The following is a 55,411-nucleotide window of genomic DNA, read 5'->3' on the forward strand; positions in this document are numbered from 1 at the left end:
TGTGCGGCCTGGTGTCGGGCTGGACCTCCCGCGTGCACCGGCACGGCGTGGGCGTCGTGCTCGCGGTCGTGGCGTGGGGCGTGGCGATGATCGGTTTCGGCCTGTCGCACGCGCTGTGGCTGGCCGTGCTGTTCCTGGCCGTCGGCGGCGCGGCGGACATGATCAGCATGGTGTTCCGCGGCTCGATCCTCCAGGCGGCCGCCTCGGACGAGATGCGCGGCCGGATGCAGGGCGTGTTCATCGTGGTGGTGGCCGGCGGGCCGCGGCTGGCGGACCTGCTGCACGGCACGACCGGCGCGCTGGTGGGGCCGGGGCTCGCCACGGCGCTGGGCGGGGTGCTGGTGGTGGTCGCGACGGTGCTGGCGGTGCTCGCCATCCCGGCGATCAGGCACTACCGGTTCCAGCCCCTGGCCGCCGAACCGGCCTCCTGACCTCGGCGGGGTGAGGGCCCGGGTCGCCTGCCGCTCGTCGCGGCGGGCGGGGCCGGTCCGGCCTCGTGGGCCGAGTCGGGTTCCCGAGTGCGGCGGGAGTGGGCCGGGCGGGCGCGGCGGGTGGTCGCGGGCCGAACCGGCCTCCTGACCGCGGGCCGCGGGGCCCGACCCCGCGCCCCCGCCCGGGTCGTCCCGCTGCGGTTCCCCGCACACCCCGAAGCCCCGCACCCGCCCGGACATCAAGCCTTGCCCAAAGATCGGCCGCCGGCCTGCGCGCCCACCCTGTGATCCGGCACACTCAACCGGCATGGCGGAAGCGACGAGCGCACCGGCGCAACCGGAACTGAAGCGGGCCATCGGCCCCAAGCTCCTGCTGTTCTTCGTGGTCGGCGACATCCTGGGCACCGGCGTCTACGCCCTCACGGGCAACGTCGCGGGCAAGATCGGCGGCGCGCTGTGGCTGCCGTTCCTGATCGCCTTCGTGGTCGCCTTCCTCACCGCGTTCAGCTACCTCGAACTGGTCGGCAAGTACCCGCGCGCGGCGGGCGCGGCGCTCTACACCAACCGGGCGTTCAAGATCCAGTTCCTCACCTTCATGGTGGCGTTCGCGGTGATGAGCTCGGGCATCACCTCCGCCTCCTCCGCCGCGCTGGCCTTCGGGCGCACCTACCTCCAGGCGGTGATCAAGGAGTTCTTCTCGGACACGTTCACCGTCTCCGCGACGCTGGTCGCGATCCTGTTCATCGTCGGCCTGGCCGCGGTCAACTTCCGGGGCGTCTCGGAGTCGGTCAAGGCCAACGTGGTGCTGACCTGCATCGAGCTGTCCGGCCTGCTGATCATCATCGTGATCGGCGTCGTCGCCGTGCTGGCCGGCGACGGCGACGCGAGCCGCCTCACGCAGGTCGACCCGGCGCCCGGCCAGAGCGCGCTGGTCGCGATCACCTCGGCCACCGCGCTGGCGTTCTTCGCCATGGTCGGCTTCGAGGACTCGGTGAACATGGCCGAGGAGTGCCGCGACCCGGTGCGCATCTTCCCGCGCGCCATGCTGTGGGGCATGGTCGTGGCCGCGACCATCTACGTCCTGGTCGCGATCACCTCCTCCCTGCTCATCCCGGCCGACGAGCTGTCCAAGGCCGGGTCCTCGGCCCTGCTGCGGGTGGTGCAGGTCGGCGCGCCCGGCTTCCCGCTGTGGGTGTTCTCGCTGATCGGCCTGTTCGCCGTGATCAACTCGGCGCTGATCAACATGCTGATGGCCAGCCGGCTGGTCTACGGCATGGCCAACGAGCGGATCATCCCGAAGCCCTTCGGCGTCGTGCACCCGTTCCGCCGCACGCCGTGGATCTCGATCGTCTTCACCAGCGGTGTCGCGATCATCCTGGTCTCCACCGTGGACATCGCGGCGCTGGGCGGCACCACGGCGCTGCTGCTGCTGGTCGTGTTCGCCATCGTCAACGTCGCGGTCCTGGTGCTGCGCAAGGACAAGGTGGACCACGAGCACTTCCGCGCGCCCACCTGGGTGCCGGTGCTCGGCGCGATCACCTGCGCCTACCTGGCCAGCCCGCTGTCCGGGCGGGCGTCGGCGGACTACCGGATCGCGCTGTACCTGCTGGGCGCCGGCGTGGTGCTGTGGGCGATCAACCGCGTGGTGCACGGCAGGGCGGAGGTCGACGCGGAGAAGCTCAAGGCGTGACGTCCCGGGCGCGGTGGGGCCGGGGGAACCGCTCCAGCCCCGCCGCGTCGTGGGCGCTGAAGACCGCCAGCCGGTCCGCGGCCGAGCGCAGCCGGTCCTGGTTGGCCAGGCGCAGCTCGGCGATGGTCTGCACCTGCTTCTCGAAGGCGCCGATGACGGGCGGCACCCACGGCGGGGTCTCGACCTGGCCGTGGTGGAAGAAGGCGTCGCCCGCGTGCAGCAGCCAGCCGCCCGGGGTGCGCACCGCGACGCCGGTGTGGCCGCGGGTGTGGCCGACCAGCGGCACCAGCAGCACGTCGGGCAGCAGCTCGCGGACGCCGGCGAAGCCCTCCCAGGTCTCGCCGGTCGGCTCGTGCGGGGTGAACCGCGCGTGCCGGAACTGGCCGGGGGAGTAGCGCGGGTTGTCGCGGTCGTCCAGCTCCGCCCGCAGCACGTGCACCTCGGCGTCGGGGAAGTCGCGCAGGCCGCCCGCGTGGTCGACGTCGAGGTGGGTCAGCGCGACGTGCCGCACGTCGGCGGGCGAGAAGCCCAGCGCCTCGACCTGCCGGACGGCGGTCTCGCGCTCGTCGAGCACGGGCCGGGCCAGCAGGCGGAACCGCCGCGGCAGGGTCGCCGCGGGCGTGCGCACGTCGTCCAGGCCCATGCCGGTGTCGACCAGGACCAGGCCGTCGGCGTCGGTCTCCAGCAGCAGCACGTGGCACACGAGCCCGGCGCGGCGGAACACCGAGCCCCGGCCGTCGACCAGCCTGCCGCCGAGGGGCCGCATGGTGCCGCAGTTGAGGTGGTGGACCTTCACGGTGCGGGCCTCTCCAGGAGGGCGCCCAGGCGGGCGGCGACGGCGTGCAGCGGCTGGAGGGAGCGGCGGGTGCGGGCCAGGACGAGCGCGCCCTCGATGGCGGCCAGCGCGGTGGTGGCGGCGTCCTCGTCGCCCGCGTGCTCGGCGATGGCCCGCTGCCAGGAGTCGTAGACGTCCGCGCAGGCCACGCGGATGGGCTCGCTCTCGGCCGCGGCGTCGAGCGCGACCGTGGTGATCGGGCAGCCGCTGCGGAAGTCGGAGGCGAGCAGGTTCGCGGCCAGCAGCTCCACCACCGCGGCGAGCGCCCTGGCGGTGTCCGGCTCGGCGTCCAGGGCGGCCTTGAGGGCGTCGAGGAGGTTCGCCCCGGCGAGGGCCACGGCCTCGGTGGCCAGCTGCTCCTTGCCGCCGGGGAAGTGGAAGTAGAGGGAGCCCTTGGGGGCGCCCCCCTCGGCCAGGACCTGGTTCAGGCCGGTCGCGTGGTAGCCCTGCGCCTGGAACAGCTCGGCGGCGGTGCGCACCACGCGGTCACGGGTGTCGGTTCGCTTCGGCACCGTTTTACTATAGAGACCGGTCTAGTTACTTGGTCAAGCCCCGGGCCGGGGGCGGCGTCCCGGCCCGGGGTCACCGGGTGGTCAGGCGCACCAGGTGTTGCCCGTGTACTGGAGCTTGCTGGCCAGCACCCAGCCCCACTTGCCGTTGTTGACGTTCGCGCCGTAGTAGCGGGGGCTGCCCTTGATGCGCACGTTGAAGACGTCGCCCTGGATCGCCCAGCCGACGAACGAACCGCCGCTCTGCGCGTCGGTCATGTCGCCGTAGGCGGTGACCTGGTACTGCCACACCTGCGTGCACTGGGCGGACACGTCCGCGTGGGCGGTGCCCGTGCCGAGTGCCAGGCCGGTGGCGAGCAGGGTCGCGGCCGCGCTGCCGATGATCTTGTTCAACGGGTCCTCCCGGTGGGGCTCCATGACAGACGACCGAGAATGATGGTGGAGACCCTTCGCCGGGCCTAGCGGCGATCGAGTGGGCCGGCTGGGCCGGACGGCACCCGAACGAAGTCACGTCGGGTCACTGCGGCCGCGCGTAGTGACCGCGCGGCGCGGTCGTGGGGGTGGGCGCCCGGCGGGCGGGAAAACGCTTTCGGGGCTGACGCGAAAAACTTTCGCACCCTGGTGTCGGACAGCGCCGGGGACCCGGCCGGCGGATACCCTCCTGACCCATGCTGGAGATCGCCCACGGCGCGGCACGCGCCGTCATCGCCCCTGAAGGCGCCAACCTCAAGTCCTTCGACGTGGGTGGTGTGCCGTACGTGGAGACCTACCGGGACGAGCCGCCCATGGGCAGCGGCGCGGTGCTGGTGCCGTGGCCCAACCGCACGGCCGGCGGGAAGTGGGTGCTCGACGGCGAGGAGCAGCAGCTGGAGATCGGCGAGCCCGCGCGCGGCAACGCCATCCACGGGCTGGTGCGCCACGCGCTGTGGCAGGTCGTCGAGCACACCGGGTCGCTGCTGTCGCTGGAGACCCCGGTCGCGGGCTTCGGCTGGCCGGTGGAGCTGCGCACCACGATCACCTACGCGCTCGACGAGAACGGCCTGACCGTCTCGCACGGCGTCACGAACGTGGGCGGCAAGCGCACGCCGTTCGGCGTGGGCACGCACCCGTACCCGCGCGCGGGCGCGTCGGCCACCGACGAGACCTCGCTGTCGCTGGCCGCCACCACGGTGCTGCCGGTCGACGCCGACACCATGATCCCGAACGGGCCGGCGCGGTCGGTCGAGGGCACGGAGTACGACTTCCGGGTGGCGCGCCTGCTCGAAGGGGTGAAGCTGGACACCGCGTTCGGCGGCTGCGAGCCGGTGGACGGGCTGGTGCGGCACGTGCTCAAGGGCCCGGACGGCGGGGTCGAGCTGTGGGCGGACCCGGACTTCAAGTGGGTGCAGGTCTACACGCCGGACGACTTCCCGGGTCGGGGGCGTGCCGTGGCGGTCGAGCCGATGACGTGCCCGCCGGACGCGCTCAACAGCGGTGTCGACCTGCTGTGGCTGGAGCCCGGCGGGTCGTGGGCCGGCCGGTGGGGTTTGCGCCCGCTCCAGTAGGCCGTTAGCGTCGCTAACTATGAACGTCGCAATCACGGGTGGGTACGTCGTCCCCGTGGCCGGGTCGCCGATCGAGGGCGGCACGGTCCTGGTCCAGGACGGGAGGATCGTCGCGGTCGGCGCGGACGTGGAGGTGCCGGACGGCGTGCCCGTCGTGGACGCGGCGGGCTCCTGGGTCCTGCCCGGCTTCGTGGAGGCCCACGGCCACCTCGGCGTGCACGAGGAGGGCGAGGGCTGGGCCGGGCAGGACACCAACGAGATGACCGACCCCAACGGCGCGCGGCTGCGGGCGCTGGACGCGATCAACGCCGCCGACCGGGGCTTCGCCGACGCCCTGGCCGGCGGCGTGACGACCGCGGTGGTCAAGCCGGGGTCGGGCAACGTCATCGGCGGCCAGGCGGTGGCCGTGAAGTGCTGGGGCCGCACCGCCGACGAGATGCTGGTGCGCAACCCGGTGAGCGTGAAGAGCGCGCTCGGCGAGAACCCCAAGCGCGTCTACGGCGACCAGAAGAAGCTGCCGTCCACCCGGCAGGGCGTCGCCGCGGTGATCCGCGACGCGTTCACCAGGGCGCAGGACTACGTGGCCAGGAAGGAGGCCGCGGAGGGGCCGTTCGACCGCGACCCCACCTCCGAGGTGCTGGCGCGCGTGCTGTCCGGCGAGCTGCCGTGGTGCCAGCACGCCCACCGGGCCGACGACATCGCCACCGCGCTGCGGCTCGCCGACGAGTTCGGCTACCGGCTCATCGTCAACCACGGCACCGAGGGCCACCTGATCGCCGACCTGCTCGCCGAGCGCGGGGTGCCGGTGATCGTCGGGCCGCTGTTCACCACGCGGTCCAAGGTCGAGCTGCGGCAGCGGACGCTGCGCACGCCGGGCGTGCTGGCGCGGGCGGGCGTGCGGATCGCCATCACCACCGACCACCCGGTGGTGCCGATCAACTTCCTGGTGCACCAGGCGACGCTGGCCGTGAAGGAGGGGCTGGACCGGCGGACGGCGCTGGAGTCAATCACGGTCAACCCGGCGCGGATCATGGGGCTGGACGACCGGGTCGGCTCGCTGGCGCCGGGGCTGGACGGCGACGTGGTCCTCTGGTCCGGCGACCCGCTGGACGTGATGAGCCGGGCGCTGAAGGTGTTCGTGCGCGGGCGCGAGGTGTACCGGTACGAGGACGGCGAAGAGGTCGTGGTCGACCCGTTCCACAGCGGGGCCTGAACGGCGTCAAGCAGCCCTCGGGCGCTGGTGCGGGGTCGTCCCGTCGGCGAGACTGGAGCCGACGGGACGACGACCGGGGGGCGACGTGGGGCGGATCGGGGTTGCGCTGCTGGCGGTGGTCCTGGTGACCGCCTGCGCCGAGGAGCCGGCCGAGCCGCGGTGGGAGGTGGAGCCCCACCCCGTCTCCGGCGTGGCGGCGGTGTCCGACACCGGCGACCGCGAGTTCCGGGTGGGGGTGGAGACGGGCGCGCTCGCCGCCGAGGACCCGATCGAGCGCGTCGACGTCCGGCGCGGGGCCGGCCGGGTCGAGTTGACGCTGTGGCTCAAGAGCCGCGTCCCCCGGCCCGGTGAGGCCGTGCCCGCCATCGTGCGCATGTTCTCCGAGGTGGTCGTGCTCGACGCGCCGCTGGGCGAGGACCGGTTCTACGACGCCTCGGCCGACCCGCCCCGGGAGTTGCGGGTGGGCTGCGGGCTCTGGGTGCTCTGCCGGTAGCCCCGCGGGCGGGTCAGCGGCGCAGCTCGCGCCCGATCACCAGCCGCTGGATCTGGTTGGTGCCCTCGAAGATCTGGAGCACCTTCGCCTCCCGCATGTACCGCTCCACCGGGAAGTCCCGGGTGTACCCGGCGCCGCCCAGCACCTGCACCGCGTCGGTCGTCACCCGCATCGCCGCGTCGGTGCAGACCAGCTTCGCCACCGCCGCCTGGCGCCGGAACGGCAGCCCGCGGTCGCGGCGGCGGGCCGCCTCCAGGTACGTCGCCCGCGCCGACTCGACCGCGGCGGCCATGTCGGCCAGCAGGAACTCCAGCCCCTGGAAGTCGATGATCGGCCGGCCGAACTGGGTGCGGGTCTTCGCGTACGCCACCGCCTCGTCCAGCGCGGCCTGCGCCAGGCCCACCGCGCAGGCGGCGATGCCCAGCCGGCCGGAGTCCAAAGCGGACAGCGCGATCCGCAGGCCGTCGCCCTCGGCGCCGACCAGCCGGTCCGCCCCGACGCGGACGCCGTCGAACACCAGCTGCGCCGTGGTCGACCCGGTCAGGCCCATCTTGCGCTCCGGCGGCGCGGCGGCCAGCCCGTCCGCGCGGCCCGGCGCGAAGAAGCAGCTGATGCCCCGGCCGCCGTCGTCGGAGGTGCGGGCCATCAGGGTGTAGAAGTCGGCCACGCCGGCGTGCGTGATCCACGCCTTGGTGCCGTTGACGACGTACTCGTCGCCCGAGCGCACCGCCCGCGTGGACAGCGCCGCCGCGTCCGAGCCCGCGTGCGACTCCGACAGCGCGTACCCGCCCAGCAGCTCGCCGCCCAGCGCGTCGGGCAGCCAGCGCGCCTTCTGCTCGTCCGTGCCGAACGCGGCCAGCGCGTAGCTCGACATGACGTGCACCGACAGGCCGACGCCCACCGACATCCACGCCGAGGCGACCTCCTCCAGCGCCTGGAGGTACACCTCGTACGGCTGGGCGCCGCCGCCGAACTCCTCCGGGTAGGGCAGGCCGAGCAGGCCGGTCTTGCCCAGCAGCCGGAACTTGTCGCGCGGGAACCGCGCGTGCTCCTCGTGCTCGGCGGCGCACGGCGCCAGCTCGTCGCGGGCGATCTCGCGCACCAGGGCGAGCAGGTCCTCGGCCTCGGTGGTGGGGAGCAGGCGTTCGGCGGGCATCGTCGACCTCCGTTCGGTACTGTCCTCAGTACTGTAGGACGTACCGCAGTACTGTCGCGAGGTGGTGTGACAGAGTCCGAGCATGACCTCGATCGCGCGCAGGCCCTTGACGCCCCGGCAGGTGGAGCTGCTGGGGCGCCTGGAGGCGCTCGTGCTCGCGGAGGGGTTCGCGCACTTCACCCTGGACGACCTCGCGGCGCGCCTGCACTGCTCCAAGTCGACCCTCTACGCGCTGGCCGCCAGCAAGGAGCAGCTGGCCGTGCGCGTGGTCGGCCGGTACTTCAAGGGCGCGGCCGAGCGGATCGAGCGGCGCGTCGCCGGGATCGGGGACGTGCGCGCCCGCGTGGGCACCTACCTGGCCGGCGCCGCCGAGGAGCTGCGGCGCGCGTCGGACCGGTTCATCACCGACGTGTCGGCGTTCGCGCCCACCCGCGCCACCTACGAGCGCCATGCCCGCGCCGCGGCCGAGCGCATCCGGGAGTTCATCCAGGAGGGCGTGCGCGAGGGCGTGTTCCGGGAGGTGCACGCGCCCCTGGTCGCGGAGATGGCGGGCCTGCTCATCGAGGGCATCCAGACCGGGGTGCTGACCCGGCGCGCGGGCGTGTCCGACGCCGAGGCGTTCACCGCCCTGGGCGAACTGCTGCTGGACGGGTTGCGCAGAGAACGGAGCCAGACGTGATCGTCGTCGCCGGTGAGGCCCTGGTCGACCTCGTGCCCACGCCGGGGGGTGACCTCGCGCCGCGGCTGGGCGGCGGCCCGTACAACGTCGCCGTGGCCGCGGGCCGGCTGGAGGCCCCGGTGGGCTTCCTCTCCCGCGTCTCGGCCGACCTGTTCGGCGACCGGCTGGTCGAGCGGCTGCACGCGTCCGGCGTGCGCACCGACCTGGTCCAGCGCGGCCCCGAGCCGACCACGCTGGCCGTGGTCGGCCTCGCCGACGACGGGTCGGCCCGCTACTCCTTCTACGTCGAGGGCACCGCCGACCGGTTGGTCGCCGACCCCGGCCCGCTGCCCGACGGGGTGCGCGCGGTCTCGTTCGGCACGCTGTCGCTGGTGCTGGAGCCGGGCGCGAGCGCCTACGAGGCGGTGCTGCGGCGCGAGGCCGGGCGCGGCGCGCTCACCGCGCTGGACCCCAACGTCCGGGCCGGCCTGATCCCCGACCCGGCCGCCTACCGCGCCCGCTACGCCTCGTGGCTGCCGCACGTGGGCCTGCTCAAGGTGTCCGTCGAGGACGCCCGCTGGCTGGCCGGCCTGCCCGCCGACGCGCCGGAGGACGACGTGCTGGAGGTCGCGCGGGAGTGGCGCGCCGCCGGCCCGGCCGCGGTCGTGCTCACCCGCGGCGGTGACGGCCTGGCCGTGCTGACCACCGCCGGTGACGTGATCCACGTCCCACCGACCCCCGTGGAGGTGGTCGACACCATCGGCGCGGGGGACACCGTGCAGGGCGCGCTGCTGGCGTGGCTGCACCACCACGACGCCCTGTCGACCGAGGCCGTCGCCGCCCTGGACGCCGGGCGGTGGCGCGAAGCGCTGGCCTTCGCCGGTGCCGCGGCCGCGATCACCTGCTCCCGCGCCGGGGCGGAACCGCCGTTCCGAGCAGAGCTGGGATGACCTAGCTCTCACCTCGCACGAGGTGGATGAGCAGGTCCGAAGGGCTACGGTGGTGGGGCACGCTAGACACCCGCGCATCCTTCGCTGTGATGCCGGTCCCACCTCGCAGAACAGCGCTGCGCGATCGGGCCGACCGCTGACTAGCGTGGGAGAACTGACAGGACCCCAACGGGGTGGTGCTGCGGTGCGGGGACGAGACCACGCCGCGCGCTGCGTGCGAGATCCGCATGAGCCACCCCGCCCGAGCGTGAGAGGGACTCTGCATGCCCGACGCGACGACTGCGCCGAACGACACCCGTACCGTCGCGCTACGCCATCCGGGCGGAGAGCACGAGATGAAGGTGGTACCGGCCACCGAGGGTGCGTCCGGCATCGACCTCGGCAAGCTGCTGGCGACGACCGGCCTGGTCACGCTGGACAGCGGTTTCGTCAACACCGCGTCCTGCTCCTCCGAGATCACCTACATCGACGGTGACGCCGGCATCCTGCGCTACCGCGGCTACCCCATCGAGCAGCTCGCCGAGAAGTCGAACTTCAACGAGGTCAGCTACCTGCTGATCTACGGCGAGCTGCCGACCAAGGCGCAGCTGGAGGAGTTCACCTCCAAGATCAGCCGCCACACCCTGCTGCACGAGGACCTGAAACGGTTCTTCGACGGCTTCCCGCGCGACGCGCACCCGATGCCCGTGCTGTCCTCGGCGGTCTCCGCGCTGTCGACGTTCTACCAGGACAGCCTCAGCCCGTTCGACGCCAACCAGGTCGAGATCTCGACCATCCGCCTGCTGGCGAAGGTGCCCACCATCGCGGCCTACGCCTACAAGAAGTCCGTGGGCCAGCCGTTCCTGTACCCGGACAACTCCCTGGGCCTGGTGGAGAACTTCCTCCGGATGACCTTCGGCTTCCCCGCCGAGCCCTACGACGTGGACCCGGACCTGGTCCGCGCGCTGGACCTGCTGTTCGTGCTGCACGCCGACCACGAGCAGAACTGCTCCACCTCCACCGTGCGCCTGGTCGGCTCCTCCGAGGCCAACCTGTTCGCCTCCATCTCCGCCGGCATCAACGCCCTGTTCGGCCCGCTGCACGGCGGCGCCAACAGCGCGGTGCTGGACATGCTGGAGAAGATCCGCAACGAGGGCGGCGACGTCTCCGCGTTCGTGAAGAAGGTCAAGAACAAGGAGCAGGGCGTCCGCCTGATGGGCTTCGGCCACCGGGTCTACAAGAACTACGACCCGCGCGCCGCGATCATCAAGAAGACCGCCGACGAGATCCTGGGCAAGCTCGGCGCGTCCGACGAGCTGCTGGACATCGCCAAGGCGCTGGAGGAGACCGCGCTCGCGGACGACTACTTCGTCGAGCGCAAGCTGTACCCGAACGTGGACTTCTACACCGGCCTCATCTACCGCGCGATGGGCTTCCCGACGAAGTTCTTCACCGTGCTGTTCGCGCTGGGCCGGCTGCCCGGCTGGATCGCGCACTGGCGCGAGATGATCAACGACCCGGCCACCAAGATCGGCCGGCCGCGGCAGGTCTACATCGGTTCGCCGGAGCGCAACTTCGTGCCGCTCGACCAGCGCTGACGGTTTCTCGTCGAGGGCCCGCACCGGTTTCCGGTGCGGGCCCTGTGCTGTCAGCGGGGGTGGGGGCGATGCCGTCGGGGAGGCGGAAGCCGAGTTCGAGCAGGCGTTCGGCGATGTCCCGCAGCGGTTTCTTCAACTCCCGGGACGCGTTGATCAGGTGCCGGGTGGGTACCGGCTCTCCCCTGTGGAGCCAGGCGAGCCGTGCGGCGACCTCCGGTGCGGGAAGTCTTGATGACGCAGCCTTGAACACGACGACGGCCGATGGCACGCCGTGTTCTGAAGCAGGTCCAAGTCCCCTGGTATCACCATCACCGACGTGTCGAACCCGCGCACCTCGAACCCGAGCAGGCGGAGCCTTGCGACGATCTCGGCGAACTGCGGTCCCCGCGCCACGATCATCCGGTCGTCCTCGGTGAACTCGATCGACCTGTCGAACGGGGGCACGCGGTAACCCCACCGCTCCAGGCGTTCGGCGACCTCGGCCGGGGACCTCCTCAACCGGTTGGCTGCGGCCGGCAGGTGTCCGAGCGGCACCTCGTGACTCCGGGGCAACCACGCGCTCCAACCGGTCAGGTTGCGGCTCATCACGCACAGGTCGTCGAACGAGACCACGGCGGAGGTGTCGAAGGGAGCGACGGTGAAGCCGAAGTCGGTGAGCCGACTCACGATCTCGTCCGGTGTCCTGGACAGTCGCTGCGAAGTCCTGATCACGTGCCCGATTGGAACCACCTCGTCGAGGCGGAGCCATTCGAACTCGGTCCGCGCCTTCCGGTACCGGCACGCGTCCAGCGCGTTCTGGTACAGCTCCCGCACCGCCAACCCGGGATCGCCGTAGAGCTGCTTGCCCATCAGCAACTCCTGGATCCGGTCGTCGGCGAGCCGGAACCGGAAACCGTGGCTGTCGTAGGCCAGGCCGCCGTCGGGCAGAGGAGCGGGGCGCACCTCGTCCGCCGACGTGGTCGACCAGGGCGTGGTCCACCGCCGGGTGCGTGCACTCCGCCTTGAGGAAGCACGACCGCCCACCGCGCAGGCGTGGCCACGAACTGCCCTGCACGGTCGCCAGCATCTGCCCGAGGTCGACCCGGTCGGCAATACCGATGTGCTCGGCGTCAGGTCGGCGGGGTCGATCGCGAGCAGGCGGGCGACGCCCAGCAGCAGGGCCACCACCTGTTCCCCGCAGGTGCTGTTCCTGAGGGGTCGCGGTGGCCAGAGAGCACTCCTGCTCCAGCGCGTTCGGGGTGTCCGAGCGCACCACCGCCCGCGCGTCACCCTGCTCGGTCGACCGGGTGATGCGCCGCAGCAGCCGCAGGTAGTTCTGCGTGAAGCGCGCGAATTCGGGGCTCCCCGCGTCCGACGCGTGGATGTGCCGGGCCCAGAAAGCCTGGTGCGCGAACGGAAAAGCCACCAGCAACGCGGCCTCGCTCGGACTCAGCGGCCGGGTGTCGTCGGCGAGCGCGGGCTTGCCCTCGTTGATGACCTGGGTCAGGAGCCACCCCAACCGCTTGCCGACTCGTACCGCCAGTTCCGGGTCCCACCACGGGGCGTCGCCCAGCACCGACCCGCACCCCGCGACGACCCCCGCCCACCGCCCCACCAGATCAGCGGTGGCCTGCCGCAGCTCCTCGTCCTCCACCGCGAGCCGCCACGCCGGGCACTTCTCGACGAACCGTCCCCGACGAGTTCGACGGCCCGACGGCGCCCGTTACACCACCCTCAGCGCAGCGCGTCGCGCAACCGCACCCTGGCCCCGGTCCGCAGCACGGCGTTGGCGTACACCCGACCGCCCAGCCACGTGATCACCGCGATCGCGGCCAGCGCCAGCACCACGGCCAGCAGCACCTGCCACCCCGGCGCGACGCCCATCGCCATCCGCCCCGGCATCAGGATCGGCGCGAACGGCGGCAGCAGCGACAGCACGGTCACCGTCGGCCCGGTCGGGTCGACGATCATCAGGTTGACGCCGACCAGGAACGCCACCACGACCGCCGCGCTGATCGGCGCCAGCACCGCCTGCAGCTCCTCCTGCCGGGACACCAGCGACGCGGCGGCGGCGTACACCGTGGCGTAGAGGAAGAACCCGATCAGGTACCACAGCACGCCCGTGACCAGGGCACCGCCGGCCACGCCGGTCACCGCCACCACGCCCGTGACCGAGGCCAGCACCAGCCCGGCGCCGCCCACCACGACCAGTTGCAGCAGGCCCACCGCGCCCAGCCCGACGACCTTGCCCAGCAGCAGCTGCCACGGCCGCAGCGTCGCCAGCAGCAGCTCCACCACCCGGCTGGACTTCTCCTCGACCACGCCCTGGGCGACCATCGTCCCGTAGACCAGCAGCGAGTAGTACAGCAGCGCGGCGATCACCAGGCCGACCGCCAGGCGCTGCCCCGACCGGTCGTCGCGCGGCTGGAGGACCACCACGTCCACCCCGGCCCGCTCCACGTTCCCCGCCACCACGGCCGGGTCCAGACCCGCCTCGGCGAGCTGGGCGTTGAGCACCTGCTGCTTGACGATCAGGTCGATGGAGTTGCGCAGCTGCTCGTCCAGCGACTCCCGGACCACCACGCGCAGCGCGTCGGGCGCGCCGGTGACCAGGGCGTCCACCTCGCCGTCGCGCACCCGCCGCTCGCCCTCGGCCGGGTCGGCGACGTCGACGGCCTCCACCTCGCGGCCGAACGACGCGGCGGTCCGCTCCAGCGGCTCGGCCAGCACCGTGGCCTGGCCGCTGAGCGCCACCCGGTCGCGGCCGGCGTCGTCGAACAGCACGACCTGGAGCAGCACGTACCCGGCCAGCACGGCGAGGATCGCCGCGGTGCCCCACACGAACGACTTGGTCCGCACCCGGCCGGTGAACTCGCGGCGCGCCACGAGGAACACCGCCCGGCCCGGGGACAGGCTGGTCATGTCGCGGCCTCCTGGGTCACCACGTTGCGGAACAGCTCGGCCAGCGACGGGCGCTGCCGGGAGAACTCGTGCACCGGCCCGGTCGCCAGGGCGGCGTGCAGCACCGCCTGGTCGTCCGCGCCGGGCTCCAGCTCCAGCACGGTGCGGCCCGCGGAGGTGGTGGCGGCGCGCACGCCCGGCAGCGCGTCGGCCCACCCGGCCGGCGCCCGCGGCGCGTCCACCACGAGCCTGGACTCGCCGCCGGCGCGCAGCTCGTCCACCGGGCCGCAGGCCACCATCGTGCCGTCGCGGACGATGCCGACCCGGTCGCACAGCCGCTCCACCAGGTCGAGCTGGTGGCTGGAGAACACCACGGGCACGCCCGCGGCGGCCCGCTCGCGCAGCACCTGGCTCATCACGTCCACGGCCACCGGGTCCAGCCCGGAGAACGGCTCGTCGAGCACCAGCACCTCCGGCTCGTGCACCAGCGCGGCGGCCAGCTGCACCCGCTGCTGGTTGCCGAGGCTGAGCTTCTGCACCTCGTCGCCGCGCCGGTCGCGCAGGCCCAGCCTGCCGATCCAGTCCTCGGCGCAGCGGTGCGCGGCGTTGGTCGACATGCCGTGCAGCTCGGCCAGGTAGACCAGGTGGTCGAGCACCTTCATCCGGGGGTACAGGCCGCGCTCCTCGGGCATGTAGCCGATGCGCCTGCGCGTCTCGAAGGTGATCGGCCCGCCGTTCCAGCGGACCTCGCCCGAGTCGGCGGCGAGCACGCCCAGCGCGATGCGCATCGCGGTCGTCTTGCCCGCGCCGTTGCTGCCGACGAACCCGAACAGCTCGCCCGCCCGGACGTCGAAGGTCATGTCGGCCAGCGCCACGACCTCCCCGTAGCGCTTGGAGATCCGGTCGACCTCCAGCACCCCCTCTGGCACGGTGCCCATCCCTCCTGCGCCCATCCCTCTCGTGACCTAGCCGTCCGCCCGGCCGTAGACCCGCGTCGACAGCGGCTCGAACGGGGAGCGGCCGAACACCGCCTCCACGGGCAGGCCGAAGACCTCGCAGATCCGCAGCGCCAGGTCGAGGCTCGGGTAGTGGTCACCCCGCTCCAGCGCGCCGATCGTCTGCGGGTTGACCCCCACGGCCCGGGCCAACCCCGCCCTCGTCATACCCCGCTCGACCCGGAGCACCCCGATCCGGTTGTGGATGGGCCGACCGGAGCCGCGACGCACCGGACTCATGCTGCGAAGTGTTGCGAAAACCCAACAGAAGGGCAAGCAAAGCACCCCGTCCTGGGCCGAACGGCGGTGGCCGGGCCGGGCTTGACCCGAAATCACGGTTCGGTGAAACGATACGAGACCGGGAACCGAATCGTCTGTCGACGGGTCGAAATGCGCATCAGGGACGCAAGCCCCTGTTGCCGTGAGGGGTGAACATGGAGCCGGACCAGTGGCTCGCGCAGTACGGAGAGAAGATCGAGCAGGCCAAGCGCAACGCCGCCGCGGTCGAGACGCAGCTGGGCGGCGTCGGCGGCAGCGCCTCCTCGCCTGACGGCCTGATCACCGTGACGGTGAACGCCTCGGGTGCGCTGACCGACCTGGTCCTGCGCCCGCAGCTGCGCGGCGAGGACCCGGAGCGGATCTCCGGCGCCATCATGACCGCCGTCGCGCAGGCGCAGCGCGCCGCCGCCGGCCAGGTCGTGCAGATCATGTCGGAGTCCTTCGGCGACGGTCCCGCGCTGGACTTCGTCAAGGCGAAGATGCCCAACGGCTATTCGGGTGACGGCACCGACGAGGTGGAACCGGTGCCCGAGATCCAGCGTCGGGACACCAGGCCCGACGACGACTACTTCACCAACCCGCCCGATGTCATGGCCTGACCAGGGGGACACATGACCAAGTTCGAATCGTTCAACGTGAGCCCGGAGCAGATCCGGTCCCACGCCGGCACGGTCGACCAGCTGACCCAGCGGATGCTCGGCGCGACGCAGACCGCCGACCCGTCGCTGTCGACCGACGCCTTCGGGGTGTTCGGTTCGTTCCTGGCCGAGTTCCTGCTGAAGGCCGCCGGCTCCTCCCAGGACATCCTCGGCCAGGCCACCGAAACCCTCGCCGACATGTGCCAGGGGCTGCGCGAGGTGGCCGAGCTCTACGAGAGCGTCGACATGGACAACGCGTTCGGCTTCAACGGAAGGGCACGGGGATGAGCGCGCAGGCGACCACGCAGCAGGGTCGTGACCCGTCATACCTGATCAGCGACGTGCAGGGCACGGTCGCGGCCGTCGAGCGCGGCGACTGGGTGCAGGCCGGGCTGGGCATGGCCAACACCGCCATGGGCATCGTGGGCCTGGCGGCCAACCCGCTGTCGGGCTTCCTGTCCGCCGGGTTCAGCTGGGCCATCCAGCACGTGGACTTCCTGCGCGAGCCGTTCGACGCGCTGCTGGGCAACCCGCAGGCCATCGAGAAGATGTCCGCCAGCTGGATGTCGGCGGCCAAGCAGATCGAGGGCATCGTCGCCGACTACCGGCGCACCGCCGAGTCCGAGACGAAGGGCTGGTCCGGCCGCTCGGCCGACGGCTACCGCGCGGCGAGCAAGAAGCACGCCTCCGGCCTGGAGACGCTGGCCAAGGCCACGCAGGGCATCTCGCGGGCCGCCAAGGGCGCGGGCGAGCTGGTCGCCACCGTCCGCAAGACGATCATGGACCTGATCAGCAAGGCCGTGTCCGACATGGTCATGAAGATCATCCAGTGGCTGGCGGCGTCGTTCCTGACCTTCGGCGCGGCCATCGCCGGCGCGATCGCGGACATCGTGCAGATGGCCTGCAACTACGCCAAGAAGCTGGTGGACTTCCTCCAGAAGCTCGCCAACTCCCTCAAGAAGCTGATCGACCTGATCAAGACGGTCTCCCGGATCGCCCAGACCGCCAAGCAGATCCTGCAGGCCATCACCGCCATGACCTCGTCCAACAAGGGCGGCGCGGGCGGCGGCGGCGCGGGACCGCGGCCCAGCCGGGGCGGCCTCGGCCTCACCGACGAGCAGCTGCGCGACATGGACCGCGGCGCCAACGACCGCTACACCCGCGACCCGGGCGCCACCAACCCGTCCGCCGGCGGCGGCCACGGCGCCGGCCCGATCGTCAGCCGTCCCCCGACGGTCGGCGTCGGCCAGGGCCCCGGCGGCGGCGGCTCCGAGCCGGTCATCTCCTACCCCGGCGGCCCGGGCGGCCCGGTGGTCAGCCGCCCGCCGACGGTCGGCCAGCCCGGCTGGGGCACGCCCGGCTCCGGAGGCTCCGGCGGCGGCACGATCCGCCCCGGCGTCCCCGGCGGCGTCGTCCCGGGCATCCCCACCGTCCCCGGCACCCCGCCCGGCTCCGGCTCCGGCGGTGGCGGTCACTGGGAACCGGGCCGCTGGGTCCCCGGCCCCGGCGGCGGCTCCGGCGGTTCGGGCGGCTACCAGGGCGGCTCGGGTGGTTCCGGCGGCTACCAGAGCGGCGTGGTCCCGCCCTACGTCCCGAGCGGCACCACCCACGCCACCAACACCGACCGCACCCCCGGCAGCACCTACGTGCCGCCCGTGCGCCCGGCCACCCCTGACCTGCCCCACGGCGGCGGCGGTGGAGGCGGCGTCCCCGGCGGCGGCTTCGGCGGCGGTGGCGGCTTCGCCGGCGGTGGCGCCGGTGGCTTCGGCGGTGGCGGTGCCGGCGGCACCGGCGCGACCCTCCAGGCCGGCGGCCAGTCCGGCGTGGTCGGCCAGGCGGGCACCCCCGCCGCGGCCGGCGGCGCTGCGGGTGCCGCCGCGGCCGCCCGCCCGGGCGGTGCGGGCGGCGCCGGCATGGGCATGATGGGCGGCGCCCCCATGGCGGGCGCCCAGGGCCAGAACGACGGCAAGGACCACCAGCGCAAGGTCCGCCTGGAAGGCGAACCCCTGATCGACGAGGCCCCGAAGGCGGCCAAGCCGATCATCGGCGAATAACCACCCGCGAAAAGGGGGGACCTCCACACCGGAGGTCCCCCCTTTCGCACACCACCCACACCCGACCGCATGACACGCAGGCTCCGACCGCATGACACGCGGGTCCTGAGCGCATGACACGCCGGGGCAAAGCTTTTGAGCCCCGGCGTGTCATGCGCTCAGATCGGGTGTGTCATGCGGTCGAGACTCGCGTGTTCTGCGTTCGGGGGTGGGTGGGGTCAGGGCCGCCAGTTGGGCGGTGATGGTGGGTTCGGCGGTGGCGCGGTCGGTCGGGACCAGGCCGATGCGGGTGCGGCGGTCCAGGACGTCGTCGGCGGTCAGGGCGCCCTCGTGGTGGACGGCCCAGGCGACCTCGCCGACCTCGGCCACGCGCGCCGCCTCGGAGCCGTAGCGCGCGACCAGGTCGGCGGGGCCCGTGGCGGGACCGGCGCCGACCAGGGGGATGCCGGCCGTGCGGGACGGGGCGGTGGTCAGGCGGGTGGCGTCGACCGCGTCGGCGGCCATGCGCCGGTACGTGGTCAGCTTGCCGCCCACGACCGTGGTCACGTTGCCGGTGGTGAGCACGGCGTGCCGGCGGGAGAGGTCGGCGCTGGGGCCGTCGCCCGCGGCCAGCAGCGGGCGCAGGCCGGCGAAGGCGCCCAGGACGTCGGCGTCGGTCAGGGGTCGCTCCAGCACGGAGGACGCCACCGCCAGCAGGAAGTCCACGTCGGACCGCGGCACGGTGGGCACGTCCGGGACCGGGCCGGACACCGGTTCGTCGGTCAGGCCCACGTAGACGCGGTCGTCGCGCTGCGGCAGCAGCAGGGCGAAGCGGTTGCGGGCGCCGGGCACGGGCACGGTCAGCGCGGTGCCGGCCAGGCCCGCGGTCGCGGCCGACAGGACCAGGTGCGAGCCGCGTGACGGCCGCAGCGCCACGTCCACCAGCTCGCCCGCCCACACGCCGGTCGCGTTGACCACCGCGCGGGCCCGGACGTCCAGCGACTCGCCGGTGAGGGTGTCGACGACGTGGGCGCCGGTGCCGGTCAGTGCGACCGCGCGGGCGCGGGTGACGATCCGGGCGCCGAAACCGGCGGCCGTGCGCGCCAGGGCGACCACCAGGCGGGCGTCGTCGACGAGTTGGCCGTCGAACGCCAGCAGGCCGCCGCGCAGCCCGGCGCGCCGCAGGCCGGGTGCCAGGGCGAGGGCGGTCGCGGCGGGGACGCGGCGTGGCGGCGGCAGCACGCGGGACGGCGTGCGGGCCAGGCGGCGCAGCACGTCGCCGGCGCGCAGGCCGGCCATCACCACGGGGTCGTGCGCGCGGTCGTGCAGGGGCACCAGCTGCGGCAGGGTGCGGACCAGGTGCGGCGCGGTGCGGGTCATCAGGATGCCGCGCTCCACGGCGCTCTCGAACGCCAGCCCGAACTCGCCCCTGGCGAGGTAGCGCAGGCCGCCGTGGACGAGCTTGCTCGACCACCGCGACGTGCCGAACGCCAGGTCGTGCGCCTCCACCAGGCACACCGACAGGCCGCGCGACGCCGCGTCCAGGGCCGTGCCCGCGCCGGTCACCCCGCCGCCCACCACGAGCAGGTCCACGGGGTTGGTCGACACGTGGTCCAGGTCGAGCGCGCGCCGCGCCGCGTTCAGGGAGGTGTTCACGACAGCGCCGCGTCCAGGTAGGCGGCCAGCTCGGCCAGCAGCTGCTCGAAGTCCAGGTCCGAGGTCGCGGGCCGCACGGACAGCACCAGCGACTGCGTGGTGAGCAGGACCAGCCGGGCCTGCGCGGCGGCGTGGCCCGGCCGGATCGAGCCGTCCGCGTGCCCCTGCTCGACCCGCGCCACCAGGAACGCCTCGACGAGCTTCTGCGTGCTGCCCAGCCGCTGCACGAGGTAGGGGAGCATCAGCTCGGCGTCCAGGTCGAGCACCCGCCGCATCAGCGGGTCGGCGGCCAGCAGCCGGATGCCCGCGATGGCCTGCGCCACCAGGCGCTGCCGCGCGGTGTCCCCGGTCGCCTCGGCCCGCTGGAGCAGGGCGGTGAACTCGCGGGTCATCAGGGCCCGGACCAGCGTCTTCACGTCCGGGAACCGCCGGTAGAGGGTCATCCGGCTCACGCCCGCGCGCTTGGCGACGTCGGTCAGCGTGGTGCGGCGGACCCCGACCTCGACCACGCAGTCGCGGGCCGCGTCGAGCAGGGCGTCATCACTGTGACGTTGGGACGTCATGTGTCACACTGTAGCGGTGACCGAGCGCATCGACCACACCCTCCGGGACCGCTGGACGCCCGAGGCGGGCCACCTGCCGCCGCACGCCCTCAAGTGGCTCCGGCGGCGCACCGGGCTCGACGCGACCACCACCCCGGCCCGCCCGCCCGCCGTCGGCCCGTCGGAGCTGTCCGACGCCGCGCGCGCCGCGCTGGGCGAGGTCGTCGGACCCGGTTTCGTGCGGGTGGACCGGGACTCGCGGCTCGGCCGCGCGGGCGGCCTGTCCTATGTGGACCTGCTGCGCCACCGCGGCGCCGGCGAGCCGGCCGTGCCCGACGCGGTGGTGCTGCCCGGCACCCCGGAGCAGGTCGCCGACGTGCTGCGGACCTGCGTGGAGCACGACGTGGCGGTGGTCCCGTTCGGCGGCGGCACGTCCGTGGTCGGCGGCGTCGACGCCCTGCGCGGCGACAAGGCCGCCGTGGTCGCGCTCGACCTGGCCCGGTTGGACGCGCTGGTCTCGGTCGACCCGGTGTCGCGGCTGGCCGTGCTCCAGGCCGGGGTGACCGCGCCGCGGGCGGACCGGCTGCTCGCACCCCACGGCCTGACCGTCGGCCACGTGCCGCAGTCCTACGAGCGCGCCACGATCGGCGGGTTCGCCGCCACCCGGTCGGCGGGCCAGGCGTCCTCCGGCTACGGCCGGTTCGAGGACGTGGTCGAGGGCGTCCGGCTGGCCACGCCGGTGGGCGAGTGGCGGCTGGGCGCCGCGCCCGCGTCCGCCGCCGGGCCCGACCTCAAGCAGCTGGTGGTCGGCAGCGAGGGCGTGCTGGGCGTCATCACGGAGGTCGCGCTGCGCGTGCGGCCGAGGCCGCGGGTCGAGCGCTACGAGGGCTTCGTGGTCGACGGCTGGGAGCGCGGCGTCGAGGTGGTGCGCGCCCTGGCGCAGGACCGCGTGCTCGCCGACGTGACCCGGCTGTCCGACGTGGACGAGACCGAGGTGTCGCTCGCCCTGGCCGGCGGCTGGAAGACCCGCGCCGTCCGGGCGTACCTGCGGGCCCGCGGCGTCCGCCGGCCGTGCCTGCTCGTGCTCGGCTGGCACGGCCGGGACCGGGCCGAGGTCGCGCGCGGGCGCCGTGAAACGTTGCGGGGCCACCGGCTGGTGCCCCTGGGCACGCCGATGGGCGAGGCGTGGCGGCGCGGCCGGTTCAACGGCCCCCGCCAGCGCGACGCGCTGATGGAGGTCGGCGTGTGCGTGGAGACCCTGGAGACCGCCACGCACTGGTCGCGCATCCCGGAGCTGCGCGACGCCGTGCGCGGTGCGCTGGTCGACGCGCTGGGCCGGTGCGTGGTCATGTGCCACATCTCCCACGCCTACGAGACCGGGGCGTCGCTCTACTTCACCGTCCTCGCCGCGCGGGACCCCGGGGACCCGGTCGGCCAGTGGCGGGTCGCCAAGGCCGCGGCGAGCGAGGCCATCACCGGGCTCGGCACGATCAGCCACCACCACGCGGTGGGCGCGGACCACGCGCCGTACCTGGAGGCCGAGGTCGGTGCCCTGGGCCTGGAGGTGCTGGCCGCCGCCAAGCGGGTGCTCGACCCGACCGGCGTGCTCAACCCCGGCAAGCTCCTGCCGCCGGACCGGCGATCATGAGGCATGCGCGCGGACGGCTGGCACACCACCGAAGACGTCGACACCTTCCTCGCCGCGGCGGGGGACTTCCTGCGTTCACGACCAGCCCTGCACACCATGCCGCTGACGGTGGTCGAGAGGCTGCGCGCCCACGGCGCCGACGGCACCGTGCTCGGCTGGCTGGAGCGGGGCGGTGAGGTCGGCGCGATCTTCCACCGCCGCCCGACCCGGCGCCTGAGCCCCGGCCTGTCCTCCCCGGAGCAGGCCGACGCCCTCGCCGCCCACCTGGCCGGCCTCGGCCTGCCCCTCGCCGGCGTCACCGGGGTCCACGACACCGCCACCGCGTTCGCGCGGGCGTGGCACCGGCGCACCGGCGCGGCACCCGTGCCGGGCGTGGCTGTCCGCCTCCACCGGCTGGGCGCGCTCACCCCGCCGGGGCCGGTCCCGGAGGGGCGCGCCGCGGGCCCGCGGGACCACGGGCAGGTCGTCCGCTGGTGCGGTGAGTTCAACACCGCCGTCGGCGGGGCGCCGATCGACTCCTGGGCCGACTCGTCCTTCGCCAACAAGGAATTCACGTTCTGGGAGACCCCGGACGGCACCCCCGTCTCCATGGCGGGCTCGACCCGGGTGATCGCCGGCATGGCCCGGGTGGACCCCGTCTACACCCCGGAGCCCTTCCGCGGGCGCGGCTACGCCGGCGCCGTCACGGTCGAGGTGAGCCGGGCCGCGCTCGCCGCGGGCGCGACGGACGTGGTGCTGTTCACCGACCCGGGCAACCCCACCAGCAACGCCCTCTACCGGCGGATCGGGTACGTCCCGCTGGCCGAGTTCGGCTCCTACGACTTCGCCTGACCGGACAGCTCGGCCTGGCGAAGCCTGGTGGAAGCGGTCCCGTGCGGGCGGACCCACCGCCCGCACGGGACCGCGAGCGCTTTACAGCGTGACGAGCGCCTTGCCGATGTTGTCGCCGCGCAGCATGCCGATGAACGCCTCCGGCGCGTGCTCGATGCCCTCGGTGACCGTCTCCCGGTAGCGCAGGCTGCCGTCGGCGACCCAGCCGCCCACCTCGCGGGTGAACTCACCGCGCACGTGCTCGTGGTCGCCGATCAGGAAGCCGCGCAGGGTGAGCCGCTTGCCCACGGCCAGGCCCAGGTGGCGCGGGCCGACCGGGTCGGGGGTGTTGTAGTTCGAGATCGACCCGCACAGCGCCGCGCGCCCGTGGGCGTTGAACGAGCGCAGCGCCGCGTCCAGGTGGTCGCCGCCGACGTTGTCGAAGTACACGTCGATGCCGTCCGGCGCGGCCGCCGCGAGCTGGTCGGCCACCGGCCCGTCCTTGTAGTTGAACGCCGCGTCGAACCCCAGCTCGTCGACCAGGTAGGCCACCTTCTCGGCGCTGCCGGCGCTGCCGACCACCCGCTTCGCCCCGCGCAGCCGGGCCACCTGCCCGGCGACCTGCCCCACCGCGCCCGCCGCGCCGGAGACGAACACCACGTCGCCCTCCCGGAACCCGGCCACGTCCAGCAGGCCCGCGTAGGCCGTCATGCCGGGCATGCCCAGCACGCCGAGGTAGGCGTTGACCGGGGCCACCCCGGGGTCGACCGGGACCGCGCCGGCCGCGTCGACCGCGGCGTACTCGCGCCACCCGGCGAAGTGCAGCACCACGTCCCCGACCGCGAAGCCGGCGGCGTTGGACGCGACGACCTCGCCGACCGCCCCGCCCTCCAGGACCTCGCCGACCCGGAACGGCGCGATGTAGGACTCCGCGTCGTTCATCCGGCCGCGCATGTACGGGTCGACGCTCATCACCAGGTTGCGGACCAGCAGCTGCCCGTCGCCGGGTGTCGGCACGGGCGCCTCGACCAGCTCGAAGTTCGCCTCGGTCGGGTAGCCCGTCGGACGGGACGCCAGGTGGATCTCGCGCGCGGTGCTCGGCAGTGTCATGTGCAGCTCAACCACGGCGGCCCGGAACGTGTTCCGCCCTTCAGGCGTCCAGGGCGATCACCGCCCGATAGTGGAACCCGAGCTTCCGGTACAGGCCGATGGCGACCGCGTTGTCCCCGTCCACCATGAGCCCGCACGTGCCGTGCGCGGCCAGCAGCGCGCTCGCGACGAACGCGCACACCCGCGTGGACAGCGACCGGCCGCGGTGGTCGGGGTGCGTCGCCACGCCCGCGATGAACCCCACGTCAGGGGCCGACCACGCGTCCGCGGCCACGGACACCAGCGTGCCGTCGCCGGCGCGGATGCCCGCCCAGCGCGTCGGACCCGGCTCGCGCGGCCAGGCCCACGAGTCGGGGTTGGCCTTGCGCAGCAGCGCCTCCACCTCGTCCCACTCGTCCTCGCCCAGCCACCGACCGCCGTCGGCCGCCAGGGCCCCGGAGCGCTCCATCCACCCGAACGACCCCCGCCGCGGCCAGTCCAGCCCCTCGGCCACCTCGGCGGTCACCAGCGGGCGGCAGCCGGGGTGCGCGTGCTCCCGCAGCAGCACCAGCACGTCCTCCGGCGGCCCGGCCAGCACCAGCCGGTCGAACCGGAAGAGGTCGGGCGCCCACACCGCGACCGCGTCCCGGTGGGCCCACGCCGCACCGCCCCGGCCGGGCAGCAGGGACCGCGCGGCCCAGCGCGGCAGGGGGTCGGCGGTGGCCGCGGCCACGTCGGCGGGGGTCGGAAGGAGCATGACCGCATCATCACCCAAGGGCTACGCTCGCCCGCATGGACATCCGCCGGATCACCTCGTACGAGGCCGTGGTGACCGCCGGGCACCTGTTCGACGACCCGCCGCGCGAGGACGCCACCAGGGCCTTCCTCGCCGACGACCGCCACCACCTGCTCATCGCCTACGTGGACGACCGGCCGGCGGGCTTCGTCTCCGGCGTGGAGACCATCCACCCGGACAAGGGCGTGGAGATGCTGATCTACGAGCTGGGCGTGGACGACCGCTTCCGGCGGCGGGGCGTCGCCACCGCGCTCCTCCGGGACCTGCTGGAGCTGGCGAGGTCCCGCGGGTGCACCGGGGCGTGGACCGGCACCGAGAAGGACAACGCGGCCGCGCTGGCGGCGTACCGCGGCACGGAGGCCGAGCTGGACTACGACACGGTGGGCGTGTCCTGGGGGTTCTAGGCGGTCGGGCTGCCCGGCCGGCACCCCGTCACGCGGCGGGTGCCACGGCTGCCGGCGTGTCGTGCTCCTCGTGAACCACCCCGAGCCTGTTCCCGGGCGACCGGAGTTCCCCGGTCCGCCCCGCCAGTTCCCCCGCTTCCGCCAGGTGCGCCGCCGCGTCGCGGACAGGTGCAGCATCCCCGCGGCTTCCGGAGGCGCGGTGTCCGGCGCGGTCGGGTCGGCCACGTCCACCAGGCGTTCCGGCGCCGCCCTCTCCGCCCGAACCGCCGCTCACCGCGCTCCAGCATCGACAGGTGGCCCTTGCCGATGCCGGCCAACCCGGCGACCACGTCGAGGCTGAGACCGCGGCGCCCGCGGATGCCCCGTACGCGCCGGCCGATGTCGGTGGTGTCCATCCCCGCCTCCCGCCGGGCGAGAGCCCTAAGCCCCCTTGCGCCGCAGCAGGGTGCGCTTCTGCGCCGCCTCCTCCAACGCCCGGTAGGCCCGGTCCATCGCCTCGTCGTACTCGTGCTGCGGCCGCGGCGGCACCGACTCGTCCGGGGCGGGCATCGGCGTGATCTTCATCCACCGCTCGTCCCACAGCAGCTCGACCACCGCCTCCCAGTGCACCCTGGCCAACCCCCAGGCGACCCGCTCCCGCTCGATCACCCCGACCATCCGCTCCTGCGACTCGACCAGCAGCCCCACCAGCCGCCGCACCCGCTCGCGGTCGTGCTCGCGCATGCGGGCCAACGAGTCGTCGACCTGCCGGACGACCTCCTTGTACCGCTCGACCGCCGAGCCCGGCACGGTCCGCGGCACGCCTTCTCCACTGGTGCGCTGCGCGGGCACCACGGACGCGTGTCCGATCATGCTTCCTCCCCGGTGTCGAACGGGATGACCACCTGCGGCCGGGAGTGCTCGAACCGGTCGAAGAACAGGCCCCGGCGCGGTCGGGGCGACCACGACAGCACCTGGTCCGGACCGAACGCGAGCAGCTCCTTGCCCTGGACGTCGAACGCCACCCAGGCGCCGATGTCGTCGTAGACGCCCGGCGACAGGCTGTTCTTCAGCCGCTGCGCGCCCCGCCACCAGCCCAGCACGTGGGTGCGGTTCTCGGGGCCGTGCCTGAGCACGGTGCGCAGGCTGTCCACGCCGGACACCCGGGCGGCGTTCTTGGCCTCCAGCAGCGCGTGGGCGGCGTCCACCGCGTAGACCACGAGGTAGTGGGGCTGCAGCGGCGCGCCCGCCTCGCCGGTCATGCTCGCGCTGATCCCGCCCGCCACCGTGTCGACCAGCTCGCGGATGCCCTCCATGCCCAGCTCGGTCACGTCGTGGCCCTCGCCGCGCAGCTGCTTGGCCAACCGGTCCGCGTGCGGCCGGGCGTCCTCGGTCAGGCACGCCAGGGTGAACCGGGCGTCGGTCGGCCCGTGCTGGCGGGCCAGCGACAGCGCGGCGCCGGCCAGCACCGCCGACGCGTCGCCGGCCAGCGAGCCGATCACCGCGACGTTGCGCCCCGGCGTGCGGGCGAAGCGCACCTTGGCCGCGCTGCCCGCCACGTCGATGACCTGCCCCAGCAGCACGGTCGGCGCGGGCACGCCTGGCTCCAGCGCCCGGAAGTCCGCCAGCGACTGGAGGGCGGGCACCTTGCTGCCGTCGAACAGGATCGGCTCGGCCAGCTCCGGCGGGCGGCGGCGGTGCAGCTCGACCTGGAGCGCGTCGATCGTGCCCTTGCGGGTGGCGTCGGGGACGCGCGCGACCTCGTTGCCCGGCCGCACGCCCGACTCGTGGTTGACCACGGCGTGCCAGCGCGGCAGCTCCACCGCGGCGTCGTTGTGCGGCTCGGCCAGCACCCGCCGCGCCTTGGGCAGCGCGATCCGCACGGTGAACTGCTCGAAGATCGCCGACTTGCCCCAGAAGCCCTCGATGCCGGACACGTCCTGGCTGGACAGCACCAGGTGGATGCCCTGCGACCGGCCGCGCCGGGCCACGTCCTCCAGCAGCTGCGTGGCCTGGGCGGTGACCTGGTCGCGCTCGGCGAACAGGTACTGGAACTCGTCGATCACCGCCACGATCCGCGGCCAGTGCCCGCGCGGGTCCTCCTCGCGCAGCTGCTCCAGCTTGGTGACCTCGTGCTGCTTGGCCGCGTCGGCGCGCCTGCGCATCTCGTCGGCCAGGAACACCAGCAGCGCCACGCCGAACTCGCGGTCGGTGTTGACGTTGACGCCGACCAGGCGCGCGTGCGGCAGCCACGTCGGGTCCTTGCGGCCCGGCGCGAACTGCGCGAACGACACGCCCTCCTTGAAGTCCAGCAGGTACAGCTCCAGCTCGTCGGGGGCGTACCGGGCGGCCAGGCTGCCGAGCATGGCGTAGAGGAAGTTCGTCTTGCCCGACCCGCTGGGGCCGCCGATCAGCGCGTGCGGCGAGGTGTCGCCCAGCGCCACGTGCACCGGCTCGCCCTCGCGGAACCCGACCGGCGCGACCACGCCCGCCGACGAGTTCTCCAGCCACAGCCGGTCCGGCAGCAGGTCCTCGAACGTGCTCAGCCGGGTGCGGCGGGCCTCGCGCTCCTCGGCGATGATCGCGCACGCGCGCGGCACCAGGGTGCGCGGGAACGGCGGGTCCAGCGCGACCACGACGTTGTCGCCGGTCATGGTGCACCTGGCGGTCAGGTCGTCGGCGACGGTGACGGTCTCGATCGGCGAGTTCACCGTGACCGGGATGTCGACCACGACGAGCTGGATGCCCGCCGCCAGCCCGTTGCGCGCCACGCGCTGCAACTGCTGCTGGTGCTCCTCCTTCAGCGGCCGGCGGTTGCCGAACAGCACGGCCACCCGCCACGGCTCGGTGCGCCGCCCGCCCGCCGCGCCCACCGACTGGTGGCCCTCGACCAGCACGCCGGTGTGCACGCGGCGGATGTGGTCGGACAGCTCGTCGAGCAGCTCGTGCAGCCGGGCTGGGTCGTGCACGGTGAGCAGGCCCGCCCTGGTCAGCGGGTACAGGCCGGGCAGCGCGCCGGTGAGCTGGCCGACGTCCCACACGTGGACGTGCACCAGGCCCGGCTGGAAGTGGCCCAGCACGCGCAGCAGCAGGTTCTCCACCATGCCCTCGGCGGCGACCCGGCTGGTGTGGGTGGAGGCGACGTGCAGGTGGGCGTGGTCGAGCATCGGCACGGCGACCGGGAACCCGCGCGGCTCCGGCGCGCTGGGCACCGTGCCGGTGCCGATGCGCCACAGCTCCGGCACGCCCTCGCTGCCGTCGGCCGTGCCGGGGGTGCCCAGCCACGCCTCGTGCGGCCACGACGCCGGCCCGTCGGCCACCGCGCCCACCAGCGCGGCCAGCTGGTCGGGGCCGTGCTCGGACCACTGGCGGAACGCCTCGACGCGGTCCAGCATGGCCTGCGCCACCTGCTGGTCGAACAGCCCGTCGCGCATCGCCCGCGCGAGCAGCGGGTCGGCCAGGGCCCGGTCGATGCCCTGGCCGCGCAGCATGGCCTCGAAGATGCCGCGGGCGTGCTCCTCGGCGGCCAGGCGGTGCTCGCGCGCGGCGTTGCCCAGCGCGGCCGCGACCGCCTGCCGGAACTCCTCGAAGGAGTCCACGATCCGCCGCTGGCGCTCCTCCCGCCTGCTCACGTCACAGCTCCACGGTCAGTCGCCGGACCTGTTCGAGGCTCACCACGATCAGCTCCAGTTCGTCGGCGAACTTCTCCCGCGCCCTGGCGAACTCCGGCGGCACCAGCGACTCCGGGTGGTGGGCGCCTGCCTTGACCAGGATGTCGACGGCCTCGTCCAGCGAGTCCTGCGCCTCCCGGACGCACCGGTAGGCGTCCCGCAGGTGTTCGCAGCTCTGCTCGAGCGCCAGCTTGACCTCGCCGATGGACGTCACGTCACAGCCTGGAGTCGATGCCCTCGGCCTGGGAGATCCCGGCGAGGAGGGACTTCTGGAGGTCGGCCACCGCGGACGCCACCTCGGCGAACCGCGCGTTCACCTGCTCCACCTCGGACTGGTTGCTGCCCTGGGTGGCGGCCCGGAGCAGGTCCTGGGCGTCGTCGGCGAGGTCGGCGGCCTGCTGGAGCGCGCTCACGCTCTGGTTCGCCTTCTCGATGGCCTGCTGGATCGAGCCACGGACGTCTTCGATGCTGGCCATGTCGGGTACCGGCCCTCCTGGGAAACCTGGTGTTCCTATTGTTGAAAGTAGTACCTAAATTGTGGTGTTCCACAAGCAAGATCGGCTGACCGGGTGGAGGCGCGAATCCACTCGATCGGATCAACGAAGTCCACTTCAGCCGGGCACCGTCCACACGAATGCCGAGGCCGGTGTCGCGGTGAGTTCCAGAGCGGTTATCCCGGCTGGTGGGACGGGTGCGGCTGACCAGCGCGCCACCGCCGAGGGCCCCGACCACGACGGTTCCGACCACCCCGAAAGGCCCAGCGACGCCACCGCCTCCCGTAGCGCCACGTCAGGGGAATTCGTGCTCGAACCGAGGTCCACGTGCACTCTCAGTAGGGGTCCGTGCGGGGCCACCCGGGTGATCTTGCCATTCCGCGCGACCCGGCTGGCCACGGCCCGTGCCTGCCACTCGGCGCCGGCCGACCGGTCCGTGGCCACGTCCACCCGGAGCAGCAGCCTGGTGCCGGAGTCGAGCTCGCGCTCCTCCGCCGCCGGGGGCTCCGGCTCGACCCGCTCCCGGTGCTGCGGGTCGCCGCCCGCCCACGCCTCCACCAGCAGCCGCTCCACGCCCGGCAGCACCTCGTCGAGCAGCGCCGGGTCCTCCAGCACGGTCCACGCGGTGGGCGGCTCGCACGCCACCCGCGGCGTGGGGAACCCGTCGCCGAGCTGCCGCACGAACGCCCGCACGGCGCGGGCGAGCGCGCCGGCCACGTTCTGGCCGACCCGCTCGCCGCTGACCAGGTCGATGGTGACCGACCAGCAGCCGGGCTCCTCGTCCGAGCAGTCGGACACCCGCGCGACCCGCCCGCCGACGCGGCGCAGCAACGCGTCGCAGGCCGCCCGCGCCCGCCGCTCGTCGTCGGCCGCCACCACCGCGGTGATCAGCAGCTCCAGGTCATCTCCGGCCATCTCGGGGTGAAATTGTCCACGATCGGCGCGGGCGCCGTCAGCGGCCCGCTCCGGTGGGCCGGCCGGCGGGACCGCGGGACCGGGCGGAACGGTCGCGGGCGGCTTCGCGCGCCGGCTTCGGTGCCCGCTTCGGTGCCGGGGCGGTCCGGCGGGCCGGGAACCCCGCGCGACGCGTCCCACCGGGCTCTAGCGCTTCGCGCCGGCGATGTCGACGACACGGTCGGGTAGTCCCTGTGGACCGCCCGCCGTCACCCACAAGGTCACCCTTGCGAACACCGCTCGTGATGGCCGCTGATCAGGCGGTTTTCGCAGGACAAACGGGAGTTCACACGATGCGGTCGGCGCCCGGCGGGGTCCGGTTGACCGAGGTAACGATGTTCTGCGCAAGGCCCCGCACACACAGACCCAGGAGGTCTCACCATGTTGCGCAGCATCATCCGACTCGTGGTCGCCGGCGCCGCGGCGCTGCCGATCCTGATCGGTGCCGCCGGCGTCGCCTCGGCCGACGCCGCCGACTACGACAACGGCTACGTGTCCGCCTCGGACGAGGGCTCGTACGTCTACCAGGTCTACTCGGGTTCCTCCGAGGAGGGGGACTACGCGTACTACCTGGAGGGCGCGCTGTACGCGGGCCACGAGGGCGCCGGCTACCTGAACACGGACTCGTTCGCGAACGAGGACGGTGCGTGCTACCACAACAGCTGGGGGTGGGCCGGTGATGACGGCTCGGCCGTCGGCCACACCAACAGCAGCGCCCACGACGAGAGCTACGTCGACTACGACGACGACTCGGACTACGGCGACTACGACGATGACGACTACGACGACGGCTACCACGACGACGGCGACTGGGACGACTACGGGGACAACTGAGTCGGCTCCTGAGTGACCGACGGGTGGGGTGGCGCCCGCGCCTGCCGCTCCACCCGTCCGGCGCGGCCCGCCCGTCCCCGCGGCCGGTTCCGGCGCACCGGGTGCCCCGTGGCGGGCACCCGACGGGGTCGGGCCGGGTCGGGCGCGTCGTCCGGGCACCGGGGAAGCGGTGCGACCGCGCCGGCGCGGGAGGGCGCGGACGCGGCGGTGGCCGCACGACGCGTCCGCGCGGCCCGGGGTGTCGGCGAGCGGCGGTTCGGGGCGGCACCCGGGAGCCGGCCCCGAGCGGCCGACCCCACCACCGGGCCGCGCCCGCCGGGGACGGCGGGTCGACCCGCCCGAGCCCCCACCGGACCCCGGTGCCCGCCGCACCGGTCCGCTCGCGGTACCGCCGGGCGCGTGCCTCCCCGCCGGCCGGACGCGGCGGCTCAGCCCTCCGCCAGCACCCGCCGGACGAACCCGACCACGTCGGCCAGCACCTCGTCCGAGTTGGTCTCGTTGAACACCTCGTGCCGCGCACCGGGGTAGATCCGCTCCTCGAACCGCAGCCCGCGCAGCCGGTCGGTGCCGGTGCGGGTGTCGGCCAGGGGCACCAGCTCGTCGGCGTCGCCGTGCAGCCACAGCGTGGGCAGGTGCTCCAGCGTGGGCCCGTAGTTCACCTCGTCGAGCGCCCGCTCCAGCGCCTCCAGCGTCTCCCGCCGGAACGGCCCGTGCCAGACCAGCGGGTCGGCGGCGTACCACTTGCCCACCTCGGGGTCGCGGGAGAGCGCGTCCGGGTCGACCGGCGCGTCGGGCACCTCCGGCAGCGAGAGCGCGTCCACCCCCTGCCACGTGCCCAGCACGGGTGCGGAGAGCACCAGCGCGGCCAGCGGGTGCAGCTGCGCGTAGCGGGCGGCGACCAGCCCGCCCACGCCGTGCCCGACGAGCACCACCGGCAGGTCGACGGCCGCCGACGAGACCGCGGCCGCCACGTCGGCGACCACGCCGTCGAAGTCGGTGACCAGGGCCCGCTCGCCGGCCGAGCCGCCGTGCCCGACGAGGTCGGGCGCCACCACCAGGGCACCCGCCGCCACCAGGGCGTCGGCCACGTGCCCGTACCGGCCGCCGTGCTCGCCGTGCCCGTGCACGAGGACGGCCAGCCAGGAGGCGTCGAGGTTGGACCAGGTGCGGACCGCGAGCTCACCCGCGTGGCCCGGGACGTTGGACTCGATCACCTAGGCAGCGTAGAACGCGCTGATCTCGATGCGCCCACCGCCGCACACCGGCCCCAGCCCCCACTCCAGGCTCATCGGCTGGGTGTCGTCCGGCGGGATGGCCCTGGCCCGCGCCGCCTCGGGCTGGCACGGCCCGTCCACCGGCTCCGCGTCGGTCGGCACCACGGTCCAGTGCAGGTTGGCCGCCGCCCTGGCCTTCGGGGGCACCACGACCGGCGCCGGCCCGGGGTCGGGCGTGCGCTGGAGGTCGGTGGGCACCGGCTGCCCGGAGGCGTCGAGGAGCTGGAGGCCGCTGTACCCGCTGAGGGTGCACGGCGCCGGCCCGTTGTTGGTCACCACGAGCTTGGCGTACCGGTTGCCCGCGCCCGAGTCGCCGGGCTGCACCTCGGCCGCCAGCACCGCGGCGGTGCACCGGCCGGACGCCTGGGGGGTCGACGCGGCGGGCGTCGACGCCGGCGTGGGCGCCGGCGGCGCGGCCGCCGTGGTACCGCTCCCCGAGCCGGGCGCCACCGGAACCGTCGACCGCCCGGCCTGCTGGTCGGGGTTGCCGCACGCGGTGAGCGCGACCGCGAGGGCGCCGAACGCGACGAGTCGCCTCATGATCCACCTCCTGGCTCGGACGAGTGGTCCTACCCCGAGGACGTACCCGGCAGCCGGTGGGTTGGCTCGATCGGCGAAAAATTCACCGGATCGGGGAAATCACGGGCGGTTCTCGACCCAGCCGTCGCCGAGCACGGGCATGTCGTCGCCCACCTCGGAGGTCCACAGGTAGGTCCAGCAGACCCGCCCGTCGGGCAGCGCGACGCGGACGCGCGTGTACTCGTCGCCCTCGTACCCGTCGAGCACGGGCAGGGCGTCCTCGGGGTTGGCCAGCCGCAGCAGGTGGCCGGGCACGTCCGGGCCGCCCGCGGGCCGCAGCGCGGGGTAGCCCCGGCCGGTGTCGTGCAGCACGCCGGGCAGCCGGGCGGGCACCGGGTCGCCCAGCACGAACGGCTCGACCAGGTGCCACGCGCTCATGCCGGGCTGGAGGGTGCCGTAGACGAACAGCCGGTCGGGCCAGTCGTCCGGCGACGGGTCGCCGTGCACCGGGGTCACGTCCAGGCCGTCGGTGTCGGCGGGCCGCCCGCCCAGCCGGTGGGCGCGGCGCTGGTCCACGTCGGCGCAGCGCACCGGCCTGCCGTTGACCAGCAGGGGCATCCGCCTGCGGCCCGCGCCGGTGTAGGCCAGCACGGAGTCGACCACGCCGCCGTTGAACAGGGTGACCCGGCCGGTGCGCAGCCGGACGAGCCGGTAGCGCAGGCCCCGGCCCTCGCAGCGGTCGAGCACCCGCAGCTGCTCCGCGGTGGCGAACCACACCGCGTGCTCCTCCTCGACGCCCGGCGCGGCGGCGAGCGTCGCCGGCCGCTGGCCGTCGGTCTTGCGCAGGCCCGCCGCCCACACCGCGGCGATCCCCTCGCAGCGGGCCCTCAGCACCACCGCCGGGCCGGTGAGTCCGAGTTCCTCGCGCAGCCACGTGACCTTGGCGGGGTTGGCGTTGGAGCCGTAGGCCAGCACCGGCATCCGGCCCGCCAGGGGCGGTTCGCCGTGCGCGGCCAGCCAGTCGTCGAGGTCCCGCCCGTCCGGGGCGACGCGCCACCCCGACACGGCGCCCGGGTCGGGGGTGACCGGCCAGCCGGCGCCGTCGAGGTGCACGAAGCAGTGTCCCGGCCGAGCTCCCGGATAGGGCTCGGCCGGGTGACTATCGTCCGTGAAGGGCTGCGTCATGACCCCATTCTGGCAAAGCTCACGTGGAATTCACCGGGCGTTGGGTTCGCCGGTTCGGGCAGAGGTCCGACGTCCGGGCCTCCCGACCGGGGCGAACACCGACGACCGGTCCGTCTCGGGCGGTACGGGTCGGAGGACTGGACGTGACCTGTCACACGTTCTCCGCGCGCCGCGCGTCGTAGGCCCGCTGGGCCGCGACCAGGCTCGGGAGGTTGTCCTCGATCCAGGTGAACAGTCCGCTGATCCGCTCCGCGATCTGGGTACCCAGAGGGGTGAGGGAGTAGTCCACCCGCGGTGGGATCACCGGGTGGACCTCGCGGTGCACCAGGCCGTCGCGCTCCAGCGCCTGCAGCGTCTGGGCGAGCATCTTCTCGCTCACGCCGGCCACCTCGCGGCGCAGCTCGCCGAACCGCAGCCCGCCGCCCAGCAGCCTGGCGAGCACGAGGGTGCCCCACCGGCTCGTGGCGTGGTCGGCGATCAGGCGGGACGGGCAGTTGTGGTCGTACACATCACCCCGGGTATCCACGCGCCCCACCCTAGCTGGATGCTTTCCGATCCGTAAGTACCCAACGAAAAGGTAGGTACTTTCGAATAGTTAGCTTTCGCCCTAGCGTCGGCGGCATGAAGACGTTGATCACCGGCGCGGCCGGTCACCTCGGTTCCGCGATCCTGCGGCACGCCCTCGAGCGCATCCCGGCCGAGCGGCTGGCCGTGTCCACCCGCCGGCCCGAACAGCTCGGCGACGTCGGCGTCGAGGTGCGCGCCGGCGACTTCGCCGGCGACCTCTCGCGGACCTTCGAGGGGGTGGACAGGCTGCTCATCGTGTCCGCGGACGGCCCGGACGAGCAGCGCACCGCCGCCCAGCGGGCCGCCGTGCGCGCCGCCGCCGAGGCGGGGGTCCGGCACCTGGTCTACACCTCGGTCACCGACGCCGACACCTCGCCGCTGGTCCTGGCCGCGGTGCACAAGGCCACCGAGGAGGCGATCCGGGAGAGCGGCGTGCCGTTCACCTTCCTGCGCAACGGCATGTACCACGAGAACTACCTCCACCCCGGCCCGATCACCACCGCCGCGGGCGACGGGCGGGTCGCCAGCGCGGCCCGGGACGACCTGGCGCTGGCCGCGGCGGTCGTGCTGAGCACCCCGGGTCACGAGGGCGCGGTCTACGAGCTGACCGGGCCGCGGGCGTGGAGCTTCGACGAGCTGGCCGCGCTGCGGGGCACCACGCACACCAGGGTGACCGCGGCCGAGCGGGTCGCCGCGCTGGAGGGCTTCGGCCTGCCCGGCTTCCTGGCCGAGCTGCTGACCGACATCGAGGTCAACATCGGGCGCGGGGTGCTCGCCGACGTGCGGCCGGACCTGGAGAAGCTGATCGGCCGCCCGGCGACCACGATCGAGGACGCCGTGCGCGCCCGGTAACGGCGGAGGGGCCGCCGGGCGGCGGCCCCTCAGGTCTGGTCCAGCATCAGCGCCGCGTCGATCTCCCGGTGCGCCTTCGGGTGCTCCTCCCACCACTTCGCGTAGCCGGGGTTGCGGGGCAGCACCGCCCGGTACGCGCGGGCCGCGGCGGCGAACACGTCGTGGGCCCGCCCGGCGGCGGGTCCCTCGCGCCGGGTGGCCAGCATCAGGTCCACCATGATCGGCGCGCCGCGCAGGGGCCGGACGACGATCCCGTCGCCGCTGCGCGACTGGGGCAGCGCGAACGACACCGCGCCGTTGGCGACCAGGCTGCGCGCGGTGCTGGCCTCGGTGACGTGGTGGGTGAGGCGGGGCGTGAACCCGGCCTCCGCGCACGCGGTGAAGATCTGGATGCGGTTGCCGACGAACTCGTCCGGCGGCGACACCCAGTCCCGGTCGGCCAGCCGCGCCAGCTCCACCTCCTCCTGCGCGGCCAGCGGGTCGTCCTCCGGCAGCGCCACGAACTGCGGCTCGCTGACCAGCCGCCGGATCTCCAGGCCGCGCAGCTCGCGCCGCTCCAGCCCCTCGAACCGGTCCAGCACCCCCAGGTGGACCTGCCCGGACACCAGCAGCTCCAGCAGGTCCGACGCGCCGGGCGCGATCTCGGTGCGGACCCCCGTGCACGGGATCACCCGCCGCAGCTCCTCCACGAAGTGCCCGAAGAACAGCGTGGGCACCCCGCCGACCAGCAGCGGACCGGGCGTGCCGTCCCGGCTGCGCTGCCGGGCCAGGCAGACGAGCTGGTCCACCTCGTCGAGCACCAGCCGGGCCGTGCCGACGACCTGCCTGCCCAGGTCGGTGGGCGGCGAGCCGCCGGGGGTGCGGTCGAACAGCCTGCCGCCGACGATCCGCTCGACGGTGCGCAGCTGGGCGCTCATCGCGGGCTGCGTGAGCCCCAGTCGGGTGGCGGCCTTGGTCAGGCTGCCCTCTTCGGCGATCGCGCAGACCGCGCGCAGGTGGCGGAGTTCCAGCTCGGGCATAAAACCTGTGTATCCCCCTTTCGTATGAGCCGCCAGCCTCCACGGGCGTCATAGTTGGCGGAGTCCCCAGCGTTGTGGAGGAGAACGGATGCGCCGCTTGAGCCAGATCTACTAGGAGTGCGGCAGGAGCCATGGCCGCGCCGGACCACGTCCTCACCGACGGGACCGGGCGATCCCCGGGTTCACCGCTTACGCGGGCGGTGCCCGGGTGGCGCCGGGGGTCCGGTGGCGCGCCAGGGGGTGCGTGGCGGACGTCCCCACCCCGTTCGGGGCCGCCGGTCGTGACTGCGGAGTAGCGACCGGCGGCCCCGTCGCACCTCCCCGTCCGGCGGGCGGGCCGTCTCCTCGGTAACGTCGGTGGCATGTCAGTGGTGGACAGCCCCGTCGACTGGGTGAACGAGCACATCCGCAGGTACGTCGAGACCGGTGGCGCCGAGGGGCACGAGTGGCGCCCCGGCGTCTACACGCTCCTGCTGACCACGAAGGGCCGCAAGTCCGGCCAGCCGCGCCGCACCGCGCTGATCTACCAGCCGCACGGCGACGCCTACGTGGTGATCGCCTCCAACGGCGGCTCGCCCGACCACCCGGCCTGGTTCAAGAACGTCCAGCGGGACGACTCGGTCGAGGTCCAGGTGGCCGCGGACGTGTTCCGCGCGCGGGCGCGGGTGGCGACCGCCGAGGAGCGCCCGGAGCTGTGGAGGCTGATGAACGAGGTGTGGCCGGCCTACGAGGAGTACGCGGCGAAGACCGACCGCGAGATCCCCGTGGTGGTGCTGGAGCGGGTCTAGATCCGCACCGCCGCCCCGGTCACCGACACCCGCGGGTCGTCGGCGGGGGCCCGGACCTCCAGCGTGCTCGGCCGCCCCATGTCCACGCCCTGGTGGATGGTCAGCTCGCCGGACGGGGGCAGCTCGCCGAGGGTCCGCAGGTAGCCGCCGAACGCCGCCGCGGCCGCGCCGGTGGCCGGGTCCTCCACCACGCCGCCGACCGGGAACGGGTCCCGCGCGTCGAACACGTCGGCCGAGCGCCGGTGCACCAGGTGCGCGGTCAGCGCGCCGTGCGCCCGCAGCAGGTCGCCGAGCGCGTCGAAGTCGTAGTCCAGGCCGGCCAGCCGCTCGCGCGTGCGCACGACCAGCACCAGGTGCCGCGCCCCGCCGAACGCCCAGTGCGGCGGGTAGCGCGGGTCCAGGTCGTCGGCCGACCACCGCAGCGCCGCCAGCGCGGCCGCCACGTCCTCGGGCGAGGCGGGCTCCGACGAGGTGGGCACGCTGGTCAGCGTGGCCGTGCCGGGCGCGGTGTCGACCTCGACCAGGCCGGCCGGCGTGCGGAACCGCAGCAGGCCGGGCCGCTCCAGCGCGACCGCCGCGGCCACGGTCGCGTGCCCGCAGAACGGCACCTCCACCAGCGGGCTGAAGTAGCGCACGTCGAACTCGCGCTCGTCGGCGCCGGGGAAGACGAAGGCGGTCTCGGAGTAGCCGACCTCGGCGGCGATGCGGAGCATGGCCGCGTCGTCCAACCCGGTAGCGTCCAGCACGACCCCGGCCGGGTTGCCGCCCGCCGGGTCGGTGGTGAAGGAGCTGTAGCGGAGCACTTCGGTCATGCGCACAGCGTCCCCCACGAGCTGTCATCGAGTCCAACGATTCCTTGCGAACGGCCCTATCGGTATTGTCGATCGGGTGGACACCCGCCTCCTGCGCACCCTGCTGGTGCTCGCGCGCACGGGCAGCTTCACCGCCACCGCCGCCGAACTGCACCTCGTGCAGTCCACGGTGACGAGCCAGGTCAAGGCCCTGGAGCGGCACCTGGGCGCGCGTCTGTTCGACCGGCTGCCCAGCGGCGCCCGGCTGACCGAGGCGGGCCGGCAGGCCGTCGAGCACGCCCGCGAGGTGCTGACCGCCGAGCAGCGCCTGCGGGACGCGGTGCGCGGCGGCACGGCCGTGGAGGGCGACGTGCGGGTGGCCGCGCCGGAGTCCATGTGCGCCTACCGGCTGCCGCAGCGCATCGCCGACGTGGCCCTGCGGTTCCCGGGCATCACCGTGCACCTGTCGCCCGCGGGCACCCGGCAGGCGCTGGCCGGGGTCCGCAACGGCACCCTGGACCTGGCCCTGGTGCTGGAGGACTCGCTGGTCGCGCCGGGCCTGCGGGCCACCGCCGTCGGCGTCGAGCCGATCGAGTTGGTGGCCGCGCCCGGCACCGTGGCCGACGAGCGCTACTTCCTGCTGGAGGAGGGCTGCTCCTACTGCGACCGGTTCGTGCGCGAGCTGCCCGCCACGCCGAGCATCACCCGGTTCGGCAGCATCGAGGCCGTGCGGTCGTGCGCGGTGGCGGGCCTGGGCCGGACCGTGCTGCCGCGGGTGGCGGTGGCCGAGCAGCTGGACGCGGGCACGCTGCAGCGCGTGCGCGAGCTGCCGGACACCACGCTGTTCCTGGTCACCGACCCGCGCCGGACGCCGTCCGCGGCCGTGCGGGCGGTGACCGAGGCGATCAGCTAGGGCGCGTCCAGCTCCACGAGCATCCCCTCGCAGCTGCGCACCACCACGGCCGCGGCCCGCCGCTGCGCGTGGTCCAGCGCGGGGTCGGCCGCCTGACCGCGCCAGCGGGCCAGCGCGTCGAGCACGACGTGCCGCAGCTCCGGGCCGGTCGGCTCGTGCTCCACGCCCAGCCGCACCGCGAGGTCCGTGCCCAGGCCGCCGACCAGCCGGGACGCCTCCGCCTCCAGCCCGCCGGGCAGCCGGGTGCGCCCGCTGTGCAGCGCGGCCAGCAGCCGCAGCTCGCGGAAGTCGTGCGCGGAGGCCACCAGGCGCTCCGCGGCGGCGGCCAGCCGGGCCGAGGCGGGGCGCGGTTCGGCGCGCAGCACCACGTCCAGGCCCAGCAGCGCCGACCGGGCCTTGAGCACGTCGCGGCGCTCGGTGAAGCAGGCGCCGACGCAGTCGCGCAGCTCGCCCAGGCCGCTGCGCTGCACCAGTTGGCCGGTCAGCTTGACCTGCGTGTCGAAGCCCTGCCGGATCAGCGTGGTGGTCAGCCGCACGCCGAACACGCCGAACCGGTCCACCAGGCCGCGGCGCACCTCCGGGTCGAGCCGCACCGGGAAGTCCTCGCCCACGAACCGGTCGGCCGACAGCAGGTGGTCCTCCAGCTCGGCGCGCCCCAGGGCCGCGAGCGCGGCCAGCGCGGCGAACTCCTCCGCCCGCAGCGTCCTGGCGGCCACCGCGAGCAGCCCGGACACCGCGACCACGTCCTGGCACAGCGGCCGCACCGCGGCCTCGCGCCGGTAGCGGCGGGCGATCTGCCTGGCCGAGGTCAGCGCGTCGATCCGGCCGCCGCCGATCTCGTCGGCGCGCGCCAGCACCAGCACGGTGCTCACCGGCGCGGCGCGCGCCACCGGGTGGTCGTGGGCGGTGCGCAGGAACCGCACGTCGTCGGCGTGCACGTGCCTGGTCAGGTACAGCACGGCGTCGGCCTCGGCGCACACCTGCTCGACCGGCGTGCCCGCGGCGGTGTCGACCAGGACCAGGTCGCGCAGCGAGCGGGACGGCCACTCGACCTCCACGCGGTCGGCGTCCGGCGCGTCCACGACCACCCGGCCGCCCCGGCGCCCCACCGGCACCTCGTACTGGCCCGCGAGCGCCCGCGGCCGCGGCCCGTCCCGGTACCAGGTGGTGGCCGCGGGCGGCGCGAACTCCTCGCCGACCAGCGCCCCGACCAGGGTCGACTTGCCCGAGCGCGGCGCGCCCGCCACGGCCACCCGCACCGGCTCGTCGAACCGCTCCAGGTGCCCGCGCAGCCACGCCACCGCGCGCGGGCTGTCCCGGTAGGCGGTCAGGGCGTCCGCGAGCAGCGCCCGGACCGCGTCCCCGAGCGCCCGGCCCGACGTCATGCGCTGATCCCCAGCGGCGGTGCCTGCCCACCGGCCAGCGCCTGCACCCGCTGGTACAGGTGCACCAGCCGGTCCAGCTCGCGCTGCGCCTCGCGGACGCGGCGCTCGTGCTCGGTGGTGTCGTCCTGCACGGCCCGGCGCGCGCTGCGGGCGGACTCCAGCAGCGTCTCCTGGAGCTCCTCGGCCAGCGTGGTGAAGTGGTTGCGCAGGCTGCGCTGGATGTGGCGGGCGGCGTCGCGGCAGTCCTTGCCGAACTTGACGAAGAAGTCGTCCACGTGCCGGGCGGCGGCGGCCTTGGCGGCGGCCTGGCGGCGGCGCAGCCGCTGGTCGCTCTCGTCGAGGATGGACTTGCCGCCGAACAGCGCGCCCGCGCCCAGCGAGACGGCGTTGATCAGCGGCATCCCGGCCAGGCTGGTGACCAGGCCGAACATCAGCACGCCGCCGTAGGAGCCCTTCAGGCCGGTGAACGCCTTCTGCGCCAGGCCGAACTTCTCGATCACCGGCTTGTCCATCGGCGCCACGCGGTCCAGCACGTCGTCGGGGAAGATCGACTCGGGCAGCAGGTCGTCGCGGGCCACCGGGAAGCTCCTGGCGACCTTCTCCGCGACCCACTCCGAGCGGTCCAGCAGCCAGGCGAAGTTCACCGCGGCGGCCTCGGTGAGGTTGTCCTCCAGCCACCTCTCGAACTCGTCCCAGCCCAGCGCCGGGTCGGCGGTCTCGAAGGTCCGCTCGACCTCGCGCAGGATGCGGCGGGTGCGGTCGCGCAGGTCGTGCTCGATGTCGGAGACCAGGTCGGCCATCTCGTCGGCTAGCACGGTCTGCCAGCGCGCGGACCGGCGGCGCAGCTCGTCGATGCGGCGCTGGGCCTCGTTGAGCGCGGCCACCGTGTCGGCGGTGCGGCGCGAGCCCCGCGCGGACAGCTCCTCGCGGACCGGCGCGACGAGCTGGCGGACCGCCGAGGCGGCGGCGACCGCGACCGAGCGGCGGGCCAGCACGTCGGCGGCGGCCAGGATGTCCTGCTGGAGGCACCCCAGCAGCTCGGGGAAGCCGGACTCGGCGTTGAGCGCCTTGTCGCCGGTCTTGGCCGCGCGCAGGCGCAGCGCCGCGGACACCGGGATCAGCTTCGCGGTGACGCCCGCGCGGGCCAGCCTGGCCCGGTTGCGCTCGACCACCCGGCGCCACTGCGGGGCGATGTCGATCTTGGTGAGCACCACGACGACGTTCGGGCAGGAGGCCATGACCTGCCGGAGCAGGTCCAGCTCCGAGTCGGCCAGCTCGGCGGTGGCGTCGGAGACCATCAGCACCGCGTCGGCCTGGAGCAGCACGGCGAACGTGCCGGCGGTGCGCGCGGGCCGCAGGTCGCCCACACCGGGCGTGTCGACCAGCACCAGGCCGGAGCCCAGCAGGGCGCGCGGGATGCCGACCTCGGCGCGGACCAGGTCGCCCTGGCAGGTGCTGACCTGGCCGGCGAGCTGGTCGATGGGCACCGGGATGCGCTCGGTCGGGGTGTTGGCGACCGAGGCGCCGCGCACCAGCGCCGCGGAGGGGGTCTCCGCGTGCTGCACGAACGTGGGCACGGTACTGGTGACGTCGTCACCCACCGCGCACACCGGGGCGTTCACCAGGGCGTTGACCAGCTGGCTCTTGCCCTGCTTGGGTTCGCCGACGACGAGCACCCGCAGCTTGGGGTCGAGCTGCCGGGCGCGCTTCTCGCGCAACCGCTCGGCCAGGTCGGGCCGGTTGTGCGCGGCGCAAGCCCTGATCGTGTCGTCGAGCACGTCGAGCCATGGCGCGGACATCACCTGGAAGAGTCTGCCGTCAATTCCCACCCGGGTGAAAGGCGAGAGGGGGCCGGCCCCCGCGGGCGGACCCCCTCTCCGGTGGTGGACCGGTCTCAGAAGAGCAGGTCGTCCAGGCCGAGGGAGTCGACGACCGGCAGGTCGGCGCCGTCCACGACACCCGTGACGTTGCTCACGGCGCCCGTGACCCCGGTCACCACACCGCCGAGGCCGGCGGTGTGGCCGGCGCCCGACACCACGTCGGTGACGCTCTCCAGCGGCGCGCCGGCGTCGACGGCGTGGTGCTGCCCGGCCACCTGGCCGGTCACCTCGACGACCTTGCCCAGGCCCAGGTCGCCGGTGTGCAGGGAGCTGGTGAGGCCACCGGCGACGCCCTCGACCACGCCGTGGAGCGTGTCGAGCGAGCCGAACGCGGTGCTGGTCAGGCTGTCCGCGCCCGGGAGCGCGCCGGTGACCCCACCGGCGGTGGCGACGGCGCCGTCGAGGCTGCCGGTCGCCGTGGCGGTCAGGTCGTGCACCTGACCGTGAGCGGTGTGCAGCGTGCCGTCCAGGGTGCCGGTCACGTCGTTCACCGCGGAGAAGTCACCCTCCACCGTCAGCTTCGCCGAACCCGAGGCGTCGAGCAGGTCCCAGCTGGACACGCCGCCGAAGACGGTCAGGCCGTCGGCGTCCGCGCTCAGCGTGCCCGCCACGGCGGCCTTGAGGTCCGACGCGCCGGTCGCCCCCGACACCGCGATCTGGTCGGTGACGGCCTTCAGGCGGAAGATCGCCGCGGCCGTGCCGGTGTCGGCCAGGTCCAGCGGCAGGTCCTCCAGCAACGAGCCGTCGAGGGCGGGCAGGCTCCCCGTCGGCACGTAGTCGAGGACCAGTGGGATGACTTCCTGCACGTCTGCGGCGCTGATGTCGCCGAGGCCGGCGCGGGCCAGGGCGCCCGCGGCGTCGGCCTGGAAGTCGGCCCGGGCGCTCGGGTCGCTCAGCAGGCCGAGTACGAAGTCGTGCAGCGTGTTGGGGCTGGTGCCCATGGTGGATTTCTCCTGGTCAGATAGGACGCGGGGAGCCGACCTGGCAGGGGTGCGGTCGGCCGTGGGACCAAAACTAGTGACGGGGGGTCACCCGGCCATCGGGGATTACTCCCAGTAGATCCCGCAACCACTGTGGGGTGGTCCTCGTTCACTCCCTAGGGGATTAGGGGATCGGGTTGTGACCGTCTCGTAACCCGTGTAGGTACTGCCGTACTTCGATCAGGTGAGTGGAGGAGGCTGCCGGTTGCCGTACGTCCTCGGGGTCGACGTGGGCACCACGCGCACCGCGGCGGCCGTGTGCCGGCTGGGCGGTGCCGGGCGCGGCGAGCCCGAGCCGGTCGGCCTGGGCGGCCCCGGCGGCGGGGTGGCCACGGTGCTGCGGCTCACCGCCGACGGCGCGTTCGCGGTCGGCGAGCCGGGCGACCCGCGGTGGACGGCCACCGGGTTCGCCCGCCGCGTCGGCGACGAGGTGCCCGTGGTGCTCGGCGCCGAGCGGTGCCCGCCCGAGGAGCTGACCGCGCTGCTGGTCAGGTGGGTGGTCAACCAGGTCGCGGCGCGCGAGGGCGGGCAGCCCGAGCACGTCGTGGTGGCGCACCCGCCCGCGTGGGGCGCGCACGCCAAGGGGCTGCTGCACCACGCGCTGCGCGCGGTCGGCGTGGAGGCCACCCTCGTGCCCGAACCGGTGGCGGCGGCCGAGAACCACGCGTTCACCCGGCCGCTCACCGGCAACCTGGGCGTGTTCAGCCTCGGCAGCCACTGGTTCGGCTCGGCCGTCGTCGGCCCGCGGTTCGAGCTGGTCGCCTCGGCCGAGGGCGTCGAGCAGGACGCCGGCGCCGACTTCGACGACGCGGTGTTCGCGCACGTCCGCGCCTCCCTCGGGCGCGAGCTGGACGAGCTGGACGCCGAGGACCCGCGCACCCGCGGCCTGTTCGCCCGGCTGCGGCACGACTGCGAGGCGGCCAAGCGGGTGCTCTCCGGTGCGGTGGAGACGGCGGTGCCGGTGCACCTGCCGTCCGGGCGGGTGGACGTGCCGCTGACCAGGGCCCGGTTCGAGGAGCTGATCCGGCCCGCGGTCGAGCAGGCCGTGGCGGTGCACGCGCGCGTCGCCGCCGGGGTCGAGGCGACCGTGCTGGTCGGCGGCAGCGCCCGCATCCCGCTGGTCGCCGCCTCGGTGCCCGGCCGGGTGGTGCTGGAGGCGGCGCCGGAGACCTCGGTGGTCAAGGGCGCGGCGCTCGCGGCGCGCAGGCTGGTCCTGGGCCCCGAGGCCGAACCCGAGCCCGTCGAGACCTCCGTGCTGGTCCGCGACGACCCGCTGCTGCGGTTCCCGGTGGGCGGCCTGGACCCGGTCGACGGGGACTTCGCCCCGCCGCCGCCCCGCCCGCCGGTCGACATCACCCCGCTGGACCTGCCCGAACGCCGCTCGGTCAAGCGCGTCGTGCGGGGGCTGGCGCCCACCGGGGGGCACCGCCGCGCCCGCAACCACGAGGACGGTCGGTGAACCAGGGCAGGAGTCCGCGCCCGGTGCTGTCCGCGCAGGTGGGCCGGGTGCTGGAGGCCATCGCGTCCGGTGCCGCCGTGCGGCTGGGCGTGGTCGCGCCCGGCGGGTACGGCAAGACCGTGCTGCTGCGGGAGTTCGCGCGGGCGTTCGAGGGCGCGGGCGTCGAGGCGACCGTGGTGGACGACGCGCACCTGCTGCCCGAGGAGCGGCTGCTGGAGCTGCGGGCCGCGGTCGAGCGGGGCGACGCGCCGGTCGTGGTGGCGCACCGGCCCTGGCCGCGGTCGCGGGCGCTGGCGGCGCTGGCCGAGTCGCTGGGGCGGGTCGGGCCCGCGCTGATGCCCGAGCCGTTCACGCGCGACGAGGTGCGCGCGGTGCTGCCCGCGCCGGCACGCGGCCTGGCCGACTTCGTGCACCGGCAGACCGGCGGCGTGCCGCGGTTCGTGGCGCGGCTGGCCGGGCTGACCGGGCCCGAGGTGCCCGCCGAGGTGGTCGCCTCGTTCCGGGCCGACCTGGACTGGCTCGACCCGGACGTGCAGAAGTTCCTGCTCGCCGCCGAGGCGGGCGCGGCGCTGCGGCTCGACCTGCTCGGCGGGCTGCTCGACCGGGACGCCGACGCGGTCGGCGACGTGATCGAGGCCGCCCGGTCCACCGGGCTGCTCGGGCCGGACGGGACGCTGCTGCCGGTCGTGCGCACCGCCGTGGCCGCGCTGAGCCGCACCGACCGGCGGATCGCGGTGCGGCAGAAGCTCGCCGAGCTGCAGCTGCGGTCCGGCGGCCCGGTGCTGGAGCTGGTGCGGCCGCTGGTGGGCGTGGCCGGGCCGGAGATGGCGGCGGCGTTCCAGGCGGCGGCCGGCGAGGTGCTGCCGTCGGACCCGGCGCTGGCCGCGCGGCTGCTGGCGGCGGTGGGCACGCCGACCGCCGAGGTCGCGGTCCGGCGGGCGGTGGCCTCGGCGATGGCGGGCGACCTGGACGCGGCCCTGCGGCTGGCGGACCAGGTGATCTCCGGCGGTTCGGCGCACCGCGGCGCGGCGGCGGAGGTGGCCGCCATCGCGCTGGCGCACCGCGGGCAGCTGGCGCGCAGCACCGAGCTGCACCGGTGGTCGCCGTCCGCCACGTCCGCCGCGTTCGCGGTGATCGGCCGGGTCGGCACCGGCCGGCTGCCCGAGGCGCCCCTGCCGCCCGCGCCGCCGACGATGCTCGACGGCGGCGCCTCGCTGATGGCGCAGGGCGTCGTGGAGTCCGTCACCGGGTCGCCGACCTCGGCCCTGTCCACGCTGGTGCGCGCCACCGGGCTGCTGGAGCCCGCCGGGCGGTCGGTGCTGCTGCCGGACTCGCCCGCCGCGCTGGCCGCGCTGGTGGCGGTGCACGGCGGCGAGCTGTCCGTGGCCGAGTCGGTGCTGGACCGGGCGGTGGCCACGTCGCTGGGCGGCGCGCTGATGGCCGTGCGGCACCGGTTGCTGCGGGCGTGGACCTCGATGCTGCGCGGGAACCTGGCGCAGGCCCGGGAGGCGCTGGTGGCGCTGCGCAAGGCCGGGCGGCCGCTGGAGGCGCGGGACTGGCTGTTCGCGGTGGCGCTGGAGGTCGGCATCGCGCGGCGCGACAGCGACCTGGCGACGTTGAAGCGGACGTGGGAGCAGGCGTGCGAGGCCGTGCTGCGGCACCCGGTCGACCTGTTCGCGTTCCTGCCGCTGGGCGAGTTCGCGGCGGCGGCGGCGCGGTTGCGCGACCAGCACCGGTTGGCCCACCACCTGGCGGCGGCGCGGGACCTGCTGCGGGAGCTGGGGGACCCGTGCCTGTGGGCGGTGCCGCTGCACTGGAGCGCGCTGCACGCGGCGATCATCGCCGAGGAGACGGCGGTGGCCGAGGAGCACGCGGCGTCGCTGGCGGCCTGCGCGCCGCGCGACCGGTACGCGGCGGTGGTGTCGGCGGCGGCGGAGAGCTGGCTGGACGTGCTGGCGGGCAAGGTCGACGCGGACCGGGTCGAGGAGGCCGCGCGGGGGCTGCACGCGGTGGGGCAGTGGTGGGACGCGGCGCGGTTGGCCGGTCAGGCGGCGATCCGGACCTCGGACCGGCAGGCGATGGTGCGGCTGCTGGACTGCGCGCGGTTGCTCCAGGGGCGGTCGGCGGGGCCGGCGCGCCGGCAGCCGGAGCCGGTGGCCGAGGTGGACGCGGGCAGGCTCAGCGACCGGGAGCGCGAGGTGGCGGAGCTGGTGGTGGGCGGGTTGACCTACAAGCAGGTGGGCGACCGGCTGTTCATCTCGGCGAAGACCGTGGAGCACCACGTGGCGCGGATGCGGCAGCGCCTGGGGTGCGGGAGTCGGGCGGAGCTGCTGGACCAGCTCCGCCAGATCGTCGGATGATCACCCGATAGAGATCTTGCCATGTTCGAACACCTGTTCGAACATGGGGTCATGCCCATTCCCGGTTCGTTTTCCGGCAGGTCTTCTGTCCACTTCGGATTTCCTTGCGGTCTACTGTGGACCGCTCGGCTCGGTGCGCCGGCTCGCGTGCAGCAGGACGAGCCCGATGCCCGCGATCACGAAGTTCTGGAACGCGGCGTTCAGCCCGTTCCAGTCCTTGGACTGCCACATGAGGAACCACTCGCCCCCGATGGCGATGAACCCCACCCCGAACAGCAGCACCTGCATCAGCCAGCCGGTCGAGGACAGCCGCCGGGCCGTCTCCTCGCGGCGCCGCAGCCAGGCCACCAGCGCGGCGACCAGCACCAGGGCGGTCAACGCCTCCCAGGCGATGATCAGCACGTAGGTGACGGTCACCAGGGTCGGGCTGGAGATGGCGCGCCACGTGGTGAACGGCGAGTTGAAGGTGGTGTCCATCAGGAGGACGTGCCGCACGAACGCGTGGTTGGTCTCGTAGTCGGTGATGTTGCCGAACACCACGAGCACCATGTAGAGCGCGGTGAAACCGGTCAACGCCGCGATCGCCGCCTGCGGGCTCCCCACCCGCCCAAGAAAACGCATGTACCGCAACATAGCCAGAATCAGCCGGAAGTCCACGGGCCCAGGCGGGTGACGACCCCGCCCACGGCTGCCGACCGGTCCGCGCGCGGATTGTCGGCGCGGTGCGAACCGCAGGTCAGCACCGGTGGTGCGGCGGGGATCTGGCGCCCGCCGGGGTCGTCGACCGGACCGGCGACGATCTTCGTGATCACCTGCGGGTTGGTGGGCGCGCGATCCGGGCCACCCTTCGGCGAGCCGCCACCCACCTGCGCGCCCGCACCGCCGCCCACCGGCACCGACTCCACCCCGTACCCACCGGCCCACGCGATCCCGACCCGCACCGGCCGGGGCGGCACCCCCGCTCGCCACCGCCCCGGCCGGCGCACCACTGGTCTTTCGTTTCGGGGTGGTGGTGGGTCTTGCCGGTGGGGGTATGCCGGTGGCGCGCGCCACCTGACCGCGAAGCAGCGGGCCCGGTTCGAGGCCGCGGAGCCGTGCGCCCGGGACGTCGGTCCGCCGCAGGCCGCACGGCTGGGACGAGGAGCAGGGCTGGACCCCGGCCCGGGCCGCGCTGGTCGTCGCCCGGCGTTTCCCCGTGCGGTTCAGCCCGGCGCAGACCTGGCGGATCCCGCGGCAGGTGGGCTTCACGCCGCGGCTGCCGGCGCACCGGTCGGCCGAGCGCGACGAGCACCGGGCGGCCACCTGGACGCGCACGACCCGGCCCCGGGCGGGAAAAGAGCGACCGCCCGGGACGCGTGGCCGTGCTTCGCCGGCGAATCCGGGCAGCTGCGCCCACCGACGGCCCGCACCCGGGCTTGGCGCCGGACACCGGTGCTGCGGGTGCGCACCGCCGGCAAGGCGCGCCTGCCCCTGGCCGGCCTGCCCTGCCGCAAACCCGGCCACCGCACCCGGCTGATCTGCCGGATGACGGGCCACCGCGGCCAGGCAGGCGAGAAGAAGGGCTTCCGGAAACCGGACTTCGCCGCCCTGCTCGCCGCCCTCGCGCGCGGCCTGACCGGCCTCGCCCCTGCGACAGCGACGCCCTGGCCGCGGCGGTCCGCACCCGCCTCGAACACCCGCACCACCGGCCCGACCCGCTCAACGGCTTCGTCGCGCAAACCGGCCCCATCACCAGGCCACCACGACGTCACCCTGAGCCGAAGGATCAGTACCGGCCCGCGCAAGTCCCACCGGCCGGCCACCTCACGGGCAGGGCGGCTCGTAGTCCAGCTGCGGCAGGTGCTCGTACCACAGCTCCGCGGTCAACGTGCCCCTGGTCCTGGCGCAGATCCGCTGGATCACGTGGTCCAGGTCGAGGTCCCACATCCGCACCGTGGTGTCCGTGCTGGAGGAGGCGACCATCGTCCCGTCGGGGCTGAACTCGGCGCCGCGCAGCGCGCCGCCGTGCCCGCTCAGCACATCACCCACCCGGAACGGCCGCTGCGGGTTCCGCACGTTCCACAGCAGGATCGTGCGGTCCTCCCCGCCACTGGCCAGGGACTGCCCGTCGGGGCTGAAGTCCACCGTCACCGCACCCTCGACGTGACCGGTCAGCGGCTCGCCGATAGCCCTGGCCCGGTTCGGCGCGCTCAGGTCCCACAACCGGATGGTCTTGTCGTCGCCCGCGGTGGCGAGCAGCTTGCCGTCCGGGCTGATGTCGCCCGCGCGCACCGCGCCGGTGTGCCCGCGCAGCGGCTGCCCGAGCGGCTGGGCGGCCGCCGGGTCGGCCACGTTCCACAGCCGCACGGTCTGGTCCGCCCCGCCGGTGACCAGCGTCCGGCCGTCCGGGGTGAAATCGGCGAGGTGCACGTACCCCACGTGCCCGACGAGCGCCTGCCCGAGCGGCCTCGGGTGCTCCCGGTCACCGATGTCCCACAGCTGCACCGAGTTGTCGTCGTGGCCGGTGACCAGGACCTTCCCGTCGGGGCGGAAGGCCACCGGCGAGCTGTACCGGGTGCCCACCGCGATCGGCTCGCCCAGCGGCCGCGGCCGGTCGGGGTCGTCCAGGTCCCACAGCCGCACCATCTTGTCGCTCACGCTGGCCAGCGTGCGCCCGTCGGCGCTCAGCGCCAGCGACCACACGGGCGCCCCGTGCCGGAGGGACGCGGTCGAGCGCGGCGCGCGCGGGTCGCCCACGTCCCACACCCGGATCACCCCGTCCTCGGCGGCCGACACCAGGCGCCGGCCGTCGGGGGTGAACCGGGGACCCACGGTGCGGGCGGAGTGCCCGACCATCACCCCGCCCGGCAGCGACCACAGGCGCACGGCGGCGTCGTGGCTGCCGGTGGCCAGGGTCCGGCCGTCCGGGCTGAACGACACCGCGTAGACGGTGCCGTTGCGCCCGGTCAGGGGCGCGCCGAGGGCCAGCGGGCGGGCCGGGTTGGTGATGTTCCACAGCCGGGTCGTGCCGTCGGCGGACGCGGAGGCCAGCACCCGCCCGTCGGGGCTGAACGCGATCGACCACACGCTGTCGGTGTGCTCGGTCAGCGGGTAGCCCAGCATCCGCGGCGCGGCCGGGTCGGTCAGGTCGAACAGCCGCACGCTCCGGTCCTGGCCGCCCGCGGCCAGGGTGCGGCCGTCCGGGCTGAACGCGACCGCGCGCACGATGCCGTCGAACCCGCCGATCGGCGTGCCGACCTGCCTGGGCGCGCGGGGGTCGCGCACGTCGAACACCACGATGGTCCGGTCGTCGCCGCCGGTGGCCAGCAGGGTGCCGTCCGGGCTGAACGCGACCGCGCGCACCTGCCCGGTGTGCCCGCCCAGCGGGTCGCCCAGCGGTTTCGGGTGGGCCGGGTCGGCCACGTCCCACAACCGCGCGGTGCGGTCGCCGTTCGCGGTGGCCAGCGTCTTCGAGTCCGGGGTGAACGCGAGCAGGTAGATGGTGCCGTTGTGCCCGCTCAGGGGTTCGCCGAGCGAGCGGGGCCGGGCCGGGTCGCGCACGTCCCACAGCAGCACGGTCCGGTCGTCGCCCGCGGTGGCCAGGGTCTTGCCGTCGGGGCTGAACACGGCCGAGGTGACCCAGCTGCGGTGGCCCAGCAGCGGCGAGCCCAGCGGCTTCGGGTCGTCCGGGTCGCGCAGGTCCCACAGCCGCACGGTCTGGTCGTAGCCGGCCGTGGCCAGGGTCCTGCCGTCGGGGGAGAAGGAGGTCAGGTACACCGGGCCGGTGTGCCCGAGCAGCGGCGCGGCCAGCGGCGCGGTCTGCGTGGACAGCAGGCGGGTGCGCACCTCGGGGTCGTCCGGGCGCATCCGGTGGGCGATCAGGTCGAGCTGCGCCGACAGCGACGGGTCGCTCTCCTCCAGCCGGTCGGCCTGGGCCACGACCTGCCGGAACACCGCGTCGTCGCGCTGCCGCACGGCCACCACGGCGGCGCCGGCCGCGATCAGCGCGAGCACGACCACGAACGCCACCGCCGCGCGCACGCTCCACGCGGCGCGCCTGCGGTGCTGCGTGGACACGGCGAGGAAGTCCTGCGCGGTGCCGGTCACCCCGCCGGGCCCGGCGGCGTCCGCCCAGTGCCGCGCGGTCTCCAGCCGCGCGCCCCGGTAGAGCAGGGAGGCGTCGCGCTCCTGGGCCGCCCAGGTCGCCGCGTCCTCCTCCAGCCGCTGCCGCAGCAGCTGGCCCTCGCGGTCCTGGTCGATCCAGCTGCGCAGCCGGGGCCAGGCTTGGAGCAGCGCCTCGTGGGTGATCTCCACCGAGCCCGCGTCGAGGGTGACCAGGCGGGCGCGGGCCAGCGTCTCCAGCGCCTGCTCGCCCGCCGCCCGGTTGGCGGTCTGCTCGACCAGCTCGTGCCGGGTGGAGCGCCGCCGCGTGTCCTGGGTGTCCTCGCCGACCCGGACCAGGCGCAGCAGCAGCGGCCGGGCGGCCTGCTGGGCCTCGGGCACGAGGTCGGCCCACGCGCGTTCGGCGGTGGCGGCGACCGCGCCCTGGATGCCGCCCGCCGACCGGTAGCCGGCGATGGTCAGCTTGCCCGCCTGCCTGCGCTGCCAGGTGGCCAGCAGGGCGTGGGAGAGCAGCGGCAGCGCGCCCGCGTCGTAGGCGCCCTGGCCGGTGCGGGGCTGCGGGCCGAGGCTGCGCACGCCCAGGTCGCGCAGCATCAGCTCGATCAGGCCCGGCTCCAGTTGCAGGCCCGCCGCCCTCGCTGGCCGCGACACCGCCTCGCGCAGCTCGGCCGAGGTCATCGGGCCCAGCACCATCTGCCGGTCCTGCAGCGCGTCGGCCAGCTCGGGGAAGGCCAGGCAGCGGCCGTAGAAGTCGGCCCGCACGCCCACCAGCACCAGGGCGGGCGGCGTGCCGCCGGGGTGGGCGGGCGTGGACGCCACGTGCAGGGCCTGCACGAACACCTGCACCCGGCTCTCGTCGTGGGTCAGGGTGAAGGCTTCCTCGAACTGGTCGACGAGCACCACGACCCGCTCGGCGCCGTGCCGCTCGGCGTGCGCGGCGAAGGCGGCCCGGATCTGGGCGGCGAACCGCGCCACGCCCAGCAGGGGCTGCCCGAGGAAGGTGTCCGGACCGGGCCCGCCCGCCTCCGGGTCGTGCTCCAGCCCGTCCAGGCTGAGCGCCACGTCCAGCACGTCGGCCAGTTCCGGGATCTGCTTGACGAGTTCCCCGACCGGGTCGCCGCCGGGCGTGAGGACGATCGTCGGCCATTTCCCGGAGTTCTCGACGTCCAGTTCGCCGCGGCGAATCGCGGGAATGACGCCGGCGCGCACGAGGGAGGATTTACCGGCGCCCGAGGCGCCGACCAGCATCACTATTCCGCCGCTTTCCGCGGCGTCGCACAAACGGGACACCAGTGCGGCGGTGCTGCGTTCCCGGCCGAAGAACCAGTTCGAATCCTCGGGTTGGAAGGCGGCCAGTCCGCGGTAGGGGCAGACCCCGATCTCGTCGGAGCTCGGCGGCTCCTCGTCCTCGGGCGACGACGCCGGGCTCGCCAGCGCCTCCTCCCACAGCGACCGCCACGCGTCGAGGTCGTACAGGCCGGGTGCGGCGGGCTGCGGGTGGGCCTTCCGCGCCTCTCCGACGAGGACTTCGAGGACTACCGAGAGTGCCGAGAACCGGGCCGGGACGTTGCGCCCGCGGCGCCAGTCGCTGACCCGCTGGGCGGTCGCGCGGACCGGTCGGCCGCGCTCGTCGGTGCGCCGCGCGCGGCCGACGGACTCGGTCACCCGCTTCAGCGGCGGGTCGCCGGCTTCGGCGTAGAGCAGCGCGAACCGCTCCGCGAAAAGGGCGCGGGGACCCGACCCCCGACCGGAAGCAGTCATCCGCGGCGAGCCTCCTCGCGTCCGGTCTTCCGGACCGGAAAACCGGGTGTGAGCGCTTGAACAGGTCTTTTGTGGACCGGTGGTGCCCCAGGCAGTCCACCCTAACGACTTCGAGTGCGAAGCTCGCCCCGACGTTCCCGAGATGTCGCGGACGGGGTGGGAGGGGATCGGTCGAAGTGGTTTTGCAGGCAACTACGGCTATCGGCGGCGGTGTCCCGGCTGAGGGGTCCTGGGGGTCTTCTCAGCGGTGCGCGCCGAACCGGCCCGGTCGGTGGAACGGCGCGGCGACCTGCCATGCCGACCGCGGCTGACGTCGGTCCGACCGGTGCGTTACCGGTCACGGCCCGTGAGGACCGGGGGTTCCCCGGTGGAGCGCGGGTCTGCCCGATCCTGCGGACCGTGCTGGACGCGCACGGTCGGGGACGGGCCGAGGTGAGGCTGGACCTGCTCGCCCGCCTCGTCGTCCCGCTGCCGGGGTGACCCGGCGGCCGACCGAGTGGGCGCGCACAGCGCGGTGCGGGTCCGACCCGGTCCCCTCGATGTCGCATTTCCGCCAGCCAACGGCGCCGCGTTGGTCGATGCTGGTGCGGTGCACGAAGACGCGGAACGCTGCGCCAGGGCGGTGCGGTCCAAAGACGCCAGGTTCGACGGGTGGTTCTTCACCGGGGTGCTGACCACCGGGATCTATTGTCGGCCGAGTTGTCCGGTGGCGCCGCCCAAGGTCGAGAACATGCGGTTCTACCCGAGTGCGGCGGCGGCGCAACAAGCCGGTTTCCGGGCGTGCAAGAGGTGTCGGCCCGACGCGTCGCCGGGTTCGCCGTTGTGGAACCACCGCGCGGACGCCGTGGCCAAGGCGATGCGGATGATCGCCGACGGCGTGGTCGACCGCGAGGGCGTGCCCGGTCTGGCCGCCGGGCTCGGCTACAGCGTCCGCCAGCTCGAACGCCTGCTGCTCGCCGAACTGGGCGCGGGTCCCCTCGCGCTGGCCCGGGCGCAGCGCGCGCAGACCGCCCGGCTGCTGATCGAGACCACGTCGCTGCCCATGGCCGAGGTGGCGCAGGCGGCCGGGTTCGCCAGCGTGCGCGCGTTCAACGAGACGGTGCGCGAGGTCTTCGCCCTGTCGCCGACCGACCTGCGCGCCCGCCGGGGCCCCGTGCCGGAGGCACCCGGCGCGCTGTCGCTGCGGCTGCCGTTCCGCGCGCCGCTGTGCCCGGACAACCTGTTCGGCCACCTGGCGGCGACCGGCGTGCCCGGCGTCGAGGAGTGGCGTGACGGCGCCTACCGGCGCACCCTGCGCCTGCCGCACGGGCACGGCGTGGTGTCGCTGAGCCCGCGACCGGACCACGTGGCGTGCCGGCTGTCCCTGGGGGACCTGCGGGACCTGTCGATCGCCATCGCCCGCTGCCGCCGGCTGCTGGACCTCGACGCCGACCCGGTGGCCGTGGACGACCAGCTCCGCGCGGACCCGCTGCTGGCGCCGGTGGTCGACCGGGCACCGGGCCGCCGCGTGCCGGGCACGGTGGACGCGGCGGAGTTCGCCGTCCGGGCCCTGCTGGGCCAGCAGGTGTCCACGGCCGCGGCCCGCACCCACGCTGCCCGCCTGGTCACCGCGGTGGGCGACCCGGTCGAGGACGTGGGCCTCACCCACCTGTTCCCCACCCCGCGGGCGCTGGCCGAGCTGGACCCCGCGGTGCTCGCCGTGCCCGCGTCGCGCCGGACCGCGTTCCGGGCCCTGGTCACCGCCCTGGCCGACGGCTCGCTCGACCTGGGCGTCGGCGCCGACTGGGACAAGGCGCGCGCCGACCTGCTCGCCCTGCCCGGCATCGGCCCGTGGACCGTCGAGGTCGTCGCGATGCGCGCGCTGGGCGACCCGGACGCGTTCATCCCCACCGACCTGGGCGTCCGGGTGGCCGCCCGGACCCTCGGCCTCCCCGGCACCCCCGCCGCCCTGGTGCGGCGGGCCCAGGCGTGGCGCCCCTGGCGGGCCTACGCCGTCCAGTACCTCTGGGCGACCGGTGACCACGCGGTCAACCGGCTGCCCGCGTGAAAGGAAGAGCGAGGAGCGATGACCCACACCGTGGTCGACAGCCCCGTCGGCCCCCTGACGCTGGTCGCGCACCGCGGCGCGCTGTCCGGCCTCTACATGACCGACCAGCGGCACCGCCCGGCCCAGGAGACGTTCGGCCCGGAGGACGCCGCGCCGTTCGGCGAGGTGGAGGCGCAACTGGCGCAGTACTTCGCCGGCGAGCGCACGTCGTTCGACCTGGAGGTGGACCTGATCGGCACGCCGTTCCAGCGGATGGTCTGGCAGGCCCTGTGCGACATCCCCTACGGGGAGACCGTGTCGTACGGCGAGCTGGCGGCCAGGCTGGGCCGCCCGACCGCCGCCAGGGCCGTCGGCCTGGCCAACGGCAAGAACCCGATCAGCATCGTGGTGCCCTGCCACCGGGTGGTGGGCTCGACCGGCGACCTGACCGGCTACGGCGGCGGCCTGGCCCGCAAGCGCCACCTGCTGGACTTCGAACGAGGCGCCCACCCGGCCCTGCTGCCCCTTTGAGCGGGTGTCCCTCCGCGCCCGCTGTCCCTCCGCGCCCGCTGTCCCTCTGACCCCGCTGTCCCTCCGCGCCCGCTGTCCCTCTGACCCCGCTGTCCTCCTGACCCCGCCGTCCCTTTGACCCCGCTGTCCCTCTGACCTGACCCCACTGCCCCACGGGACCGAGCCCGCGCCCGTCCCCCTCGCCCACCTCGCCCTCTCACCGACAAAAGAAGTTGTCTTGACAACTCCAGTTGTCGGTGAGAGGGTTCCCCCATGCTTGATG

Annotated in this window: 54 protein-coding genes and 3 pseudogenes (2 of these 57 running past the window's edge); 25 read left to right on the plus strand and 32 right to left on the minus strand. The window is 74.5% G+C overall.

The genetic code is table 11. The features are described 5' to 3' along the window. Positions 1-431, plus strand: the final stretch of a protein-coding gene (locus tag EKG83_RS02695) for an MFS transporter (RefSeq protein ID WP_033432278.1). The gene continues 835 nt to the left of window position 1, outside the view; 431 of the gene's 1,266 nt are visible here — the last part of the coding sequence; the start codon falls outside the window, past its left edge; the stop codon is at positions 429-431. A 307-nt stretch (positions 432-738) separates the two neighbouring features. Beyond that, positions 739-2,121, plus strand: coding sequence for an APC family permease (locus EKG83_RS02700; protein ID WP_033432171.1), 1,383 nt, complete (start codon positions 739-741; stop codon positions 2,119-2,121). Here the strand turns inward: EKG83_RS02700 and EKG83_RS02705 are convergent. From EKG83_RS02705 to EKG83_RS02715, 3 genes are all read right to left on the minus strand, one after another. Further along, complete coding sequence (locus tag EKG83_RS02705; protein ID WP_033432170.1) at positions 2,111-2,917, minus strand: MBL fold metallo-hydrolase; 807 nt, start codon at positions 2,915-2,917, stop codon at positions 2,111-2,113. The two genes, EKG83_RS02700 and EKG83_RS02705, sit on opposite strands and share 11 nt — an antisense overlap. Beyond that, positions 2,914-3,468: a TetR/AcrR family transcriptional regulator gene (locus EKG83_RS02710; protein WP_033432169.1), complete on the minus strand. Its 555-nt coding sequence runs from the start codon at positions 3,466-3,468 to the stop codon at positions 2,914-2,916. The genes EKG83_RS02705 and EKG83_RS02710 overlap by 4 nt, the downstream gene beginning before the upstream one ends. Positions 3,469-3,549: 81 nt before the next feature. After that, positions 3,550-3,858, minus strand: a complete 309-nt coding sequence (locus EKG83_RS02715) for a hypothetical protein (RefSeq protein WP_153277845.1) — start codon at positions 3,856-3,858, stop codon at positions 3,550-3,552. A gap of 275 nt (positions 3,859-4,133) precedes the next feature. On the opposite strand from EKG83_RS02715, the gene EKG83_RS02720 reads away from it, so the two are divergent. From EKG83_RS02720 to EKG83_RS02730, 3 genes are all read left to right on the plus strand, one after another. Further along, positions 4,134-5,009 (plus strand): aldose 1-epimerase family protein, encoded by an 876-nt coding sequence (locus tag EKG83_RS02720; protein ID WP_033432167.1) that lies wholly within the window; start codon positions 4,134-4,136, stop codon positions 5,007-5,009. A 19-nt stretch (positions 5,010-5,028) separates the two neighbouring features. After that, on the plus strand, positions 5,029-6,222 hold the full coding sequence (locus EKG83_RS02725; protein ID WP_033432166.1) for an amidohydrolase: 1,194 nt from the start codon (positions 5,029-5,031) through the stop codon (positions 6,220-6,222). A gap of 85 nt (positions 6,223-6,307) precedes the next feature. Beyond that, positions 6,308-6,715: a hypothetical protein gene (locus tag EKG83_RS02730; protein WP_033432165.1), complete on the plus strand. Its 408-nt coding sequence runs from the start codon at positions 6,308-6,310 to the stop codon at positions 6,713-6,715. A 13-nt stretch (positions 6,716-6,728) separates the two neighbouring features. Here the strand turns inward: EKG83_RS02730 and EKG83_RS02735 are convergent, their stop codons facing one another. After that, positions 6,729-7,871: an acyl-CoA dehydrogenase family protein gene (locus EKG83_RS02735; protein ID WP_033432164.1), complete on the minus strand. Its 1,143-nt coding sequence runs from the start codon at positions 7,869-7,871 to the stop codon at positions 6,729-6,731. 82 nt (positions 7,872-7,953) lie between these two features. Between EKG83_RS02735 and EKG83_RS02740 the strand changes: the two genes are divergently transcribed. The 3 genes from EKG83_RS02740 to EKG83_RS02750 all read left to right on the plus strand — a co-directional run bounded on the left by EKG83_RS02740 (position 7,954) and on the right by EKG83_RS02750 (position 11,056). Next, complete coding sequence (locus EKG83_RS02740) at positions 7,954-8,550, plus strand: TetR/AcrR family transcriptional regulator (RefSeq protein WP_033432163.1); 597 nt, start codon at positions 7,954-7,956, stop codon at positions 8,548-8,550. Continuing rightward, positions 8,547-9,479, plus strand: coding sequence for a carbohydrate kinase family protein (locus EKG83_RS02745; protein WP_033432162.1), 933 nt, complete (start codon positions 8,547-8,549; stop codon positions 9,477-9,479). The genes EKG83_RS02740 and EKG83_RS02745 overlap by 4 nt, the downstream gene beginning before the upstream one ends. Before the next feature lie 263 nt (positions 9,480-9,742). After that, positions 9,743-11,056 (plus strand): citrate synthase, encoded by a 1,314-nt coding sequence (locus tag EKG83_RS02750; RefSeq protein WP_051766211.1) that lies wholly within the window; start codon positions 9,743-9,745, stop codon positions 11,054-11,056. Here the strand turns inward: EKG83_RS02750 and EKG83_RS49960 are convergent. The 7 genes and pseudogenes from EKG83_RS49960 to EKG83_RS02770 all read right to left on the minus strand — a co-directional run bounded on the left by EKG83_RS49960 (position 10,968) and on the right by EKG83_RS02770 (position 15,171). After that, positions 10,968-11,324, minus strand: coding sequence for a wHTH domain-containing protein (locus EKG83_RS49960; protein ID WP_456153898.1), 357 nt, complete (start codon positions 11,322-11,324; stop codon positions 10,968-10,970). The two genes, EKG83_RS02750 and EKG83_RS49960, sit on opposite strands and share 89 nt — an antisense overlap. After that, complete coding sequence (locus EKG83_RS02755; protein WP_033432160.1) at positions 11,210-11,998, minus strand: wHTH domain-containing protein; 789 nt, start codon at positions 11,996-11,998, stop codon at positions 11,210-11,212. Before EKG83_RS02755 ends, EKG83_RS49960 begins: the two co-directional genes overlap by 115 nt. A gap of 22 nt (positions 11,999-12,020) precedes the next feature. Next, positions 12,021-12,311: pseudogene (locus EKG83_RS49965) on the minus strand (hypothetical protein); the annotation flags it as partial. 66 nt (positions 12,312-12,377) lie between these two features. Then, positions 12,378-12,689 (minus strand): annotated as a pseudogene (locus EKG83_RS49970) (HD domain-containing protein); the annotation flags it as partial. Between the two features lie 80 nt (positions 12,690-12,769). Next, the gene (locus EKG83_RS02760; RefSeq protein ID WP_033432159.1) at positions 12,770-13,957 is read right to left on the minus strand and encodes an ABC transporter permease; all 1,188 of its coding nucleotides are present in this window, start codon (positions 13,955-13,957) and stop codon (positions 12,770-12,772) included. Next, a complete protein-coding gene (locus tag EKG83_RS02765; protein ID WP_033432276.1) occupies positions 13,954-14,865 on the minus strand; it encodes an ABC transporter ATP-binding protein in 912 nt (303 codons plus the stop codon). The genes EKG83_RS02760 and EKG83_RS02765 overlap by 4 nt, the downstream gene beginning before the upstream one ends. 36 nt (positions 14,866-14,901) lie before the next feature. Next, on the minus strand, positions 14,902-15,171 hold the full coding sequence (locus EKG83_RS02770) for a helix-turn-helix transcriptional regulator (RefSeq protein WP_084716629.1): 270 nt from the start codon (positions 15,169-15,171) through the stop codon (positions 14,902-14,904). Between the two features lie 194 nt (positions 15,172-15,365). Here EKG83_RS02770 and EKG83_RS02775 point away from each other — a divergent pair, with 194 nt between their 5' ends. From EKG83_RS02775 to EKG83_RS02785, 3 genes are read left to right on the plus strand one after another with little or no spacing between them, the layout of a single operon-like run. Further along, positions 15,366-15,809: a YbaB/EbfC family nucleoid-associated protein gene (locus EKG83_RS02775; RefSeq protein ID WP_033432157.1), complete on the plus strand. Its 444-nt coding sequence runs from the start codon at positions 15,366-15,368 to the stop codon at positions 15,807-15,809. A 12-nt stretch (positions 15,810-15,821) separates the two neighbouring features. Then, positions 15,822-16,136 carry a type VII secretion target gene (locus EKG83_RS02780; RefSeq protein WP_033432156.1) on the plus strand — a complete coding sequence of 105 codons (315 nt, stop codon included), beginning with the start codon at positions 15,822-15,824 and terminating at the stop codon, positions 16,134-16,136. Then, entirely contained in the window at positions 16,133-17,902 is a 1,770-nt protein-coding gene (locus EKG83_RS02785; protein ID WP_033432155.1) for a WXG100 family type VII secretion target, read from the plus strand. Before EKG83_RS02780 ends, EKG83_RS02785 begins: the two co-directional genes overlap by 4 nt. A 150-nt stretch (positions 17,903-18,052) precedes the next feature. Here the strand turns inward: EKG83_RS02785 and EKG83_RS02790 are convergent, their stop codons facing one another. Continuing rightward, the gene (locus tag EKG83_RS02790; RefSeq protein ID WP_170191869.1) at positions 18,053-19,537 is read right to left on the minus strand and encodes a glycerol-3-phosphate dehydrogenase/oxidase; all 1,485 of its coding nucleotides are present in this window, start codon (positions 19,535-19,537) and stop codon (positions 18,053-18,055) included. Then, positions 19,534-20,100 carry a TetR/AcrR family transcriptional regulator gene (locus EKG83_RS02795; protein WP_033432154.1) on the minus strand — a complete coding sequence of 189 codons (567 nt, stop codon included), beginning with the start codon at positions 20,098-20,100 and terminating at the stop codon, positions 19,534-19,536. The genes EKG83_RS02790 and EKG83_RS02795 overlap by 4 nt, the downstream gene beginning before the upstream one ends. Positions 20,101-20,116: 16 nt before the next feature. On the opposite strand from EKG83_RS02795, the gene EKG83_RS02800 reads away from it, so the two are divergent. Together EKG83_RS02800 and EKG83_RS02805 are read left to right on the plus strand one after the other, a co-directional pair. Then, positions 20,117-21,727, plus strand: coding sequence for an FAD-binding oxidoreductase (locus EKG83_RS02800; protein ID WP_033432153.1), 1,611 nt, complete (start codon positions 20,117-20,119; stop codon positions 21,725-21,727). 3 nt (positions 21,728-21,730) lie between these two features. Continuing rightward, positions 21,731-22,558 (plus strand): GNAT family N-acetyltransferase, encoded by an 828-nt coding sequence (locus EKG83_RS02805; protein ID WP_033432152.1) that lies wholly within the window; start codon positions 21,731-21,733, stop codon positions 22,556-22,558. Positions 22,559-22,639: 81 nt separating this feature from the next. On the opposite strand, the gene EKG83_RS02810 is transcribed toward EKG83_RS02805, so the two are convergent. Together EKG83_RS02810 and EKG83_RS02815 are read right to left on the minus strand one after the other, a co-directional pair. Continuing rightward, complete coding sequence (locus EKG83_RS02810; protein WP_033432151.1) at positions 22,640-23,647, minus strand: NADP-dependent oxidoreductase; 1,008 nt, start codon at positions 23,645-23,647, stop codon at positions 22,640-22,642. Positions 23,648-23,687: 40 nt separating this feature from the next. Continuing rightward, on the minus strand, positions 23,688-24,383 hold the full coding sequence (locus EKG83_RS02815) for a GNAT family N-acetyltransferase (RefSeq protein ID WP_033432150.1): 696 nt from the start codon (positions 24,381-24,383) through the stop codon (positions 23,688-23,690). Positions 24,384-24,418: 35 nt separating this feature from the next. Between EKG83_RS02815 and EKG83_RS02820 the strand changes: the two genes are divergently transcribed. Continuing rightward, positions 24,419-24,826: a GNAT family N-acetyltransferase gene (locus EKG83_RS02820; RefSeq protein WP_033432149.1), complete on the plus strand. Its 408-nt coding sequence runs from the start codon at positions 24,419-24,421 to the stop codon at positions 24,824-24,826. A 420-nt stretch (positions 24,827-25,246) separates the two neighbouring features. Here the strand turns inward: EKG83_RS02820 and EKG83_RS02825 are convergent, their stop codons facing one another. The 5 genes from EKG83_RS02825 to EKG83_RS02845 form a co-directional block, all read right to left on the minus strand. Next, a complete protein-coding gene (locus EKG83_RS02825) occupies positions 25,247-25,678 on the minus strand; it encodes a hypothetical protein (protein ID WP_153277846.1) in 432 nt (143 codons plus the stop codon). Further along, positions 25,675-28,437 (minus strand): FtsK/SpoIIIE domain-containing protein, encoded by a 2,763-nt coding sequence (locus EKG83_RS02830; protein WP_033432147.1) that lies wholly within the window; start codon positions 28,435-28,437, stop codon positions 25,675-25,677. The genes EKG83_RS02825 and EKG83_RS02830 overlap by 4 nt, the downstream gene beginning before the upstream one ends. A gap of 1 nt (position 28,438) precedes the next feature. Then, positions 28,439-28,690 carry a hypothetical protein gene (locus tag EKG83_RS02835; protein WP_033432146.1) on the minus strand — a complete coding sequence of 84 codons (252 nt, stop codon included), beginning with the start codon at positions 28,688-28,690 and terminating at the stop codon, positions 28,439-28,441. A gap of 1 nt (position 28,691) precedes the next feature. Continuing rightward, complete coding sequence (locus tag EKG83_RS02840; protein WP_033432145.1) at positions 28,692-28,952, minus strand: hypothetical protein; 261 nt, start codon at positions 28,950-28,952, stop codon at positions 28,692-28,694. Positions 28,953-29,087: 135 nt separating this feature from the next. Further along, positions 29,088-29,885, minus strand: a complete 798-nt coding sequence (locus EKG83_RS02845; protein ID WP_153277847.1) for a hypothetical protein — start codon at positions 29,883-29,885, stop codon at positions 29,088-29,090. 420 nt (positions 29,886-30,305) lie between these two features. On the opposite strand from EKG83_RS02845, the gene EKG83_RS02850 reads away from it, so the two are divergent. Then, on the plus strand, positions 30,306-30,758 hold the full coding sequence (locus tag EKG83_RS02850) for a hypothetical protein (RefSeq protein ID WP_033429864.1): 453 nt from the start codon (positions 30,306-30,308) through the stop codon (positions 30,756-30,758). A 428-nt stretch (positions 30,759-31,186) separates the two neighbouring features. Here the strand turns inward: EKG83_RS02850 and EKG83_RS02855 are convergent, their stop codons facing one another. From EKG83_RS02855 to EKG83_RS02870, 4 genes are all read right to left on the minus strand, one after another. Beyond that, positions 31,187-31,972: an alpha/beta fold hydrolase gene (locus tag EKG83_RS02855; RefSeq protein ID WP_033429865.1), complete on the minus strand. Its 786-nt coding sequence runs from the start codon at positions 31,970-31,972 to the stop codon at positions 31,187-31,189. Continuing rightward, entirely contained in the window at positions 31,973-32,572 is a 600-nt protein-coding gene (locus EKG83_RS02860; RefSeq protein WP_033429866.1) for a DUF4232 domain-containing protein, read from the minus strand. A 99-nt stretch (positions 32,573-32,671) separates the two neighbouring features. Next, positions 32,672-33,664, minus strand: coding sequence for a gamma-glutamylcyclotransferase family protein (locus EKG83_RS49370; RefSeq protein WP_322746627.1), 993 nt, complete (start codon positions 33,662-33,664; stop codon positions 32,672-32,674). Positions 33,665-33,887: 223 nt separating this feature from the next. Continuing rightward, on the minus strand, positions 33,888-34,262 hold the full coding sequence (locus EKG83_RS02870) for a winged helix-turn-helix transcriptional regulator (RefSeq protein ID WP_033429868.1): 375 nt from the start codon (positions 34,260-34,262) through the stop codon (positions 33,888-33,890). A gap of 95 nt (positions 34,263-34,357) precedes the next feature. On the opposite strand from EKG83_RS02870, the gene EKG83_RS02875 reads away from it, so the two are divergent. Next, the gene (locus tag EKG83_RS02875) at positions 34,358-35,155 is read left to right on the plus strand and encodes an NAD(P)H-binding protein (protein WP_033429869.1); all 798 of its coding nucleotides are present in this window, start codon (positions 34,358-34,360) and stop codon (positions 35,153-35,155) included. 29 nt (positions 35,156-35,184) lie between these two features. Here the strand turns inward: EKG83_RS02875 and EKG83_RS02880 are convergent, their stop codons facing one another. Next, positions 35,185-36,174, minus strand: coding sequence for a LysR family transcriptional regulator (locus EKG83_RS02880; protein ID WP_033429870.1), 990 nt, complete (start codon positions 36,172-36,174; stop codon positions 35,185-35,187). Between the two features lie 362 nt (positions 36,175-36,536). Here EKG83_RS02880 and EKG83_RS02885 point away from each other — a divergent pair, with 362 nt between their 5' ends. Continuing rightward, positions 36,537-36,962, plus strand: coding sequence for a nitroreductase family deazaflavin-dependent oxidoreductase (locus EKG83_RS02885; protein WP_033429871.1), 426 nt, complete (start codon positions 36,537-36,539; stop codon positions 36,960-36,962). Here the strand turns inward: EKG83_RS02885 and EKG83_RS02890 are convergent. Continuing rightward, the gene (locus tag EKG83_RS02890) at positions 36,959-37,774 is read right to left on the minus strand and encodes a PhzF family phenazine biosynthesis protein (RefSeq protein ID WP_033429872.1); all 816 of its coding nucleotides are present in this window, start codon (positions 37,772-37,774) and stop codon (positions 36,959-36,961) included. The two genes, EKG83_RS02885 and EKG83_RS02890, sit on opposite strands and share 4 nt — an antisense overlap. Before the next feature lie 76 nt (positions 37,775-37,850). Between EKG83_RS02890 and EKG83_RS02895 the strand changes: the two genes are divergently transcribed. Beyond that, positions 37,851-38,666 (plus strand): LysR family transcriptional regulator, encoded by an 816-nt coding sequence (locus tag EKG83_RS02895; protein WP_033429873.1) that lies wholly within the window; start codon positions 37,851-37,853, stop codon positions 38,664-38,666. Here EKG83_RS02895 and EKG83_RS02900 read toward each other — a convergent pair. From EKG83_RS02900 to EKG83_RS02910, 3 genes are all read right to left on the minus strand, one after another. Next, positions 38,663-40,051 (minus strand): GTPase domain-containing protein, encoded by a 1,389-nt coding sequence (locus EKG83_RS02900; protein WP_033429874.1) that lies wholly within the window; start codon positions 40,049-40,051, stop codon positions 38,663-38,665. The two genes, EKG83_RS02895 and EKG83_RS02900, sit on opposite strands and share 4 nt — an antisense overlap. Next, positions 40,048-41,850: a dynamin family protein gene (locus EKG83_RS02905; protein WP_033429875.1), complete on the minus strand. Its 1,803-nt coding sequence runs from the start codon at positions 41,848-41,850 to the stop codon at positions 40,048-40,050. The genes EKG83_RS02900 and EKG83_RS02905 overlap by 4 nt, the downstream gene beginning before the upstream one ends. 95 nt (positions 41,851-41,945) lie before the next feature. Then, positions 41,946-42,872 carry an IniB N-terminal domain-containing protein gene (locus EKG83_RS02910; RefSeq protein ID WP_033429876.1) on the minus strand — a complete coding sequence of 309 codons (927 nt, stop codon included), beginning with the start codon at positions 42,870-42,872 and terminating at the stop codon, positions 41,946-41,948. A 244-nt stretch (positions 42,873-43,116) separates the two neighbouring features. On the opposite strand from EKG83_RS02910, the gene EKG83_RS02915 reads away from it, so the two are divergent. Both EKG83_RS02915 and EKG83_RS02920 read left to right on the plus strand, forming a co-directional pair. Next, positions 43,117-44,370, plus strand: a complete 1,254-nt coding sequence (locus EKG83_RS02915) for an Hsp70 family protein (RefSeq protein WP_033429877.1) — start codon at positions 43,117-43,119, stop codon at positions 44,368-44,370. Beyond that, a complete protein-coding gene (locus EKG83_RS02920; RefSeq protein ID WP_194282991.1) occupies positions 44,367-46,730 on the plus strand; it encodes a helix-turn-helix transcriptional regulator in 2,364 nt (787 codons plus the stop codon). The genes EKG83_RS02915 and EKG83_RS02920 overlap by 4 nt, the downstream gene beginning before the upstream one ends. Before the next feature lie 111 nt (positions 46,731-46,841). Here the strand turns inward: EKG83_RS02920 and EKG83_RS02925 are convergent, their stop codons facing one another. Together EKG83_RS02925 and EKG83_RS02930 are read right to left on the minus strand one after the other, a co-directional pair. Continuing rightward, entirely contained in the window at positions 46,842-47,351 is a 510-nt protein-coding gene (locus EKG83_RS02925) for a DUF2165 domain-containing protein (protein WP_033429972.1), read from the minus strand. 20 nt (positions 47,352-47,371) lie between these two features. Further along, positions 47,372-47,671 (minus strand): hypothetical protein, encoded by a 300-nt coding sequence (locus EKG83_RS02930; protein WP_153277848.1) that lies wholly within the window; start codon positions 47,669-47,671, stop codon positions 47,372-47,374. Between the two features lie 212 nt (positions 47,672-47,883). Here EKG83_RS02930 and EKG83_RS49500 point away from each other — a divergent pair. Further along, positions 47,884-48,246: pseudogene (locus EKG83_RS49500) on the plus strand (winged helix-turn-helix domain-containing protein); the annotation flags it as partial. Positions 48,247-48,533: 287 nt separating this feature from the next. On the opposite strand, the gene EKG83_RS02940 reads toward EKG83_RS49500, so the two are convergent. Further along, positions 48,534-52,592 carry a WD40 repeat domain-containing protein gene (locus tag EKG83_RS02940; RefSeq protein WP_033429880.1) on the minus strand — a complete coding sequence of 1,353 codons (4,059 nt, stop codon included), beginning with the start codon at positions 52,590-52,592 and terminating at the stop codon, positions 48,534-48,536. A gap of 294 nt (positions 52,593-52,886) precedes the next feature. Here EKG83_RS02940 and EKG83_RS02945 point away from each other — a divergent pair, with 294 nt between their 5' ends. The 4 genes from EKG83_RS02945 to EKG83_RS02960 all read left to right on the plus strand — a co-directional run. Continuing rightward, the gene (locus EKG83_RS02945) at positions 52,887-53,072 is read left to right on the plus strand and encodes a hypothetical protein (protein WP_033429881.1); all 186 of its coding nucleotides are present in this window, start codon (positions 52,887-52,889) and stop codon (positions 53,070-53,072) included. 109 nt (positions 53,073-53,181) lie between these two features. After that, the gene (locus EKG83_RS02950; protein ID WP_033429882.1) at positions 53,182-54,639 is read left to right on the plus strand and encodes a DNA-3-methyladenine glycosylase 2 family protein; all 1,458 of its coding nucleotides are present in this window, start codon (positions 53,182-53,184) and stop codon (positions 54,637-54,639) included. Positions 54,640-54,657: 18 nt separating this feature from the next. Then, a complete protein-coding gene (locus EKG83_RS02955) occupies positions 54,658-55,149 on the plus strand; it encodes a methylated-DNA--[protein]-cysteine S-methyltransferase (RefSeq protein ID WP_033429883.1) in 492 nt (163 codons plus the stop codon). Between the two features lie 252 nt (positions 55,150-55,401). After that, on the plus strand, positions 55,402-55,411 hold the 5' end (the start) of the coding sequence (locus EKG83_RS02960) for an ArsR/SmtB family transcription factor (RefSeq protein ID WP_194282992.1). Its footprint extends 575 nt past the window's final position; 10 of the gene's 585 nt are visible here — the first part of the coding sequence; it begins with the start codon at positions 55,402-55,404; the stop codon falls past the right edge of the window.

Origin of the sequence: Saccharothrix syringae (genome assembly GCF_009498035.1) — a bacterium.
Lineage (GTDB): Bacteria > Actinomycetota > Actinomycetes > Mycobacteriales > Pseudonocardiaceae > Actinosynnema > Actinosynnema syringae.

Excerpts from the sequence above, each read along its gene's own strand:
- EKG83_RS02700 (WP_033432171.1), top strand. The coding sequence starts at position 739 with ATGGCGGAAGCGACGAGCGCACCGGCGCAACCGGAACTGAAGCGGGCC.
- EKG83_RS02720 (WP_033432167.1), top strand. The coding sequence starts at position 4,134 with ATGCTGGAGATCGCCCACGGCGCGGCACGCGCCGTCATCGCCCCTGAA.
- EKG83_RS02725 (WP_033432166.1), top strand. The coding sequence starts at position 5,029 with ATGAACGTCGCAATCACGGGTGGGTACGTCGTCCCCGTGGCCGGGTCG.
- EKG83_RS02735 (WP_033432164.1), bottom strand. The coding sequence starts at position 7,871 with ATGCCCGCCGAACGCCTGCTCCCCACCACCGAGGCCGAGGACCTGCTC.
- EKG83_RS02740 (WP_033432163.1), top strand. The coding sequence starts at position 7,954 with ATGACCTCGATCGCGCGCAGGCCCTTGACGCCCCGGCAGGTGGAGCTG.
- EKG83_RS02750 (WP_051766211.1), top strand. The coding sequence starts at position 9,743 with ATGCCCGACGCGACGACTGCGCCGAACGACACCCGTACCGTCGCGCTA.
- EKG83_RS02760 (WP_033432159.1), bottom strand. The coding sequence starts at position 13,957 with ATGACCAGCCTGTCCCCGGGCCGGGCGGTGTTCCTCGTGGCGCGCCGC.
- EKG83_RS02770 (WP_084716629.1), bottom strand. The coding sequence starts at position 15,171 with ATGAGTCCGGTGCGTCGCGGCTCCGGTCGGCCCATCCACAACCGGATC.
- EKG83_RS02775 (WP_033432157.1), top strand. The coding sequence starts at position 15,366 with ATGGAGCCGGACCAGTGGCTCGCGCAGTACGGAGAGAAGATCGAGCAG.
- EKG83_RS02780 (WP_033432156.1), top strand. The coding sequence starts at position 15,822 with ATGACCAAGTTCGAATCGTTCAACGTGAGCCCGGAGCAGATCCGGTCC.
- EKG83_RS02785 (WP_033432155.1), top strand. The coding sequence starts at position 16,133 with ATGAGCGCGCAGGCGACCACGCAGCAGGGTCGTGACCCGTCATACCTG.
- EKG83_RS02795 (WP_033432154.1), bottom strand. The coding sequence starts at position 20,100 with ATGACGTCCCAACGTCACAGTGATGACGCCCTGCTCGACGCGGCCCGC.
- EKG83_RS02805 (WP_033432152.1), top strand. The coding sequence starts at position 21,731 with ATGCGCGCGGACGGCTGGCACACCACCGAAGACGTCGACACCTTCCTC.
- EKG83_RS02810 (WP_033432151.1), bottom strand. The coding sequence starts at position 23,647 with ATGACACTGCCGAGCACCGCGCGCGAGATCCACCTGGCGTCCCGTCCG.
- EKG83_RS02815 (WP_033432150.1), bottom strand. The coding sequence starts at position 24,383 with ATGCTCCTTCCGACCCCCGCCGACGTGGCCGCGGCCACCGCCGACCCC.
- EKG83_RS02820 (WP_033432149.1), top strand. The coding sequence starts at position 24,419 with ATGGACATCCGCCGGATCACCTCGTACGAGGCCGTGGTGACCGCCGGG.
- EKG83_RS02825 (WP_153277846.1), bottom strand. The coding sequence starts at position 25,678 with ATGATCGGACACGCGTCCGTGGTGCCCGCGCAGCGCACCAGTGGAGAA.
- EKG83_RS02840 (WP_033432145.1), bottom strand. The coding sequence starts at position 28,952 with ATGGCCAGCATCGAAGACGTCCGTGGCTCGATCCAGCAGGCCATCGAG.
- EKG83_RS02845 (WP_153277847.1), bottom strand. The coding sequence starts at position 29,885 with ATGGCCGGAGATGACCTGGAGCTGCTGATCACCGCGGTGGTGGCGGCC.
- EKG83_RS02850 (WP_033429864.1), top strand. The coding sequence starts at position 30,306 with ATGTTGCGCAGCATCATCCGACTCGTGGTCGCCGGCGCCGCGGCGCTG.
- EKG83_RS02860 (WP_033429866.1), bottom strand. The coding sequence starts at position 32,572 with ATGAGGCGACTCGTCGCGTTCGGCGCCCTCGCGGTCGCGCTCACCGCG.
- EKG83_RS02875 (WP_033429869.1), top strand. The coding sequence starts at position 34,358 with ATGAAGACGTTGATCACCGGCGCGGCCGGTCACCTCGGTTCCGCGATC.
- EKG83_RS02880 (WP_033429870.1), bottom strand. The coding sequence starts at position 36,174 with ATGCCCGAGCTGGAACTCCGCCACCTGCGCGCGGTCTGCGCGATCGCC.
- EKG83_RS02885 (WP_033429871.1), top strand. The coding sequence starts at position 36,537 with ATGTCAGTGGTGGACAGCCCCGTCGACTGGGTGAACGAGCACATCCGC.
- EKG83_RS02890 (WP_033429872.1), bottom strand. The coding sequence starts at position 37,774 with ATGACCGAAGTGCTCCGCTACAGCTCCTTCACCACCGACCCGGCGGGC.
- EKG83_RS02900 (WP_033429874.1), bottom strand. The coding sequence starts at position 40,051 with ATGACGTCGGGCCGGGCGCTCGGGGACGCGGTCCGGGCGCTGCTCGCG.
- EKG83_RS02905 (WP_033429875.1), bottom strand. The coding sequence starts at position 41,850 with ATGTCCGCGCCATGGCTCGACGTGCTCGACGACACGATCAGGGCTTGC.
- EKG83_RS02910 (WP_033429876.1), bottom strand. The coding sequence starts at position 42,872 with ATGGGCACCAGCCCCAACACGCTGCACGACTTCGTACTCGGCCTGCTG.
- EKG83_RS02925 (WP_033429972.1), bottom strand. The coding sequence starts at position 47,351 with ATGCGTTTTCTTGGGCGGGTGGGGAGCCCGCAGGCGGCGATCGCGGCG.
- EKG83_RS02940 (WP_033429880.1), bottom strand. The coding sequence starts at position 52,592 with ATGACTGCTTCCGGTCGGGGGTCGGGTCCCCGCGCCCTTTTCGCGGAG.
- EKG83_RS02945 (WP_033429881.1), top strand. The coding sequence starts at position 52,887 with ATGCCGACCGCGGCTGACGTCGGTCCGACCGGTGCGTTACCGGTCACG.
- EKG83_RS02955 (WP_033429883.1), top strand. The coding sequence starts at position 54,658 with ATGACCCACACCGTGGTCGACAGCCCCGTCGGCCCCCTGACGCTGGTC.